The sequence below is a fragment of the Streptosporangium sp. NPDC001681 genome (genome assembly GCF_040298085.1).
Lineage (GTDB): Bacteria > Actinomycetota > Actinomycetes > Streptosporangiales > Streptosporangiaceae > Streptosporangium.
Genome location: NZ_JBEOZN010000064.1, coordinates 1 through 53,101 on the forward strand (window position 1 = coordinate 1; position 53,101 = coordinate 53,101).

Sequence of the window (53,101 nt, forward strand, 5' to 3'; positions counted from 1 at the left end):
CCTTCCCCCTGCGCCCCGTCGGGGCCGGGGCGCGGGCCCTGGCCCGGCCCGCGCGGCCCGCGCCCGTGGCGGTGGGGGTGGGCCGGGGGGGGGGCCCCCCCCCCCGCCGGCGGCCCCCCCCCACGCCCTGCTCAGGCGGGCGGCCCGGTGACCCGGTGCGCGGGCTCGGTTCCGGGCGCTGCTCAGTCCATGACGACGATCTGGCGCAGGACCTCGCCGCCCTTGAGCGCCGCCACGGCGTCGTTGAGGTCGGCCAGCTTGATGCGGGAGCTGATCATGCTCTCCAGGTCGAGCTTGCCGGCCTTGTAGAGTCCCGCGAAGAACGGGAAGTCGCGCCGGACGTCCGAGCCGCCGTACAGCGAGCTGAGGATGTTCTTGCCCTCGAACAGCAGGCTGAAGGCGCTCAGCGGGACGTTGTCGTCCATCGCGCCCGCGCCCACCACGATCATGTCGCCCCCCCGGCGGGTCGCCTGCCAGGCCGTCATGATGGCGGCGGACTTGCCGACGGCCTCGAAGCCGTAGTCGAACCCGGCACCGCCGGTGAGCGTGCCGAGCGCGTCCATCAGCTGGTCGGGAGTGATGGCGTGGGTCGCGCCGACCTTCTTGGCGAGGGCGTGCTTGGACTCCAGCGGGTCGATCGCCAGGATCGTGGTGGCGCCGGAGATGCGGGCACCCTGGATCACCGAGAGGCCGATGCCGCCGGCGCCGACCACGGCGACCGTCGAGCCGGCCTTCACCCCGGCCGTGTTGAGCGCCGCGCCGACGCCGGTGGTGATCCCGCAGCCGATCAGGGCCGCCGCCTCGAAGGGCACCTCGGGGTCGACCTTGATCGCGCCCTGCCAGGGCACGACGATCTCCTCGGACCAGGTGCCGCACCCGGCCATGCCGAACGCCGGGGTGTCGCCGCCGTAGCGGAAGCGGGCGTTGACGAAGCTGTCCATCACGTAGGTCATGCACAGGAACGGCTGGTTGACCAGGCAGTTCGCGCAGGTGCCGCAGGCCGGGGTCCAGTTGATGATGACGTGGTCGCCCGGCTGCACCGTGGTCACGTGGTCGCCGACCTCGACGACCTCTCCGGCTCCCTCGTGGCCGGGGATGACCGGCAGCGGCATGGGCAGCACGCCGCTGATCACCGACAGGTCGGAGTGGCAGACACCGGTGGCCCTGACCTTGACGCGGACGTCCGTCGGGCCCATCGGGGCGAGGGTGAAGTCATCGCGGATGTCGAGCTTGTCGTCGCCGACGGCATGCAGAAGCGCACCACGCATGGGGGGACCTCCTAGTTCTCCTCAACGGAGAGTGCGGCTTTGGGACAGGACCGCACGGCGTGCCGGACGCGGTCCATCATCTCCGGCGGCGGCTCAGGCAGCAGCAGGTGCAGCTGGTCGTCGTCGTCGAGTTCGAAGACCTCCGGGGCGAGTCCCATGCAGATCGCATTGGCCTCGCAGACCAGATAGTCGACTTTGATTTTCATACGGGCCTCCTAGCCGGGAATGGCGAGCTTACGGTGATCCCAAGAGATCACACGAGTGGGCTCGACCACAAAGGCGACCCTTTTGCGGCCGGTGTAGGTCACGTACTCGGTGAGCAAGTCCTCCGCGTCGGGCATCCCGGCCATCCGTCTGGCCACGTTCATGCCGATGCCGAGGATGCCCTCGGGGTCGTCGATCCTCCGCGCCACCCCGTACACCAGTACGCCGCGCAGGTCGGAGTATTCCTCCCCGGCCTCGATCAGGCAGCTCACTCGGGCGTCGCGCTGGATGTTGAGTGTCTTCTGGGCCTTGCCGTAGGTCCAGAATGAGATCTTGTCCTCGGTCAACCCGTAGAACATGGTCACCATATGTGGGGTGCCGTCCGGGTTGATCGTGCCGAGCTGCAGCTTCCGCGACTCACCGACGAAAGCCGTCACCTCGTCGTCGGACATCACGATGCGGGCGCGCTGGTTCACGGTGCAAAGTAGAACACGTTCCACAAGGTCGGGCAAGGGCTGATCGGAATGTTGTTCGGTATGGGTAGTCTGCTGTGATGAGCAACGCCACCATGCCCGCCGACCTGCTGTACGCCGCCCAGCACGCCAAGGGTTTCATGCCGCATGAGGAGGGAATCGCGCTGTTCGAGACCGCCGTCGAGTACGGCCCGCGCGGCCCGATCTGCGAGATCGGCAGCTACTGCGGGAAGTCGGCGGTCTACCTCGGCGCGGGTGCCCGGCAGGCCGGGTCCGTCGTCTTCACGGTGGACCACCACCGGGGCTCCGAGGAGATCCAGCCCGGGTGGGCCCACCATGACCCCACCCTGATGGACCCCCGATTCGGCAAGATGGACTCGCTGCCCACCTTCCGCACCACCATCGCCTCCGCGGGTCTCGAGGAGGAGGTCATCGCGATCGTCGGCAGGTCCGAGCGTGTCGCCGGGCTGTGGAACACCCCGCTGGCGATGCTCTTCATCGACGGCGGCCACTCCGAACTCCCGGTGACCAGGGACTACGAGGGGTGGGCACCGCACGTCATGCAGGGCGGCGCCCTGGTCTTCCATGACATCTACCCGGACCCGGCCACGGGCGGGCAGGCGCCGTACCGCGTCTACCAGCGGGTGCTCGCCTCCGGCGCGTTCAGGGAGGTCCGGCAGGAGGGCTCGCTGCGGGTGCTCGAACGGATCGGCCCCGGCATCGGCTGATCACCCCGTGCGGGGCGCCCGGTGCCGGGCGGGCGGCGGAGCCGTTTCAGCTCCCGGCCCGCGCAGACGATCACCAGGGCGAGGAACGGCCCGAAGACGACGTGGAACTGGACCAGCAGCCCGTAGACCGCCGCCGTGGCCAGGCCGAACACGACCTGGTCGCGCGCCCTGACCGGGGACGTGCCCGGATCGGTGATCACATAGCCGGTGTAGAGGGCGAAGGCGGTCCCGGTCATCGGCAGCAGGGCGCTGACCGTCGACACGTCGCCCAGACCGCCCCTGAGACACGCCTGCAGGGCGAACCCGCCCGCCCAGCCCAGGACCAGCGGCGTCCTGCCGGTGGGTCCGGCGTTCGCCAGCACGCCCCCTGCCAGCACGGCCAGCGGCACGATCAGGTCGAAAGGACCCGAGACCCACGCGGTGAACTGGTAGGCGGGGGCGAGGCCGACCCACGGGAACAGCAGCAGCACGACGACGATCCCGAAGGCCACCGGATTCAGGAACGCGGCGCCGGGCACGTCCCCGCCGGTCCGCCTCGCCGGTTTCGTCGTTCCCGCCCCATCCGCCGTTCGCGCCGGCTCCGGCGCCCGCACGCGGAAGAGGTACGCGCTGCCAACGCCGATCAGGACGGCGAGCACGATCGGCATCAGATGCCCGTTGCCGTACAGCAGCATCGCGCAGAGCAGACCGCGGATGTAGGAGGGCAGGAAGAAGTCGGCGACCCGGTCGCGGGGCACCCCGAGGTAGCGGGCCGGGCGCCGCCATGCCCACGCCTCCACGGTCTCCAGCACGAACTCGGTGGTCACGCCGGTGAGCGCGCCGGCCACCGGCGCCAGAGGGGACTGCTCGAAGCCGAGCACGGTGTGCCCGAGCACGGTGATCAGGGTGAGGGAGCACGCCGACCGCCGGAGCGCTCTGCCTCGGTTCGGGCCGGAGATCCTGGACTTCGCCGTCTCGGGGGGCGGGGCGGCGCTCACGGACGGCGGATCTCCGAGGCGTGGCCGTCGGCCAGCAGGATCCGGTGCCAGCCGGGCTCCAGGGACACCGACGCGGTACGGGTGCCGCCGCAGGCGTCCCTCCAGGAGATCTCGACGGGGACGGGGGAGTCCGGCAGGTGGTCGCCCAGGCCGAACAGCAGCTCGGGCGCGGAGAAGCCGTTGTGCCCGTTGGCGGGGTAGAGCTGCCTGCTACGCGTGACCCCGCCGGGTGGGCGCACCGTGGCGACGGCCCCGATGGCGGGCCGCGTCAGCCCGGGACGTGTCCACTCCCGGCGCGCCGGACGGAGCCGTGTCCGGCCCGGTTGGGCCAGGGCGGGCCGCTCCGGTCCGGAGCGCGGCGTGGGGGATGGGAGGCAGGGGCCCGCGGGGAGACGGAGCCGCAGGCCCACGAACGGTGCCGTCGGGCCGTGGTTGCTGTAGAGCACCGACTCCGACCACTGGTTGGCGACCGCGAAGTCCAGTCGCCCGTCGTCGTCGACGTCGCCCACCGCGAAGGCCCGGCTGACCGTGCCGTCGCTGTCGCCGCCGACCCCGGCCCGCCGGGCCACGTCCGCGTAGCGGCCGTCCTCACCCCTGGTGAAGAAGGTGTTGGTGTCGCGACCCGACAGGTCGTCCCCGGCCCGGATGCTCGGCCAGAGCGCGGGGCGGGAGAGGAACAGATCGCTCGCCGACGCCGCCTCCTGCAGTTGCGCCCACCGGTCGACCTCACCCCTGACGAACCCGGTCGCGTGCATGATCTCGTCGTCGCCGTCGTTGTCGAAGTCGGCGGCCTTGACGTCCCAGGACCAGCCGCTGCGGCTCAGCCCCAGCTCCTCACTGAGGTCGTCGTAGGGCGCGTGCCCCCCGTGCAGGTCGCCGGGCCGGGACACGAAGGCGAAGTTGCTCTGGTGCAGCGCGTAGTCCTCGGTGAGGTTGCTCACCAGGATGTCCGGCCTGCCGTCGGAGTTGAGGTCGGTGAAGCCGACGCCCATCCCCTTGAACGAGTCGCGGCCGACGACCCTGGAGGCGGGAGTCGTCAGGTTCCTGGTGCCCCTGGCCTCGGTGAACCGGATCCGGCCGGGCACCGACTCGTTGACCAGCAGCCGGTCGGGGCCGAAGTCGCATGCCAGGTACAGCTCGGGCCGCCCGTCGCCGTCCAGGTCCTGGGTGCCCAGCGCCAGGATCCAGCCTCCGTTCCCGATCTCGTCGAACACCCCCTCGGCCTCGGTGAACCGCGCCGGTCCGCTCGCCAGGTAGAGCCGGGCGCCGCCGCCGTTGGCGGCGGCGGACAGCGAGTCGGGCATCACCGCACTGCCGGGGCCACCGTCGTCGGGATCACCGTCGTCGGGATCGCCGTCGTTGGAGGTACCGTCGTTGGGGGCACCGTCGCCCAGCACCCGGACGCCGTCGGGGAAATAGTCGCCGAAGACCAGGTCGAGGCGGCCGTCCCCGTCGAAGTCACCGGTCGTGGCGGCGCTGGTGTTCCAGATCTCCGGTTCCGTGGTCAGCGCGCGGTGGCGGAAGGCGGTTCCGGAAGGGGGTACCCCGGGCACGCGCAGGAAGAGCGAGGGGGAGCGGCCCCAGTAGTAGACGACCAGGTCCTGCCAGCCGTCCTGGTCGAGGTCGGCGGGCAGGCACCCGGTCGGCGCCTCGTACCGCCTGCGATCCGGGGGGACCAGCGTGAACGGCCGGTAGCCCCGGGGTGTCCCCGGTGCCCGCCTGACGGTCACCGTGTCATGGCGGGGATCGACCAGGCACAGGTCGTCGGCGACGACCTCGTTGTCCACGTCGAACAGCGCCACCCCGGCGCCCAGCGACGACACCCAGCCCTGGAGACCGGCGTATCCCGCCGCGACCGGCCGCAGGGTGCGGTCCCCGGGTCCCGGGGGCGGCCCGAGCGGCCTCGCGTGGAAGGAGAAGTCGGCCGACGTCTCCGCGACCGAGGTGTCCGGCAGGCCGGTCAGCCTCCACCCGGCGGCGGCGGCGATCAGGGCGAGGACTCCCGCCGCGTACCTGCGAACCCCTGACATCGCTCTCACCGCCCCTTCGAGCCGCAGGTGACGATCTCGGCCGCGACCGGCTCACGGTGGCGTGGTCCGGCATCGTCCGCACCACTCCCTCGAGCCGCGGTCACAAGTCGCGGTCGCGCCGTGCCCAGGCCTTCCGGACTCCCGCCCGCCAGGCCTGGTAGTGGTCGCCGCTGTGCGCGTTGTGGCCCAGCGCGACGAGCGCGGTGTCGGTCCAGCCCGCCGCCTCGTCCACTTCGGCCCCGCACAGCACGGGTGCGGCGGCGACGGTGTGCTCGGGGACCACGGCCGATATCAGCCGGGAGGCGCAGGCGAAGGCGCACCCCTGGGCGAGGTGGGCGCGGAAACCGTCCTCGGCCGCGGCGGAGGCCAGCCGCCCCAGGTCCGCGGCGCCGGCACCCCCGGTGTACGTGGCGGCCAGACCCACGCCGCTCCACAGGTCGGCGCGGCGCCCCGCGGGAAACTCGGCGATGCGCAGCACGACGTCATCCGCCCCCGCGCACTCGTGGAACCAGAGCATCCGCCCCAGTCCCTGATCGAAGATCGCTCTCCGGGTCCGATCCATGAGCCCCGCCGTCCGCTGGCGTCCCACCGTACGGTCCGCGGAGAAGAAACCCTGGTGGAAGCCGAAGCCGTCGTGGGCCAGCCAGCGCAGCAGCGGGTGCACCGAGCGGACGCCCCACATCGGCCGTAGCCGCATCTGGGCGTACGCCCGGCCGGTGCCCATATGGATGAGGTGCGGGTAGCGCATCCCCGGCCCGCTCAGCAGCTCCCGCAGGCGGCGCCCGCCGGTGAGGGTGAGCACGTCGAGGGTGGCGCAGGCCATGCCCGCGCCCTCGTACGCGAAACCGCGCAGGTCCTCGCGGAGGTCGTCGATCCGCTCGGCCTCCCCGGAGAGCACCGCGTTGAACCCGGCCGTGAACGACCGCTCCGCGCCCTCCAGCCGCTCGCGCGCCGGCCCCAGCCGGAACCGCCGCACCCCGAACCCCACCCGGGCGGGGTTCTGCCACAGCAGCCGGGCCACGCCGTTCGGCCTGGGCGGCGCCGACGTCCCCGGAGCCGCCGCCCTCGGCTCGGAAAGGCCGGACTCGGAAAGGTCGGGTTCGGCTGAGCCGGGCTCGGAGGAGTCCGGCCGGGGGGAGGAGACCGAGGATTCCTGCGGACCCGGATGCTCGGCGGGGTCCGCAGGATCGGCCGAACCCGTGGGTTCGGGTCGCCGCGGGGGTGCCGGGTTCGAGGGGGTGGGGGGTGGCGGGTCAGGGGTGCTTTCCGGGACGGCCTCCGCGCCGGCCGTCTCGGTGTCATCGCTCTGAGCTACCGTCCGAGTGCCCTCCGCATTACTCACGGACCCGAACGTAGTGAGCCGCATTCAGCCCTTCAAGCACCACGTTTCTGATTCCGTGCAAAGAAAACGCCGACGCCTCGGCCGGAGGCCGGGAGCTCAGCTCATGGAACGGGCGTGGCTGCAGCCGCAGGCGGCGGTGGGGCGGTCGGTCAGGTACTTGCCCGCGTCACGGAAGATGCCCGCGGCGGGGGTGTGCCCGGCCAGCGCGTCGGCGGCGAGTACGACCGCGGCCGCGGTGTAGGCGGAGCGCTCGTGGGGGAACCACTTCTCGTTCACGAACTGCCAGCCGGTCCAGTACGAGCCGTCCTCGTGCCGCAGGTGCTGCATGTCCGAGAAGAGCTTCCGCGCCCGGTCCCGGTCGCCCAGCGCGTCGAGGGTGAGCACCAGCTCGCACGTCTCGGCACCGGTCACCCACGGCTGGTCGGAGACGCAGCGGATGCCGAGGTCCGGCTCCACGAACGTGTCCCACTCCTCGGCCAGCCGTGCCCGCGCGGCCGGGCCGCGCACCGCGCCGCCCAGGATCGGGTAGTACCAGTCCATCGAGAAGCGGCTCTTGTCGGCGAACGCCTCGGGGTGGGCGACCAGTACGTGGCCGAGCTGGTCGGCGGCCAGCTCCCAGTCGGGCTGCGGGTCGCCCAGGTGCTCGCCGAGCAGCACGCCGCAGCGCAGGCCCTGGTGGATGGAGGCGCAGCCGGTCAGCAGCGCGTACCCGGCGGGCCTGCCGTCGGCCGCGCGCTCCCAGACGATCTCACCCCGGGTGGTCTGCAGGCCGACCACGAAGTCCAGCGCCGCCCGGACCGGAGGCCACATCCGCCGGGCGAACTCCTCGTCGGAGGTCACCAGCAGCTCGTGCCAGACGCCGACCGCGAGGTAGGCGGCGTGGTTGGACTCCCCGCCCTGCTCGACGGCCTCGCCACCGACCAGCTTCATCGGCCAGGAGCCGTCGGAGCGCTGCGTGCGGACCAGCCAGTCGTATCCCCGGCGGGCGGGGCCGGTCAGCCCCGCCACGCTCATCGCCATCAGGCACTCGACATGGTTCCAGGCGTCCACGTGCCCCTCGGGCCATGGGACGCCGCCGTCGGGCTCCTGTACCGCCGCGATGCTCTGGGCGGTCTGCACAACCTGTTCCCAGGAGATCATGCGGGCTTCCGGACGTAGAGCACCACGCTCTTGCCGATGAGCGGGTTGAGCACGGCCTCGGCGATCCTGGTGGCGGCGGGGCGTTTCATGATGTCCCAGACCAGCAGCTCGTGGTAGGCCTTGGCCAGCGGGTGGTCGTTGTTGTCGACGCCGACCGCGCACTTGATCCACCAGTACGGCGCGTGCAGGCCGTGGGCGTGGTGGTGCGGGCCGATGGTGAAGCCCGTCGACTTGAGCTTCGCGCTCAGCTCGGCCAGCGTGTAGATGCGGACGTGCCCGCCGGGAGCGGTGTGGTACGCCTCGTCGAGCGCCCAGCAGATCCGTTCCGGCAGGAAGCTCGGCACCGTGATGGCCGCCTGGCCACCAGGCTTGAGGACCCGGAAGATCTCCCGCATCGCGGCCATGTCGTCGGGGATGTGCTCCAGCACCTCGGCCGCGATCACCCGGTCGAAGGCGCCGTCCTCGAACGGCATGTCGAGCGCGTCGCCCGTCACGGTGTCCGCCGTCGCCCCGGGCGGTATCTCACCGGCCTTGTCCATCGCGGCGAACATGCTCGCCACGCCTTCCAGCTCCCCCGCGTCCATGTCGAAGGCCACCACGTCGGCACCGCGCCGCAGTACCTCGAACGCGTGGCGTCCGCCGCCACACCCCAGGTCCAGCACCCGGGTCCCCGGACCCACGGGCAACCGGTCGAAGTCGACAGTCAGCACTGGCCGCTCCTTGTGAGAGGTGATCGTTTCAGGGTCTCGCTCACTTCGCGCGGTGGGCCTGGATGGCCTCGTGGTAGGCCTCCACGGTCCGCCTGGCGACGACGTTCCAGGTGAAGCGTTCCATGACCCGGTCGTAGCCCTTCTTGCCCACCGCGGCCCGCTCCTCGGGAGAGTCGTGCAGGCGGCGCAGCACCGCGGCCAGCTCCTCGGGGTCGCCGGGGGCCACCTGTACGGCGGCGTCGCCGACGACCTCGGGCAGCGCCCCGGTGCGGCTGGCGACCAGCGGGGTGCCGCAGGCCATGTGCTCGACGGCGGGCAGCGAGAAGCCCTCGTACAGGGAGGGGACGACCGAGATCTCCGAGGTGGCGATCAGCTCGCCCAGTTCGGTGTCGGAGATGCCGTGCACGAACCTGACCCGGTCCCGCAGCGCCAGCTCGCCGACGAGCTTCTCGGTCGGGCCGCCGGGGGTGGGCTTGCTGACCACCGTCAGGTGGACGTCGCGCTCGGTGGCGAGCTTCGCCACGGCCCGCAGCAGCGTCGCGACCCCCTTCATCGGGGAGTCGGCGCTGGCCACCGCGACGATGGAGCCGGGCCGCTTGGGAAGCTCCGGGCGCGGGTGGAAGTAGCGGGTGTCGACGCCCAGCGGGATGAGCCGCATGTTCTTCTGGGGCACGTTGAAGTCGCGGTGGATGTCGGCGAGGGAGGACTCGCTGACGGTCAGGATCGGGCTGAGCCGCGGCGCGACCTTGGCCTGCATGCGCACGAAGCCGTACCAGCGTCGCATGGAGAGCTTCTTGCGCAGCGGAGCCGCCTTCAGCTCGATGCGCCGGTCCACGCTGATCGGGTGGTGGATGGTTCCGACCACGGGGAACAGCTTCTGGATGCCGAGCAGTCCGTAGCCGAGGGTCTGGTTGTCCTGCACCACGTCGAAGTCGCCGACGCGCTTCTTCAGCTCGCGGTGTGCCCGCAGGGTGAAGGTCAGCGGCTCGGGAAACCCGGCGGTCCACATGGTGCCGACCTCGAGCAGGTCGATCCAGTCGCGGTACTCGCGGAGGCCGGGAGTACGGAAGGGGTCCTCGTCGCGGTACAGGTCCAGGCTGGGGACCTTGGTGAGGATGACGCCCTCGTCGAGCTCCGGGTAGGGCTGGCCGGAGAGGACCTCCACGCTGTGCCCGAGGGCGATCAGCTCGCGGCTGAGGTGACGCAGGTAGACGCCCTGCCCACCGCAGGTCGGCTTGCTGCGATACGACAGCAGTGCCACCCGCAGTGATTCAGCACCCGGCACGGCAACCCCTTTCTCACCCTGCCCGAAAGGGGACAGGTACCGTGAAAGATGACCTTAGTCCTCGGACACTACCATTCGGTAGCTCTGTTGTACCTGATGTGGAATTGTTCCTAGGGCCTGCTTCACCGGGCACGAGCTGGGAGGTTAACCTGACCGAACAGGATTCGGTGGAACGCGTTCTAGGTGCGCCGTGAGGGAGATAGTGCCCACACGGGGGTGGGACGGTACATTCGCCAATCAAACGGCATAAGACCAGGCATAGGTCCCGCCCCCGCAAGCGAGGAGGACGCGTTGGCCAGGCGCGCGCTGATCACAGGTATCACCGGGCAGGACGGTTCCTATCTGGCCGAGTGCCTGCTCAGTCAGGGCTACGAGGTCTTCGGTCTGGCCCGAGGGCAGGCCAACCCGCGCGTCTCACGGCTCCGTAAGCTCCTGCAGGACGTTCAGCTCGTCCGGGGTGACCTGCTCGACCAGGGTTCGCTGATCTCCGCGGTGGAGAAGGTCCAGCCCGACGAGGTCTACAACCTGGGCGCCATCTCGTTCGTCCCCATGTCGTGGGAGCAGGCCGAGCTCACCGGCGAGGTGACCGGCATGGGCGTGCTGCGCATGCTGGAGGCCATCCGGGTCTGCTCCGGGATCTCCTCCTCGCGTACGGCCGCCGGATCCGGGCAGATCCGGTTCTACCAGGCGTCGTCCTCGGAGATGTTCGGCCAGGTCCGCGAGACCCCGCAGACCGAGATCACCCCATTCCACCCCCGCTCGCCGTACGGCGTGGCCAAGGCGTACGGGCACTTCCTGACGCAGAACTACCGCGAGTCGTACGGCATGTACGCGGTGTCGGGGATCCTGTTCAACCACGAGTCCCCGCGCAGGGGCGCCGAGTTCGTCACCAGGAAGGTGAGCCTCGGGGTGGCCAGGATCAAGCTCGGCGTCGCCTCGGAGCTGCGCCTGGGCAACATGGAGGCGCGTCGCGACTGGGGGTTCGCCGGAGACTACGTCCGTGCGATGCACCTGATGCTCCAGGCGGACACGCCCGAGGACTACGTGATCGGCACCGGCCGCACCCAGACCGTCCGCGACCTGACCGAGGCCGCCTTCGCCGCCGCCGGGCTCGACTGGGAGCGGTACGTCGTCACCGACCAGACCCTGCACCGCCCCGCCGAGGTCGACCTGCTCTGCGCCGACCCGAAGAAGGCCCGCGTCCAGCTCGGCTGGGAACCCTCGGTCACCTTCGAGGAACTGGTGGCGATGATGGTCGAGTCGGACATCAAGCTGCTCTCCGACGGCGGCGACCCCGACCAGGACTCCTCCTGGCCCTGAGGCCGGGCCTCTCCGGATCGGCTGCCCGGAGCATTCCGGGCCGCGGGGCTTCTGCTGCGGCAGGGGGCCGCCTATCGTCATTCCTTGGATCAGAAGCGGTTCCGGCCGTCCGCTGACGGGGACGTGGAGGCGAGGTGAGCGATGTCCGAGCCGGGCCCGCTGACCGTGGGCGACCCCGAGCGGATCGGCGGCTACCGGCTGAGCGGGGTGCTGGGCGACGGAGGTCAGGGCGTGGTCTACCTCGGCCACGATCCTGCGGACCGCAAGGTCGCGATCAAGGTGCTCCACGTCCGGATGGCGACCGATCCCAAGGTGCGCGAGCGGTTCATGCGCGAGGCGGAGATCACCCGCCGGGTCGCGGCGTTCTGCACCGCCCAGGTGCTGGGCGGGGGGATTGTCGGCGATCGGCCCTACCTGGTCAGTGAGTACATCCCCGGGCCTTCGCTGAAGGAACTGGTCACCGGCGACGGGCCGCGGATCGGCAGCGCCCTGGACCGGCTCGCGGTCGCCACCCTGACGGCGCTGGCCGCGATCCACCGGGCAGGGATCATCCACCGTGATTTCAAACCCGACAACGTGATCATGGGCCCGGAGGGGCCGGTGGTCATCGACTTCGGAATCGCCCGGGTGCTGGCCGTCACCACCACGCGTTCGGGGCTGGTGGGCACTCCCGCCTACCTGTCGCCGGAACAGCTTGACGGTCACCAGGCCGGCACGGCGTCGGATGTGTTCAGCTGGGCCGCCACCATGGTGTTCGCCGCCACGGGGCATCCGGCATTCCCCGGCGCCATACCGGCGGCGGTGATGAACGCCGTCTCCAACCGCGAACCCGACCTCGCCGGAGTGCCCGAGCGTATCCGCCCGCTGCTGGCAGCCTGCCTGGCCAAGGACCCCGGCGCCCGGCCCACCGTGGCCGACCTGCTCGCCACCCTCACCCGTGAGGAATCCAGCACGGTGGACCACCGGCCGCGCGGCCCTGCCCCGCCGCCTCCGGCGTCCCGTGTCCCGCGCCATTCCGCCAGGGGACGCCTGGTGGCCGCGGCGGCGATCGTCGCCGTTCTCATCCCGGCTGCCGCGGTCTTCTGGCTGTGGCAACCGGAGTCCCCTGAATCCTCCACTCCGCCGTCCACAACCCCCTCCGGAACCTCGGCCCTGTCGTTACCGTCCTCATCCGCCACGGGTTCCTCCAGGACCTCCGCTCCATCGCCCGGTCAGACTTCGAAGGTCGTTCCCTTCGGCATGCCGGTCGGCAGGCCGTTCACCGGGCACACCGGGGGAATCCATTCGATGACGGTGGCGGAGTTGCAGGGGCGGCCGGTCGTCGTCTCCGGCGGTGGCGGCGACGAGGGTCGCACCGTGCGGGTGTGGGATCTGGCCACCCGCAAGCAGATCGGCAGGCCGTTCACCGGCTACGCGGTCGCGGTGGCGGAGTTGGCGGGGCGGCCGGTCGTCGTCTCCGGCGACCACGACGGGATGCGGGTGTGGGACCTGTCCACCCGCGAGCAGATCGGCGGGCTGCTCACCGGCCCCGGTACAGGGCTCACGTCCGTGTTGGTGGCGGAGCTGGCGGGGCGGCCGGTCGTCATCTCCACCGGTAACGGAAAGATATATATGTGGGATCTGGCCACCCACGAGCGGATCGGTAGCCCGTTCACCACGCACACCTATTCGGTCGAGTCGATGGTGGTGACGGAGTTGGCGGGGCGGCCGGTTCTCGTCTGCGGCGGCTACGGCGGAATTGTGCGGGTGTGGGATCTGGCCACCCGCGAGCAGATCGGCAGCCCGTTCACCGGCTACACCGACGACGACCTGTCGGTGACGTTGGCGGTGACGGAGTGGGAGGGACGGCGGGTCGTCGTCTCCGGCGTCTCGGGTGGCGAGGATCGCACTGTGCGGGTGTGGGACCTGGCCACCCGCGAGCAGATCGGCAGCCCGTTCACCGGGCACACCTCGGGAGTCGAGTCGGTGACGGTGACGGAGTTGGCGGGGCGGCCGGTCGTCGTCTCCGGTGGCTACGACGGGGTGCGGGTGTGGGATCTGGCCACCCGCGGGCAGATCGGCAGGCCGTCCACCGGCCGCACACAGGAGATCGCGACGATGCTGGTGACGCGACTGCGGGGACGGCCGGTCGTCGTCTCCGCCGGCTTCGATGGAGAGATACGGGTATGGAGTCTGACTCCGCCCTCCCCCGCGCCCGGCTCCTGAGCCCACCTCCGAGGATCACCGCCTGCCTGGAGAAGATCCGCGCTGAGGGCGGCACCATCCGCGCGGCCGGCCCGGTCGAGAAACCGCTGGAGACCGTCATCCGGCCAAGGATCACTGGGTGGCCGGCGCGTTCGTGGACCTCTCGGTGCGGCCGGCCAGTCGTTCGTAGCGCTGCTTGGCGGCCTGCGGGGTGCCGAGGCCGAGGCCGAAGGCGATCTCCTGCCAGGTGAGGTCGCGGCCGCGCGCCATGAGCAGGAGCGCCGCCTCCAGCTCGTCCATCTCCGCGCGGGCGCGGGGCAGCAGGGTCAGAGCGGCGGTGATGTCGGCGCGGTCCACCTCCGGCTCGCCCTCCGTGCGATCCGCGGCGCCGCTCAGCAGGAACGACACGAGCCTGACGGCCTCGTGTGCCCCGAGCACCGTGGGGTGGACCTGCCGGCGGCGCTGGGCGTCGTCGGTCGCGTGGCGCTCGGTGATGCGCGACAGGGAGGCGTACTCGCGGTGCGCTCGCGCCTGGCTCGGGTTCGGAGGCGTGAAGGCACCGGCTGATTCATCGTGGTTCGCGGACATGCGAACCACGATCGCCTATCGAATGGCTTGTTGTCAATGAATCGTGTTAAACAATTTGTTTAAACAGCGCCGCCTCCGCCCCTGACGGGGACGGAGGCGGATCTCGGGTCATCGGAGCCTTTCGAAAGGTCGTTGAGGAGGCCGGAGCGGAGTTCAGCGGCGATCCGAGGCCAGCAGCAGAGCCAGGCCGCGGACGGTGGCGTGCGCCGGATCGGGGGCCACGCTGACGCTGAGGCGCAGGGCGGAGCAGAGATACCGGGCCAGGCCCGGGCGGGTGGCGCCGCCGCCGGTGATGAGCAGGCCACCGTCGCGCGCCCCTCGCCGGATGGAGGAGGGAACGCGGTCGACGAGGTCGGCGACCATGGCCGCGACCCGGGTGAGCAGGTGGGCGGGCACTCCGGTGGCCGCGCCGGCGTGGAAGTCCATCAGGATCTGCACGGAGCCGGTGTCGAGCACCCGGCCGCGACTGATGAGGGCCGCCTCGATGATCCCGGCCCCCATGTCCAGCAGGAGCCGTGGGCGAGGGTCGGCCATGCTCACCCCGCTGCCGGCCGCGGCCGCCAGCGGTTCCTCCACCACCGCCACCGGGCAGGCCGCCACCTCGAACACCGCCCTGACGGCGGTACGCCGTTCCGCCTCGGAGGCGGCCACCGGAACGCCGAGCAGCAGCCGTTCCAGCGGAGCCGTGTCTGACGTGGCCGAGGTGCGCAGGACATGGCGGGCCAGCCGGGCGCATCCGGCCGGGTCGGTGACGATGCCGTGCCGTACCGGCCAGCGCCATCGTCCGTCAGGTACGGCGTCGGCCGCACCCGTGACCTGACTCGACGGATCCGCCGGGACGGCGGAGGGCTCGTCGATCAGCGTGTCGCCGCCGGAGAGCAGCAGCCGGGTCCTGGCGGTGCCCAGGTCAAGGGCGGCCCGTCTACCGGGATCGGTCATCTCCTCACCTCCTCGCGTCCCGGCAGACGACGCAGTGCCGGGTGTGCGGAATCCGGCGCAGCCGTCGCAGGGCGATGGACGCCCCACACCGCCGGCAGGTGCCGTACACCCCGGAGTTCAGCCGTTCGATGGCGGCCTCGATCTCCGCGACGGCCGTTCCGGCGCGCTTGGCGCGCCCCCAGGCCAGCGGAATGGGTTCGCCCGCTTCCGGAGGCTCGGGCAGGTGCTCGTCCCCGGGGAGGGAGTCCCGCTCCGCTCGCGCGGCGGTGAGCCGTTCGTGCAGCAGCGCGCGGAACTCCGCCAACTGCACGGCGTTGCGCCGGTACTCCTCCAGCAGCCTGTCTGACGATCGGATGTCACCCATGACGACATCGACTCCTTGAATGACTCGCGGCGGTCCGGGCAGAGCGCGGTCCGCCATCGTGAAAGCCGGAACCTGGGCACAGGGCGGTGCGCGGCACCGCGCGGCTGAGGGACCTCGGTCGAGTTCACCGCTCGACGGAGGTCTGGAAGGGCGAGGAGCCTAGGAAGGAGGTGGGCTGCGTGAGGTGACGATCCGCTGAACGTCGCGCCGGGAAACGGCGGCGGGCTCAACGGGGAGCCAGGCGCGAGACGGCGGGGCGCTGGACGCCGCCACGGCGCCGGCCGCGGGCAGGGAGCGGAGTTGCCTCGGCGTCGGCAGGTGCTCGGCCCCGCCGGCCAGGAGTCTGGGTGCGGTCGCCTGGTAGGCGTCGCCGGTCTGCGGAACCCAGAGGCCGGTGGCGGTGCCGGCGGGCCTTCGCCCGCCGGGACTCGGAGAGGGCGCGACGGCGGCCAGAACGACCATGAGAACAAGGCCCACCACGACGGCCGCGGTGGGCCTGGGTGTGCCCCACCGCGGTTCCCTCATCGCCTCGACCATAGTCGACGTTCCACGAAAGGGCACTTCACCGGGAGGCCGGCGCTTTCGCGGGCGGGACGGGTGCCGAGGACCGGCCTCCGGGACCACGAGGCGGCCGGTGACCGCCGGCGATCGGGCCTCAGGTTATGGAGACCGGCAGATCCTTGATGCCGTTGATGAAGTTGGAGCGGAGCCGGCGGGCGGGGCCGGCCTGCTCCAGGTTCGGCAGCCGCTCGGCCAGCACCTCGAAGAGCACCCGCAGCTCCAGCTTGGCGAGGTGGTTGCCGAGGCAGAAGTGGGCACCGCCACCGCCGAAGCCGATGTGCGGGTTGGGGTCGCGGCCGATGTCGAAGGTGCCGGGGTCGGCGAACACCTCCTCGTCCCGGTTGGCGGAGCTGTAGAAGACCACGATCTTGTCGTCGGCCTTGACCTCCTGGCCGCCGATCGTCGTGTCGACGGTGGCCGTACGGCGGAAGAGGTTCACCGGGGAGACCCAGCGGACGATCTCGTCGGCCGCGGTGCGGGCGAGGGTGCGGTCGGCGACCAGGCGCCGCCACTGCTCGGGGTGTTCGAAGAAGGCGAGCATGCCGCCCGAGGCCGCGTTGCGGGTGGTCTCGTTGCCCGCGACCACGAGCAGCAGCACGAACAGGTCGAACTCCTCCTCGGTGAGGGTCTCCCCGGCGGCGTCGGGCATGATCAGCTTGGTGACGATGTCCTCGCGGGGCCGTTCCCGGCGCTCGGCGGCCAGGGCGTTGGCGTAGGCGTAGACCTCCATGGCCGCGTCCGTGCCCTCGGCGGGGTCGGTCGCGTAGTCCGGGTCGTTGGCCCCGATCATCCGGTTGGACCAGTTGAAGATCTTGTCCCGGTCCTCGACGGGGGCGCCGAGCAGCTCGCAGATCACGTACAGCGGCAGCGGGGCGGAGATGTCCCTGACGAAGTCGACCGAGCCGCGTGCCTTGGCCTCGTCCACCAGTTCGTGGCAGATGTCGCGGATGTGCTGTTCAAGGGCGCCCATCATGCGGGGGGTGAACCCCCGGTTGACCAGGGAGCGCCGCCGGGTGTGCTCCGGCGGGTCCTGGTTGAGCATCATCATCCGCTGGAGGGCGCGCTGGTCCTCGGGCATCTCGTCGAAGAGCGCGAGCTTCCTGCTTGAGGAGAACAGGTCGGAGCGGCGGGAGACGTGCACCACGTCGGTGTGCCGGGTGACCGCCCAGAAACCCGGCCAGTCCCGTTCGGCGTCACCCGGGTGCGCGTAGACCGGCGCGTTCGCCCGTAGCCAGGCAAGCTGATCGTGCGGCGCGCCGTTCCGCCAGTAGAAGTCCTGGTCGACCAGATCGATGTCCAACGGTCCTCCTGCGTGAACCGGGTCGGCGTTCCCGTGACGCGGCTCGTTGTCGGTGCGGCCTGCGAGTGTGGTCGGCGACGTGCTCCCCCGTTCGCGCGGAACGTTCCTCGCGGGACGTCCGTCACGGACGGGACTGTCCTCCCTCTCTCCCAGGGGGCACGCCGTCCTGCCAAGTGGTTGATCTAACGCTTGGTAGGGCTGCTTTCTGAAACGTGTTCTATTACGTGGTGGGTGTCCCGTCAAGTCGGGAGCCGCGGGAGCACGGTCGCCCGGAACCCTACCTCGTGAGGCCCGGGAAGCGAGTGCTTCCCGGGCCTCCAAGGGGATCGGGGACGACTCCGCACGGATCCCGTGCGGATCAGAACGCGATGTCGCGCCAGGTGCCGACCTCGGCGGCGGTCAGTGCCCTCGGCAGGACGGCCATGCGGTCGACCGCCCCGCTCAGGCGCTGGCCGCCGCCCTGGTCGGCGCCGAAGCGCAGCGGCCGAGAGGTGCAGCCGGTGATGCCGTCGGTGGTGGCCGTGCCGCCGCCGACCCGGGTGCCGTCCACGTACGTGTTGATCGCGCCGGTCCGGTCCATGGTGACGACGAGGTCGATGTAGCGGCCGGTCGGGATCGTCCCGCTCAGCCCCACGTTCAGCCCGGCGCCGATGAAGCGCAGGGTGTTGGAGGGGGTCAGGTCGACGATGATCCCGTCGGTGCCCGGGTTGCCGCTCGGCTGGGAGTCGAAGAGCCGCCGGTAGCCGGTCCCCTCGATCTTGACCTCGGCCGCGAACGTCGCCTCGGGCAGGTAGCCGATCAGCGTGTTCTCCGTGGTGATGTAGGTCGAGCCGTTCAGGACCAGCCCGCTGCCGCTCGGGGCCGCGGTGTCGTAGGTCGCGGTGCCGACGACGGTGCCGTGCCTGCCGCTGCCGGAGGAGTCGGTGACGGTCGTGCCCGACGTCGGGTCCCAGGCGACGACGGCCCTGCCCGCCGGGGGGGAGACGCACGGGCTGAGGCTGACGGAGGTCGCACCACCGGCCGTCCAGCCGTCGCCCGCGAGTTCCGCCGTGATCCGCGCGGACCTGGTCCCGTTCGCCGGGCCGACGGCCACGGTGAACGAGGCGGTCCTGGACTGCCCGACCGGGACCTCCGGCACCTGGATCGAGACGGGCGTGGCCGTCCAGCCCTGCGGCAGGACGAGGGTCGCCGCGCCCGCGGGCACGGTGCGGCCCCCGGTCGCGGTGACGGTGACCTCGACCGGGATCGACTCACCGCTGCCCGCGGCCCCGGGAGCGGTGATCTTGACGACCACCTCGTTGACGATCGTGTAGGACCTGCCCGCCTTGGCGTCGATGGTGATGACGTCACCGTCGCGGCGCGGGTCGATCGTCCTGCCACGCTCGTCCTCGACGCGGTAGCGGCCACCGATCATGGCGGCCCGGACCTTGAGGGGACCGGACCTGCCGGCGTGCACGGTGACCCTGTCGGCGTTGCCGTCCTTCCAGGAGGCGTCCACGGTCACGTCACCGCGGGCCCGCAGACCGGTCACCGAGCCGGTGGGCCAGGTCGACGGCAGCGCGGGCAGCACGTGGACGGTGTCGTGCTGGCTCTGCAGCAGCATCTCGGCCATGCCGGAGGTGGCGCCGAAGTTGCCGTCGATCTGGAACGGCGGGTGGGTGTCCCACAGGTTGTCCAGCGTGGAGCCCTTGAGCTGCTCGCCGAGCATCTTGTGCGCGTGGTCGCCGTCCAGCAGGCGCGCCCAGAAGTTGATCTTCCATGCCTTGCTCCAGCCGGTGCCGCCGTCGCCCCGCGCGGTGAGTGAGACCTTGGCCGCCTCGGATTCGGGGGTCCCGGCCGTTATCTGCCGTCCGGGGTGCAGCGCGAACAGGTGGGAGACATGCCGGTGGGTGTTGCCCCGGTCGTCCAGGTCCTCCTTCCACTCCTGGAGCTGTCCCCAGGAACCGATCCGGATGCCCGGGTCGAGCTTGGCCAGCGCGGCCGTCACCTCGGCCTGGAAGGCCTTGTCGGTCTTCAGCTCCTTCGCCGCCTCCAGGGTGTTGGTCAGCAGGTCGAAGACGATCTGCTGGGACATCGAGGCGCCCGCCGTGAAGTCGCCCTGCTCGGGGGAGTAACTGGGGGAGACCACGAGAGAGCCGTCACGCGGGTCGGTGTAGAGGGTGTCCAGCCAGAACTCGGCCGCGCCCTTCATCACCGGGTACGCGGTCTTGCGCAGGTATTTGGTGTCGCCGCTGAAGCGGTAGTGGTCGTACATCTGCTGGGTCAACCACGCCGCCGCGTCCGGGAACCAGAACGAGGTGGCCCAGTTGTGCACGCCGGTGAAGCCGAACGGGTTGGTCTCGTTGTGCACCACCCAGCCGCGCGCCCCGAACATCTCCCGCGCGGTCTTCGCGCCGGGGGCGACCATCGACTGGGTGTAGCGGTCGTACGGTTCGGTCGTCTCGGCGAGGTTGGTCTGCTCGGCGAGCCAGTAGTTCATCTGCAGGTTGATGTTGACGTGGTAGTCGGCCGACCAGGGGGGGTTGGTCGAGTTGTTCCACACGCCCTGCAGGTTGGCCGGGAGCGACCCCGTCCTGGAGGAGGCGATCAGCAGGTAGCGGCCGTAGGCGAAGAACATCGCCTCCAGCGCCCGGTCGTCGGCCGAGGCACCGCCGGTGTACGCCGCGCGGAGCCTGTCGGTCGGGACGGCCGGGGCCCGCTGACCGAGGTCGAGCCTGACCCGGTCGAACAGCTTCCGGTAGTCGGCCAGGTGGTCGGACCTGAGCTTTTCGTACGACTTCCCGGCGGCCTTGTCGACCGCCGAGGTGACCTTGGCGTGCGGGTCGGCGCCCCGGTAGGTGGGGTAGGTGTCGGCGTAGTCGGTGCCCGCCGACAGCACGAACACCGCGCTGTCGGCGCCCGCGACGGTGATCCGGTCGGTGCCGTCGGTGCGGGTGCCGCCCTGGGTGATCACCTGGACCTGGGACTCGAACCTCATGCCGTTGTCGGCGAGCGCACCCCGGACCGTCAGGCGTCCCTTCGAGACCGAGACCTGCTTGTCGGAGCGGGGGGAGGAGGTGCGCAGCGTGAAGGAGACCTTGCCCTTCTCATCGGCGGAGATCCGGCCGACGATGACGTTGCCGGGGTGGCTGGCGAAGTACTCGCGGGAGTAGGTCACGCCGTCCGCGGTGTAGCCGACCCTGGCGACCGCGTCGCGCAGGCTCAGCTCCCGGCGGTAGCCGGTGGTGGCCCCGGGGGTCTCGGGCATGTCCAGCCAGAGGTCGCCGAAGGTCTGGTAGGCGCCGAACCCCCTCTTGGGCTGGCCGAGCTTGGCCGCCACCGCCGTGGGGGAGATCTTGCCGACGCGGTCGATCTCTGCCCTGACCTCGGCGATCGCGTTCGGCCTGGGGGAGGTCCAGTTGCCGAAGTCGTAGCCGTTGGAACCGGGACCGCCGGTCCACAGGGACTTCTCGTTGAACTGGATCTGCTCGCCGCCGACGCCGCCGAACACCATGGCGCCCAGCGCGCCGTTGCCGATCGGCAGTGCCTGGGTCTCCCAGTCGGTGGCGGGCTTGTCGTACCAGAGTGTCAAGTCATCGGGTGTATCTGCTTGTGTCATGTTCGCTGACAGCTCCGCATTCGCCAGACCGGGTCCGTACAGCCCGGTAGTGAGGGTGAGGGTGGCGAGGAGAACTATGGCGAGGCGTCGTCGTGGGGGGCGAGGCAACAAATTCCTCCGATCACAGGGGAGACTGTTTATAGGAGATAGCACCGAAACCCCGCTGCAACAAGCCTCATCCTCCGATGTTTGTGCGAGTCGATCGCTCGCGTTCCCGTCACTGGAAGCCGCGTCGCAGGCGATCTTTGCTCCTGCCTGCCGAGGGAAGTCCGATGACTGAAGGTCGAAATTGGGCGATGATCCGATATAACCCCTGTCGGGCGGGATTTCTCCTCGATAACGGATCGGATGTATCGGGGGCGAGGGGTTGACATCGAGGTTCGGCGTCGTTCAGCATCACGGAACAAGACATCCGATGTATCAACGAAGGGTGCGGTGTGAAGCTGCTGCGAGTAGGACCCGTCGGCCATGAGCGGCCGGCCGTCCTGGACGGGGCCGGTAACCTCCGCGAAATCTCCGAAGCCGAGATCGACGGGGCTTTCCTCGCCTCCGGGGGAGTGGCTCGCGTCCGGGAGGCGCTGGAGCGGGGCGAACTGCCCGTGCTGGACGCCGAGGGACTGCGGATCGGCGCCCCGATCGCCAGGCCGGGCAAGATCGTGTGCATCGGGCTCAACTACCGCGACCACGCGGAGGAGACGAACACCCCGCCCCCGGCGGAACCGGTCGTCTTCATGAAGGCAGCCAACACGATCGTCGGTCCCGACGACGAGGTGCTCATCCCCAGGGACAGCGTGAAGACCGACTGGGAGGTCGAGCTGGCGGTCGTCATCGGCGAGACGGCCCGCTACGTCGAGACGGACGAGGAGGCGCTGTCCAAGATCGCGGGCTACACCATCTCCAACGACGTCTCCGAGCGTGAGTTCCAGCTGGAGCGCGGCGGCCAGTGGGACAAGGGCAAGTCCTGCGAGACCTTCAACCCGCTCGGTCCCTGGCTGGTCACCTCCGACGAGATCCCCGACCCGCAGGCCCTGGGCCTGCGCCTGTCGGTGGACGGCGTGCGGCGCCAGAGAGGCGACACCAAGAACATGATCTTCACCGTGGCGGAGATCGTCCGCTACCTCAGCCGGTTCATGGTCCTCGAACCCGGTGACCTCATCAACACCGGCACCCCCGCCGGCGTCGCGCTCGGCCTGCCCGGCACCCCGTACCTGCGAGCGGGGCAGGTCATGGAACTGGAGATCGACGGCCTCGGCGCCCAGCGGCAGACGGTGGGACAGGCATGAGCGAGGGGGTGGGCGCTTACCACATCACCTCGATGGAGACCCATGACATCCGCTTCCCCACCTCGCTGGCGCTCGACGGCTCCGACGCGATGAACCCCGACCCCGACTACTCGGCCGCCTACCTGGTGCTGAGGACCGACGACGGGTTCGAGGGCCACGGCTTCGCCTTCACCATCGGACGCGGCAACGAGGTGCAGACCTCCGCGATCAGGGCGCTGGAGCCGTACGTGCTCGGCAGGGACGTCGAGGACATGGGCGCGCTCTGGAAGGAGATGGTCCACGACTCCCAGCTGCGCTGGCTCGGCCCGGAGAAGGGCGTCATGCACATGGCGATCTCCGCCGTGGTCAACGCGCTCTGGGACCTGAAGGCCAAGCGGGCGGGCAGGCCGCTCTGGCTGCTGCTGGCCGAGATGTCGCCCGAGGAGCTCGTCGAGCTGGTCGACTTCCGCTACCTCACCGACGCGCTCACCCCGCGGGAGGCGCTGGAGATCCTGCGCGCCGCCGAGCCCGGCAGGCGCGAGCGCATCGCCCACCTGCGCGAGCACGGCTACCCGGCCTACACGACCTCACCGGGATGGCTCGGCTACGGCGACGACAAGCTGCGCCGCCTGTGCAAGGAGGCGATGGACGAGGGCTTCACCCAGATCAAGCTGAAGGTCGGCGCCGACCTGGAGGACGACCGGCGGCGGATGCGCATCGCCCGCGACACCTGCGGCGACGACTTCCCCATCGCGATCGACGCCAACCAGCGCTGGGACGTCGACTCCGCCATCGCCTGGGTGAACGCCCTCGCGGAGTTCCGCCCGCACTGGGTGGAGGAGCCGACCAGCCCCGACGACGTGCTCGGCCACGCCGCCATCGCCAGGGGCATCGCGCCCATCCCGGTCGCCACCGGCGAGCACGTCCAGAACCGCATGGTCTTCAAGCAGCTCCTGCAGGCCGACGCGATCTCCTACCTGCAGATCGACGCGGCCCGCGTCGCGGGGGTGAACGAGAACATCGCGATCCTGCTGCTCGCCGCCAAGTTCGGCGTCCCGGTCTGCCCGCACGCGGGCGGGGTCGGCCTGTGCGAGCTGGTGCAGCACCTGTCGATGTTCGACTACGTCGCGGTCAGCGGCTCGATGGAGAACCGGGTGATCGAGTATGTCGACCACCTGCACGAGCACTTCGTCGATCCCGTGGTGATCGAGAACGGCGCCTACGTCGCGCCGAGTCTGCCCGGTTTCGGCGCGGCCATGCACGCCGCGTCGATCACCGACCACACCTACCCCGACGGTCCGGTATGGAGGTCCCTCAATGGGTGAGTTCGACGGCCTGCGCGCCCTGGTCACCGGTGGTGGCTCCGGCATCGGCCTGGCCGCCGCCACCCTGCTGGCCGAGCGGGGCGCGCGGGTGGCCTGTCTGGACATCAACGCCTCCGGGGGGCCGTTCGTCGAGGTCAAGGCGGATGTCACCGACGAGGAGGCGGTCCGCGCGGGCGTCTCCGGGGCCGTCGAGCAACTCGGCGGCCTGGACGTCCTCATCAACAACGCCGGGATCGGCGCCGCAGGGACGATCGAGGACAACTCCTACGAGGAGTGGTCGAAGGTTCTGGACGTCAACGTGCTGGGCATCGTCCGGGTCACCCGGGCGGCCCTGCCGCACCTGCGCCGCTCGGCACACGCCGCGATCGTCAACACCTGCTCGATCGCGGCGACGGCGGGACTGCCCCAGCGGGCGCTCTACAGCGCGTCCAAGGGGGCCGTCCAGTCACTGACCCTGGCGATGGCCGCCGACCACGTCCACGAGGGGATCCGCGTCAACTGCGTCAACCCGGGCACCGCCGACACTCCCTGGGTGCGGCGCCTGCTCGACGCGGCGCGGGATCCGGCGGCCGAGCTGGCGGCACTGGAAAGCCGCCAGCCGATGGGCCGTCTGGTGAGCGCCCCCGAGGTCGCCGCGGCGATCGCCTACCTCGCGAGCCCGCTCGCGGCGTCCACCACCGGTACGGTCCTGGCCGTGGACGGCGGAATGCACGGGCTCAGGCTCCGGCCCAAACCCTGATTCCGAGGTCGGCCTGACCCGGATGAGACAGCGCTTCACAGAAAACTCACCCCCCACATGGCTTTGAATCGAGGCAAAGGTATGAAAATCGGACCCGCGGCGACAGGCGCGGCACTGCTCGCGCTCGCCTTTACCCTCTCCGCGTGCGGATCGCCGGAGGCCACCGGTACCGGCGCGGCCCAGCCCGCCGGTGAGGCCGGTGCCAAGGGCGGCAAGGTCGGGATCGACTTCCCCCGCGCGGACTCCGACTTCTGGAACTCGTTCAACAAGTACGTCCCGCAGATGGCGACCGAGCTGGGCGTCGACCTGATGCCGCCGACCAACTCGCAGAACGACGTGGCCAAGCTGGTGGCCAACACCCAGGCCCTGTCGGGACAGGGCGCCAAGGTGATCGTCATGGCCCCGCAGGACACCGGCGCGATCGCCTCCACGCTGCAGACCCTGGAGGGCAAGAACATCCCCGTCGTCACCGTGGACACCCGCCCGGACAAGGGCAAGGTCTACATGGTGGTACGGGCCGACAACAAGGCGTACGGCACGAAGGCCTGCGAGTTCCTCGGCGAGAAGCTCGGCGGCAAGGGCAAGGTCGTCCAGCTCATGGGCGCGCTCTCGTCGATCAACGGCCGCGACCGGGCCGAGGCGTTCGGCGCCTGCATGAAGGAGAAGTTCCCCGAGATCACGGTCTTCGACGAGCCGACCGAGTGGGAGGGCACCAAGGCCGCCTCGATGCTGCAGACCCGCCTTGAGCAGCACCCGGATATCAAGGGCGTCTACATGCACGCCGGAGGTGTCCACCTGGCCCCCACCATCCAGGTGCTCAAGGCCAAGAACCTGATCGTGCCGCCGGAGGACCCCAAGCACGTCTTCGTGATCTCCAACGACGGCATCCCGCAGGAGTTCGAGGCCATCCGCAAGGGCGAGATCGACGCCACGGTCTCCCAGCCGGCCGACCTCTACGCCAAGTACGCGATGTTCTACGCCAAGGCCGCGGCCGAGGGCAAGACCTTCCAGCCCGGCCCCACCGACCACGACAGCACGATCATCCAGCTGCCGAACGGTCTTGAGGACCAGCTCCCCGCCCCGCTGGTCACCAAGGAGAACGTGGACGACAAGGCTCTCTGGGGTAACCAGGTCAAGTGATGACATCTTCCGTCACGGCGGTCGAAGCGGTTGGGATCACCAAGCGCTTCGGCCCCACCACAGCCCTCAACGGCGCCGGGATCGCCATCGCCGAGGGGGAGACGCACGCGCTCGTCGGCAGGAACGGCGCGGGCAAGTCCACGCTGGTGTCGATCCTGACCGGCCTGCAGCGTCCGGACGAGGGTGAGGTCCGCTTCGCCGGTCGGCCCGCGCCGCCACCGGCCGACCGGGACGCCTGGCGGCAGCGTGTCGCGTGCGTCTACCAGAAGTCGACGATCATCCCCACGCTCTCCGTCGCGGAGAACCTCTTCCTGAACCGCCAGACCGAGCGGGGCAGGATCAACTGGCGGAGCCTGCGAAGGCGGGCCCGGCAGCTCCTGGAGCAGTACGGCGTGGACGTCGACGCCGAGACCATGGCCGGGGATCTCGGCGTCGAGCAGCGCCAGCTGCTGGAGATCGCCAGGGCGCTGTCGTTCGGCGCCCGGTTCATCATCCTGGACGAGCCCACCGCCCAGCTCGACGGCCCCGCCATCCAGCGGCTCTTCGACCGGATGCGCGCCCTGCGGGAGCAGGGCGTCACGATGATGTTCATCTCCCACCATCTTGAGGAGGTGTACGAGATCTGCCAGAGCGTCTCGGTCTTCCGCGACGCCCGGCACATCGTCACCGCCGCGGTCGGCGACCTGCCCCACGACCGGCTCGTCGACGCGATGACCGGCGAGGCCACCGCCGCCTACGAGTACCGCACCCGCACGCCCGGCACCTCGGCCCCCGTGGTGCTCTCGGCGCGGGCGCTCAGTCTCGCCGGCCGCTACCAGAACGTGGACCTGGCCGTCCGCGCGGGCGAGATCGTCGGCCTGGCCGGTTCGGGCAGCAGTGGCAAGGTCGGCCTCGCCGAGACCCTGGTCGGCCTGCACCGGGCGGACACCGGGACGGTGACGGTCAACGGCACGGAGGTCAGGCAGGGCGACGTGCCGTCGGCGCTCCGCGCCGGGCTCGGGTTCGTCCCCCAGGACAGGCACCACCAGGGCTTCGTCCCGCTGCTGTCGATCGCCGAGAACGCGACCATCCCGATCGCCCACAAGCTCGGCCGCTTCGGCGCGGTGTTCCCGGCCCGCCGCCGCGAGCGTGGCGCCCGGATGATCGAACAGCTGGACATCAAGACGACGGGGCCCGACCAGCCGGTGGCCGACCTGTCCGGCGGCAACGCCCAGAAGGTGGTGCTGGCCAGGGCGCTCGCCGACGACCCCCGCGCGCTCGTGGTCATCAACCCGACCGCCGGGGTGGACGTCAAGGCCAAGCACTCCCTGCTCGGCGCGGTGGAGGACGCGGCCGACCGGGGCGCGGGGGCCGTACTGGTCTCCGACGAACTCGACGACCTGAGGATCTGCGACCGGGTCCTCGTCATGTTCCACGGCAGGATCGTCAAGGACGTGCCGCGCGGCTGGACGGACAACGAGCTGGTGGCGGCGATGGAAGGTATCGACCACTGATGACCACGACGAAGACCCTCCCTCCCGTGCCGACCGCCCCTCGGGGGCGCCGCATCCGGCTCGGGCGTTTCCGCGACCTCACCCTGGTCCCGGTGATCGTCGTTCTGCTGATCGCCGGTTCCCTGGTGGACCCGATCTTCCTCACTCCGGGCAACCTGACCAACGTGCTCCAGCAGCAGTCCGCCCTGGCGCTGGTGGTGCTCGCCGAGGCGCTGATCCTGATCTCCGGCAAGTTCGACCTCTCGCTGGAGTCCACGGTCGGCATGGCGCCCGCCGTCGGCGTGATGCTGGTCATCCCGGTGGCGGCCGGCGGCTTCGGCCTTGAGCTGCCCGGCATCCTGGCGATCCCGCTCTGCCTGCTGATCGGCGGCCTGGTCGGCGCCTTCAACGGCTTTCTGATCCTGCGGTTCCAGCTGTCGGCCTTCATCGTCACGCTGGCCATGATGATCGTCGTGCACGGTCTCCAGCTGGGTCTCACCCAGGGCAAGAGCCTGTTCGAGCTGCCCGAGTCGTTCCTCTACCTGGGCAGCGCCACCTGGCTCGGCCTGCCGGCGGCCATCTGGATCGTCGGCGCGCTCTTCACCGCGGCCATCGTCGCGCTCGGCTACTTCCGGGTCGGCCGCTCGCTCTACGCCATCGGCGGCAACGCCGACGCCGCCCGCGCGGCGGGCGTCAGGGTCGAGCGGGTCGTCTGGGTCGTCTTCGTCATCGGCGGGATCGTCGCCGCGCTGGCCGGCGTGCTGGAGACCGGTCGCCTGGGCGGCATCAGCGCCAACCAGGGCGTCGGCTGGATCTTCATGGCCTTCGCCGCCGCCGTCATCGGCGGCGTCAGCATGGACGGCGGCAAGGGGACGATCCTCGGCGCGCTCACCGGTGTCCTGGTGATCGGCCTCGTCGAGAACATCCTGACCCTGAAGGGCGTCCCCGGCGAGTGGAAACAGCTCGTCTACGGTTCGATCATTCTGGTCGCCTTGATGATCAGCCGCCTGGCCGGCGGCAAGGCCCAGGACTGACGCGCCGCGCGTCCCGCTCCTCCGGGCGGGACGCGCGGACGTTCAGCCCGTACGGGCGCGGAGCCGGTGCGGACCTGCGAAGTCTGTAGGTAGGGATGCGCGGACCCGGGCGGATACCTCAAACTGCACGAGAGCCGTAAAGCATTACTCCCGTACGGGAAACGTGAAGCCGTACAGAACGGAGCAAGAGGTGCAGGTCAGTAGGTATGGCTTCGGTGCGGCCCCGATCGGGAACCTGTTCTCGGCGGTCGGCGAGGACGTGGCGCGGGCGGCGGTGGACGCGGCCTACGAGGCGGGCATCCGGCTGTTCGACACCGCGCCGCACTACGGGCTCGGCCTGTCGGAGCGGCGGCTCGGCGCCGCCCTGGCGGACCGGCCCCGTGACTCCTACATCCTGTCCACCAAGGTCGGCCGCCTGCTCGTCCCGGCCGAAGAACCCTTCGGCCGGGACGAGCAGGGCTTCGACGTCCCCGCCGACCTGCGCCGGGTGTGGGACTTCTCCCGCGACGGGGTCAGGCGCTCGCTGGAGGAGAGCCTGGAACGGCTCGGCCTGGACGCGGTCGACATCGCCCTGATCCACGACCCGGACGACCACTGGGAGCAGGCCGTCTCCGAGGCCTACCCGGCTCTGGCGGAGCTGCGCGACCAGGGGGTCGTCAAGGCGATCGGGGTCGGCATGAACCAGGCGGAGATGCTCGCCCGGTTCGTCCGCGAGACCGGCGTCGACATGGTCATGCTCGCCGGGCGCTACACCCTCCTCGACCAGTCGGGCACCGACGAGCTGCTGCCGCTCTGTGCCGGGCGCGGCGTCTCGGTGTTCGCCGCCGGGGTGTTCAACAGCGGCCTGCTGGCCACCCACGACCCGTCGGGCACCTACGACTACGCACCGGCCCCCGGCCCGCTCCTGGAGCGCGCCCGCCGGATCGCCGCCGTCTGCGACCGCCACGACGTCACCCTGCCCCAGGCGGCGCTGGCCTTCCCGCTGCGCCACCCGGCGATCGCCTCGGTCGTCATCGGCGCCCGCTCCGCCACCGAGGTGACCCGCAACGCCGCCCTGACCGCCCGCCCCATCCCCGAGAACCTCTGGACCGACCTGGCGGCCGAAGGTCTGATCCCCTGAACATGCACCGGCGGGGAGTCTGAGATCTGACTGATTCCTGATTTTGAGCCAGAAACAAGGAGTAGCATGAGCCGGGAAGGGAGGTCCCTCATGGCTGATGCCAAACCCGGGAAATCTCTGGCGGGAGCGGTCAAGAAGCGAAAGCATCCGGCGATCTCGGCGCAGCGAGATCACGAAGTGGCCGCTGCGTCACGGATTCCTCGCAGGAAAGAGGTCGAGGAGCAGGCCGCGCTGGCCTTGTTCGATCAAGCGCAACGGCTGGACGGAGTAGCCGCCAGCACCCATGAGACCGACACCCGTGACACGATCCGAGAAGTCGTTCATGACTTGCTCGTTCATGCCGAGCCGGTGCGAGCGACGGTCGCATCGAAGATCCTCGGTGTTGACGAGAAGACGGTTCGAGCATGGGTCGGGGAGGGACTGCTCATCCAAGTCAGGGGAAAACCCCGCTTGATGCTTGAGGCCGAACGTCTGTACGCCGTGGCAGCGCTCGTTCAGGATCTGCGCCGGGTCGGCCGTACCCGCGGTCTTGCCGAGGCGATCCGGCACCGCCTGCAGGACCGGGAACTTCTGGAGAACGACCAACTGACCGAAGGTCTTCGACAGGTGAGGCAGGGCGAGGGCCGTCCATGGCGAGAGATCAGGGCGGAGTGGAGTTCCAGGAACTCGGAACCAACCGTCGATGAAGACTGAGGTCTATCTCTCCGTTATCGCGGAGAAGCAGGCTGAGACTTTGCGTGGAGCGGATCTAAGGGCCTTCGTCGCTTTTGTCGATGATCTGGAAGCACGAGGTTGCATGGCTCTCGGATACCGGCTCACCGGAGAGATTCCGGTGAGCCGGTTGTGCGTCAAACATTTGAGAGGCGCAATGCGCGTCGTGGTCGCGTTTGAGAATGTGGGGCGTTCGTGGGTTCTGATGTTGGGGCCTCATGACGAGCGTAACCGGACGCAGGATGTTTACACCTCACTATGGAAGGTGTGCGGGCTGGACGCGCCACCGGCGGGCGAGCGTACCAAGCCCGCCTGTTGTGATGATGACGGTGCTGACCCGAGCCTGCCGGAAATCGACGACCTGGTAGCTCGTTGCCGTGACCTTGCCAGGCTGTCTCGTCGGCGTAGGTATGCGAACTGACTGATTGTCGGTGGTGCGTTTCGGTCGAGTCGTTCCTTGACGCCTCCGTATCGGCACTCGCGTGACCCGGCCGGGGCCGCCGCCTCAGGCCAGGGCGTTGCGGAGCCAGTCCTCGACGCCGGCGATGTGGACGGTCGCCCAGGCGCGGGCGACCTCCGGCTGGTGGGCGGCGATGGCGTCGCAGATCGCGGTGTGCTGCTCGCGGGTCTTCTCCAGGGCGTTCTCCTGGGTGAGACCCCTCCAGATCCTGGCCCTGGTGGTGGGACCGGAGAGGCTCTCGATGAGGGAGCAGAGCACGGCGTTGCCCGAGCCCGCCGCGATGCGCTGGTGGAACTCCAGATCGTTGGCGACGAGCTGCTCGACGCTCGGGTCGGGAGGCAGCGCGTCGAGGATCTTACGGAGTTCGGCCACCTCCGACTCGGACATGTACGTCGCCGCCATGGCGGTCGCCGCGGGTTCCAGGATCCGGCGAACCTGGAAGAACTGCAGCACCGTGTCGTCCTGATGGAAGTCGACCACGAACGACATGGCGTCGAGCAGGAGCCTCGGCTCCAGGCTGGTCACGTACGTGCCGTCGCCTTGGCGCACGTCCAGCACGTTGATCAGGGCCAGCGCCCTGACCGCCTCGCGCAGGGAGTTGCGCGAGAGGCCGAGCCGGTCGGCCAGGTCGGCCTCCTTGGGCAGCCTGCTGCCCGGGGCGAGTTCGCCGGACAGGATCATCTGCTTGATCCTGTCGATAGCGGCGTCGGTGACCGCCACTCCGCACCGTCCTCAGGTTTCGCCAGACATCCGATGTCTATGAGTGTATGGCGAACCGGACCGGATCCACCCCCGTCACCCGGCGGATGATCCCGCGAGCCTCCAGGGTGCGCAGGTGCGCCGCCGCCTCCCCGGCCGCCATCCCACGCAGCATGGGAGGGAAGTCCTCCCAGGGCCGGTTCCAGGTCATCCGTCCGGCGATCTCCCAGATGGTCAGCGGCTCCGCCGCCTCGGCGAGCAGTGCGGCCAGCCGTCGGAGCTTCTCCTCGTGGTGGATGCCGATCTCCGCCGCCCGAGCCGCCGTATCCGGAAATATCCATTCATGGGCGGGCAGGGCTTCGAGTTCGCCCAGGCCCTTCACCTTCTCCAGCGACTCCAGGAAGTCGCTGAGCGGGTCGACGTCCGCCCGGTCGTACGGGTAGATGCCGATGTGCGGGGTGATCGCCGGCAGCACGTGGTCGCCGGTGAAGAGCCGGTCGGCGTCCTCCAGGTGCAGGCAGACATGGCCCGGCGTGTGGCCGGGGGTCCAGATCGTACGGAGCCTGCGCCCCGGCAGGTCGATCAGGTCGCCGTCGGAGAGAACGCGGTCCGGCAGCGCGGGCGGCTTCGGCCGGTTCACGGTCACCTCCTCCACCTCGACGGTGCCCGCCCCCGCGCGGCGCAGCATGTCGGCCTGGAGGTCGCGGTGCGCGTCGCCCTCGACCTCCCGCATGAAGCTGACCAGTTCGGCGTCGGCCTCGTGCATGGCGATCCATGCGCCGGACTCCTCCCTGATCTGCCCGGCCAGCCCGGCGTGGTCGGGGTGGAAGTGGGTGACGACCACCCCGCGCACGTCGCGTACGTCCATGCCGACCGCGCCCAGCCCGTCGCGCAGGGCCAGCCACGCCTCAGGGGCGTTCCAGCCCGCGTCGATGAGCACCGGCCCGGCGGGGGACTCGATCGCGTAGACCAGGGTGTAGCCGAGCGGATTGCCGGGGATCGGGACGGGCACGCTCCACACACCGCCACCGGTGTCGAACGGACGCTGCTCGCTGTACGGCCTGCGGCGGGATTTCAACGGTGCTGCTCCTTACCGGCGCCGGTCAAAGGCGCTCCAGGACGGTCGCGGTCGCGAGCGCCCCGCCCGCGCACATCGATACCAGCGCGGTCGAGGAGTCGGACCGCTCAAGCTCGTGCAGGGCGGTGGTGACCAGCCGGGAACCGGTCGCGCCGACCGGATGGCCGAGTGCGATGGCACCACCGTTGACGTTGACCCGTTCCATGTCTGGCTTGTGTACCGATGACCAGGATAAGACCACCGCTGCGAAAGCCTCATTCACCTCGAACCTATCGATGTCTGCCGTGCTCATCCCGGTGGCGGACAGGACTTTGGCCGTCGCGTCCACCGGCCCGTCCAGGTGGTAGTACGGCTCGGCGCCGACGAGCGCCTGGGCGAGGATGCGGGCCCTGGGACGCAGGCCGTGCCGGGCGGCGGCCTCCTCGCTCATCAGCAGCACCGCCGCCGCGCCGTCGGAGATCTGCGAGGAGGTGCCCGCGGTGTGCATGCCGCCCTCGCCCATCACGGGCTTGAGCCCGGACAGCCCTTCGAGCGTGGTCTCGCGCAACCCCTGGTCCCTGCTGACGACGCGGGTCTCCCCGGTGGGCTGCCCGTCCTCGCCGAGGATCGGCGCGGTCACCGGGATGATCTCCCGGTCGAAGCGGCCCTCGGCCCACGCCGCCGCGGCGAGCCGCTGGGACCTGGCGCCGAACCCGTCGAGCCGCTCGCGGGTCAGCCCGCGCCGTCGCGCGATCCGCTCGGCGGCGGTGAACTGGTCGGGCAGGTCGATGGACCAGTCGTCGGGCCGGGGCCGGGCGGGCAGCACGTTGGAGCCGAGCGGTGCCCGGCTCATCACCTCGACGCCGCAGGCCACGCCGACGTCGATGACACCGGCCGAGATGAGCGCCGCGACCAGGTGCACGGCCTGCTGGGAGGAGCCGCACTGCGCGTCGATCGTGGTCACGCCCGTCTGGTACGGCAGGCCGGCGTACAGCCAGGCATGTCGCCCGACATGACCGCCCTGCTCACCGGCCTGCGTGACGCACCCGGCGAAGACCTGTTCCACGGCGGCGGGGTCGATGCCCGCCCTGTCGATCAGACCACCCAGCGCCGCCGCGAGGACCGCCTGCGGCTTCAGCCCGGCGAGCCATCCATTGCGTCTGCCGATCGGGGTTCTCACGGCTTCGACGATCACTGCACCCATACGATCTCCTCGCCCGCCGTCCCAGAACGTTGCTCTAGTCGCCTTCCAGTGCGACTGTAACGGGTTCTAGTTTCAGGTGGAAGGAGAGGGTCGGAAATCGGCGAGCAGGCGTTCGGCGGCGATCTCGATGCGCCGCTGGATCTGCTCGTAGGTGCGGCGCCCCCTGAGCATCTCCAGAAGCTCGTGCACCCAGATGCTGGACAGCGAGCCCGCGAGGGCGAACTGCTCCTCGGTGGCGGTGTCGACGGTGAGGTCGTCTCCGGCGACGCGGAGCAGCAGCCCGGTCATCCGGTCGCCGAACGGCGTCTCGACCTCGGCCATGATCAGCGAGCGGATGAGCGCATCGGCGAGTTCGGGCTCGCGCATCAGGCCGCGGGTGGCACGCATCAGGATGTCGACGGCCCGCCCCGAGGCCGCGGTGGCGCTGGGCGGGCGGCGCTCGATGCTGCTTTCGAGGAGGTCGATCTCCTCGCCCACGACGGCGACGACAAGATCCATCTTGGAGGGGAAGTACCGATAGAGCGTTCCCAGTGCGACCCCGGCACGCTCGGCGACGGTCCGCATCTGCATCGCCTCGACGCCGCCTCGCGAGGCGAGGGCGGCGGCGGCCTGGACGATGCGCTTGCGCCGCTGATGCTGGCTCCTGGTGCGGACGCCCGTGGACGCCGGTTCGCTCTGCATGCCGGATGTCTTCTCGGTCGTGACCGGATCGAGGTCTCTCGGGACGGGCCTGTCGGCCGCGTGCGGGGTGACCGGCACGTCGGTGGACACATGCGGGGTACGCATGAGAACACGTTATCTGATTTCCGGATACTCCGGTGGGTTACTCGCCGGTCACAAAGACGCCCCACGCTTACACGGCATATGCGATGTCGCGGTTATCCGGTGAGGTGTTGTGATCAGCCGGCTCTGGACACGGAATAGAATCTGTTCTACTTTTCGGAGCAGCTGGCCTGGGCATCCTGGCGGGAGGCGCAATGTCCGAAGAGACGCTGGCGGGGCTGCTGGAGCGGCGCGCCGACGACGACCGGCCCGGCCTGCTCTTCGAGGAGCGGACCTGGAGCTGGCGCGAGTACGTCGCCGAGTGCCGGGCCCGCGCCGCCCTGCTGGACGCGCGTGGCCGGAACCTGCACGTCGGCGTGCTGTTCGACAACGTTCCCGAGGTGCTGTTCCTGCTGGGCGGGGCCGCGCTCTCCGGTCACGTGGTCGTCGCGCTGAACACCACCAGGAGTGCCGCCGAACTCGCCCGCGACGCGGACGCGACGCATGTCGACCTGATCCTGCACGAGCCCGCCCACGCCGGCCTCGCGGCCGACCTCGCCGCGTTCCGCGATCCGGAAGCGGCCCGCTCCCGGCCATCCGCCGATCCCGCCGCGCCGTCGCCCGCTCCTTTGGCGGGCCCGGTGCGCGAGGACACGCTGACGATGCTGATCTTCACGTCGGGGACCTCGGGACGGCCCAGGGCGGTGAAGATCACGCAGCGGAAGATCGCGGTTCCGGGGGCGAGCCTGGCGGCGATGCTGTCGCCGCAGGACGTCGTCTACTGCTCGATGCCGCTCTTCCACTCCGGGGCGATCATGGCCGCGTACGCCCCGGCGGTGGCGTCGGGGGCGGCGCTGGTGCTGCGGCGGAGGTTCTCGGCCTCGGGCCTGATGCCCGACGTCAGGCGCTACGGGGTCACCTACCTGCACTACGTGGGCAAGGCGCTCTCCTATGTGCTGGCCACCCCGGCGGAGCCCTCGGACGCGGAGAACACCCTCAAGATCGCGTTCGGCAACGAGGGCAGCGCCACCGCGGTCAGCCGGTTCGGGGAGCGTTTCGGCTGCTACGTCATCGACGCGTTCGGGTCCACCGAGACCGCGATCTCGATCACCCCCGCCCCGTCCGGGCCGCCGGGATGCCTGGGCAGGCTCCCCGAGGAGGTCGAGATCCGCGACCCCGCCACGGGGGAAAGGTGCCCGGTCGCGGTCTTCGAGGACGGGCGGCTGCTCAACGCGGGCGAGGCGATCGGGGAGCTGGTCAACACCCGCGGACTGGGCCTGTTCGACGGCTACTACAACGACCCCGACGCCGACCGCGAGCGCGTCAGGCAGGGCGCGTTCTGGTCGGGGGACCTGGCCTACGCCGACGCCGACGGTTACGTGTTCTTCGCCGGTCGGGGCACCGAGCGGCTCCGGGTGGACGGGGAGAACCTGGCGGTCGCGCCGATAGAGGCGGTCGTGCGCGAGTTCCCCGGCGTGGTCGAGGCGGCCGTCTACCCCGTACCGGACGCCGCGGCGGGCGATCAGGTGATGGCGGCCCTGGTGCTGCGGGACGGCTTCGATCCCGAGGCGTTCGCGAGCTTCCTGGCCGGCAGGAAGGACGTGGGCCCCAAGGCCATACCTCGATATATCCGGATCAGCGCGGAACTGCCGCAGACCGCGTCCAACAAGGTCATCAAGCGGACCCTCGCCGCCGAGGCATGGCACACCGGCGACCCCGTCTGGTGGCGCCCACCCGGGCAGGCGTCCTGGCGGCCACTCACCCCCGAGGACGCCATCCGCATCGACGACGAGTTCATCCAGCACGGCCGACGGCAACCCTGGAGCGCCAGTGGATTTCAATCTTGACGAGACCCAGACCGACCTGCGTGAGCTCGCGGTCGACCTCCTCGGCAGGGAGGTGACCTCGGCCAGGCTCGAAGCCCACGAGAAGAGCGGCGCCCCCTACGACGCGGCCCTGTGGCGCTCCCTGGCCCAGGCGGGACTGCTCGGTGTCTGCCTGCCGGAGGAGGCCGGCGGGGCCGGGCTGGGTCCGGTGGAGATGGCGGTCATCCTGCGGGAGATCGGCGCCCACGTGGCGCCGGTCCCCGCCGAGCAGAGCCTGGTCGCCGCGCAGGTGATCGCCAGGTACGGCTCCCGTGAGCAGCGCGAGGCGCTGGCCCCGCTGGCGGACGGTGAGATCTCGCTGGCCGCCGCGCCGTCCGAGCCGGGACGCGACCTCGGCGCCCCGCCCGCCACGACCGCGCGCGAGGACGGCTCCGGGTGGGTGCTGCACGGCGCCAAGACCACGACGCCCTACGCGGCCCAGGCCGCGAAGATCCTCGTTCCGGCCACCACGGGGACGGGCGTCGGCCTGTTCCTGGTGGACCCCGCCGAGACGACACAGCACCGGGTGACGCTCTCCACCGGTGAGCCGGCCGCCGCGCTGAGCCTGGCGGGCACTCCCGGCGAGCTCGTCGGCGCCGCGGACGGTACCGCGGCCGACGGCCTGCGCAGGCTGGTGCTGGCCGGGAACATCGCGGTCACCTCCGGAGTGCTGGCCGGAGCACTGGCGCTCACCACCGAGTACATCAGGACGCGCAGGCAGTTCGACCGGGCGCTGGCCGAGTTCCAGGCGGTCACCGTGCAGATCGCCGACGTCTACATCGCCGGCCGGGCACTGGACGTGGCCGTCTGGTCAGGGGCGTGGCGGCTGGCCGAGGGGGCCGACTCCGAGGCCGAGGCCGACCTGGCCGTCGGCGCGCTGACCGCCACCGACCAGGCGCTGCGGGCGCTCTACACCTGCCAGCACCTGCACGGCGGGATCGGCGTGGACGTGACCTACCCGCTGCACCGCTACTTCGCCTGGGGCAAGCACCACGCCCACCTGCTGGGCGGGGTGGAAGCCCGGCTCGACATGATCGGAGCGCTCGTCTGATGCTGATCGACCTGACTCCCGAGCAGCAGAGGCTCCGCGCCGAGCTGCGCGAGTACTTCCAGTCCTGCCTCACCGCCGCCGACCGCAAGAAGATCTCCACCGACCCGTTCGGCCACGCCTACATGGAGCACTGCCGCAACCTCGGCCGTGACGGCAAGCTCGGTCTCGGCTGGCCCAAGGAGTACGGCGGCGGCGGGTACGGCCCGCTGGAGCAGCAGATCTTCGCCAACGAGATCGCCCGCGCCGAGGTGCCGTACCCGATCATCACGGTGCAGACCGTCGGGCCGACCCTCATGCAGTACGGCACGGCGGCGCAGAAGGAGTTCTTCCTGCCGCGCATCCTGGCCGGAGAGTGCCACTTCGCGATCGGCTACAGCGAGCCGGGGGCCGGCACCGACCTGGCGTCGCTGCGCACCACCGCGGTCCGCGACGGCGACCACTACGTGGTCAACGGGCAGAAGATCTTCACCTCGGGCGCACACTACTCCCAGTACATCTGGCTCGCCGCCCGCACCAACCCGGACGCGAAGAAGCACCGGGGGATCACCATGATGATCGTCGACTGCGCCGACCCCGGCTTCTCCTGGACGCCCATCCTGACGATGGACGGGCGCCACCACACCAACTCCACCTACTACTCCGACGTCCGGGTGCCGGTGGACATGGTCGTGGGGGAGGAGAACAAGGGCTGGGACCTGATCGTCAACCAGCTCAACCACGAGCGGGTCACGCTCGGCCCGGCGGGCAACATCGCGCACACCTACGACCGGTTCCTGGCCTGGGCCCGCCGTACCGGCGCGATCGAGGAACCCGCGGTGCGCAGGGCGCTCGGCCAGGTCTACGCCTACTTCCGTACCAACGAGCTGCTGAACTGGCAGGTCGCGGCCAACATGGACCTCGGCTGGCTGGGCGCCCCCGACGCCTCGGCCACCAAGGTCTACGGCTCCGAGCGGCTGCAGGACGTCGGCCGGATCGTCGGTGAGGTGCTGGCCCGCTTCGGCGACCCGTCCGACCCCGGCACCGCCGACCTGATGGAGCGCGTCGACCGCGGCGCCAAGGGCGCCCTGGTGCTCACCTTCGGCGGCGGCGTCAACGAGGTACAGCGCGAGCTCATCGCCATGCTCGGCCTGAGCCTGCCGAGGCCGCCCCGATGACCGCGACGGCGGAGCCCACCGACCTGCACGAGCGGCTCACCGCCCTGGCCGAGCGGCAGATCGCCGCGGGCGAGGTACTCGGGGTCGCGGCGGCGGACCCGGTGAACGCCCCGATGATCCGGCACTGGACCGACGCCCTGGGCGACGCCAACCCGATCTACACCGACCCCGAGGCGGCCGCGGCCGGGGTGCACGGGCAGATCGTGGCGCCACCGGCGATGATCCAGGTCTGGACCATGCCCGGCGTGAACAGGGACCGCAAGCAGGCGGGCACCCCGGTCGACGCCGTGCTCGCGATGCTGGACGGCAACGGCTACACCGGCGTGGTCGCCACCAACTGCGAACAGACCTACCACCGTTACCTGAGGCTCGGCGAGTCCCCGGTCCCGGCCACCCGGTTCACCGGCCTGGCCGGCCCGAAGCGGACCGCGCTCGGCGAGGGCTACTTCGTCACCTGGAACGTCACCTGGTACGTGGCCGGCGAGGCGGTGGCCGAGATGCTGTTCCGGGTGCTGAAGTTCAGGCCCAGGGAGCGGGCGAAGGAACACCCGGGAAACGGGCAGGCGGCCGGCGAGGGTACGCCCCCGGCTCGTGCGGGCACGCCCGCGACGGGCGGTAACGGGTCGGCGGCCCGCCGGGACGCGCCCGCGGCCGATGAGGACGCACCCGCTCGCGCGCCGTACCCGCTGAGACCCGCCGTCAACGCCGACACCGCGTTCTTCTGGGAGGGCGCCGCCGAAGGTGAGCTCCGGATCCAGAAGTGCGCCGACTGCGGCGAGCTCCGCCACCCGCCGGGGCCGGTCTGCCCCTCGTGCCGCTCGGTCGCGCGCACGTACCTGACGGCGAGCGGTGAGGGCGAGGTCTACAGCTACGTCGTCCACCACAACCCCCCGGTGCCGGGCCTTGGGACGCCTTTCGTGGTCGCGGTGGTGGAACTGCCGGAAGGTGTGCGGATCGTGGGCAACGTGGTGGACTGCGTTCCTTCACAGGTGGGTATCGGTATGCCGGTGCGCCTGACGTATCGCCAGATGGACGACGAGCTGATCCTGCCCATGTGGGTCCCCCGGGAGGCGTGATGCGGACACTTACCGACGACGAGGTGCGGGTCGGAGCCGTCCTCCCCGAGCTCGCGATCGAGCTGACCCCCACCGTGGTCGTCTCGACCGCACTCGCGACCATGGACTTCACCCCCGTCCACCACGACGTCGAGGGCGCGAGGGCACAGGGGTCGAAGGACATCTTCCTCAACATCCTGACCACGATGGGCCTCGTCGAGCGCTACGTCACCGACTGGGCCGGACCCGAGGCGATCATCCGCGGCATCAACGTCAAGCTCGGCGTCCCCGCGTACGCGGGCGACAGACTGGCCTTCAGCGGCGCCGTCCTCGCCTGCGAGGACGGCGAGTTCACGGTCGAGGTCCGCGGCAGGGTCAGCCTCGGCGACCACGCCTCGGGCACCGTCAGGTTCGCCCTCCCGTAGAAAGGCCTTCACCAGCGTGGTCTCCTTTTCCGGGAGTACGGCCGTCGCCGGCATCGGCGCGACCGAGTTCTCCAAGCAGTCAGGCCGGTCCGAGCTCCAGCTCGCCGCCGAGGCCGTGTTCGCGGCGCTCAACGACGCGGGCCTGGCGCCCTCGGACGTGGACGGCCTCGTCACCTACACCCAGGACGCCAACCAGGAGATCTCCGTGGCCCGCGAGGTGGGCATCGGCGACCTGTCGTTCTTCTCCCGTGTCCACTACGGCGGCGGCGCGGCCTGCGGAACCGTGCTGCACGCGGCGATGGCCGTCGCCACCGGGGTCGCCGAGACCGTGGTCTGCTACCGGGCGTTCAACGAGCGCTCCGGACGCAGGTTCGGCCAGCCCAACCCCGGGATCGGCGGCGAGCCCACGTCCCACGGTCTGGAGATGAGCTGGCACCTGCCGTACGGGCTGATGACCCCGGCCGCCTGGGTCGCCATGTTCGCCCGGCGCTACATGCACGCCTACGGCGCCACCTCCGAGGATTTCGGCAGGGTGGCGGTGGCCATGCGCAGGCACGCCGCCACCAACCCGGCCGCCTGGTTCCACGGGCGCCCGATCACGCTGGAGGAGCACCAGGCGTCGAAGTGGATCGCGGAGCCGCTGCACCTGCTCGACTGCTGCCAGGAGAGTGACGGCGCGGTGGCGCTGGTGGTCACCTCCGCCGAGCGGGCCAGGGATCTGCGCAGGTCACCCGCACTGATCACCGCCGCCGCCCAGGGCGCGGGCGCCGGTCAGATGACGATGACCAGCTACTACCGCGACGACATGACGGGCCTGCCGGAGATGGGGGTGGTCGGCGGCCGGCTGTGGAAGCAGTCCGGGCTCGGGCCCTCGGACATGCAGGCGGCCATCCTGTACGACCACTTCACCCCGTTCGTGCTCACCCAGCTGGAGGAGCTGGGCTTCTGCGGACGCGGCGAGGCCCGCGACTACGTCGCCGACGGCGGCATCGAGATCGACGGCCGCCTGCCGGTCAACCCGCACGGCGGCCAGCTCGGCGAGGCGTACATCCACGGGATGAACGGCATCGCCGAGGCCGTCAGGCAGATCCGCGGCACCTCGGCCAACCAGCTCGCCTCGGTACGCAACGTGCTGGTCACCGCGGGCACGGGCGTGCCGACCAGTGGGCTGGTCCTGTCGGCTGAGTGAGCCGGCGCCACTCGCGGAGGAAGGGCGAACGCGAGAAGGGCGCGGCCGGTGGGCCGCGCCCTTCGTGTCACGCGTGTGGGTCGCACGCGTGTGGTCACCGCCTGGCGGGTTCGCGCTCGGCGGGACGTTTCGCGGAGGCCGCGTGCCCGGCGGAAGGCCGGGTACGCGGTCGTTCGGTGGCTCCGGTGGTCGCGGAGGGCGGATCACCCACACCGGCCGCCCGGTCGGTCAGCAGCTCAGGTTGTTGCCCGGGGTGGTGCCGAGGATCTGCGTGAAGCTCTGGTAGGCGTTGATCCGGCTCTGCACCTGCGCCGGGTTCCTGCCGTCGCACTCCAGGCTGCCGTTGATGCTGCGGATCGTCTGGCCGAAGCCGTGGCCGTTGACCATCGCGTTGTGCGCCGTCATCGTGCCGGGGCCGTTCTGGGTGTTCCAGTACCACAGGGCGGTCTTCCAGGCCACCGCCGCGTCGTTCTGCACCAGGTACGGGTTGCCGAGCAGGTTGATGCCGAGCGCGTCGCCGGCCGCCTTGTAGTTGAAGTTCCAGCTCAGCTGGATCGGGCCGCGCCCGTAGTAGGCCGCCTGGCCGGCGGGGCAGCCGTAGGGCTGGCTCGCGTCGCAGTAGTGCGGGTAGTTCGCGGTGTTCTGCTCAACGATGTGGACCAGCCCGCCGGTCTCGTGGTTGACGTTGGCGAGGAAGGCGGCCGCCTCCTGCTTCCTGACGGTGTCACTGCCGGTCTTCGCGAAGCCGGGGTAGGCGCTCAGCGCGGCGGTCAGCCCGCTGTAGGTGTAGAAGGGGTTCCGGTTCGGGAACATCTGGTTGAACTGTGCCTGGCTCACCACGAAGCCCGAGGTGGGCGGGTCGGTGGGCGGCGTCGTGCCGCCGCAGGTGTACGGGTCCCAGTACCAGGTGCTGATCACCGGGTCGTAGCCCGGGTTGTCGTGCTCGGCGATGTAGTACTTGCCGTCGGTGTACTTGACGATGCTGCCGGCGACGTACCAGGTGCCCGCCGCCCAGTTCGGGTGGTTGCAGTTGCCCGTGGGCGGCGTCGTGCCGCCGCAGGTGCCCTTGTCGGCCCAGACGTCGGCGGTGCCCGGCCTCTCGTTCTGGGTCCACCACTTCGCGGACCAGTTGTGGCCGTTGTACGAGGCGGTCATGCCGCCGGTGTAGACGGCCGAGGAGCTCCACGCGGCCGCGCAGCTCTCGGCGGAGGCGGAGGACGTCGGCAGGACGACCGCGAGCACGCCGGTGACCGCCAGGGCGGCGAGGGCGGCCATGATGCGCTGTCTCAACACTTGATCACTCCCATGGGGGGAAACCGGATGGTGTGGGGTGTCCGGACGGTCGGACTTTCGCGCGGTGACGGCCCGCGTCATCGCGTTCGCGCAGCTCATACCTGGATCGGGCGGGTCTGCCGCGAGGTGCGTGGCTGCCAACCTGATCTTTCTCTTAAGAAAGTTTCCTAAGAGTTGCCGTGATACTAGCCTTGACAGATCACTGTCACAACCCGTTCGGACATCGGGTCCCGCCAATGCGGGCCGGGTGCGTTCCAAACGCGGGGAATCTCGCGCGTCGCCGGTTCACCGGGGCATGATCCATCCGGTTAGCTATTAAATGTAACTTTTATCGGCGTTTAGGGTGCCACTATTGCGGCATGTTGGAATCCCTCGGGCTCGATCCTGTGGAGGAGCGCGTCTACCGGTTCCTGGTGACGACCGCGGAGGCGGATGTCACCGACCTCATCGGGAATCTGGGCATCGATGCCGAGACGGCGGAGACGGTGCTGGTCACCATGCGGGTCAGGGGACTGATCAGGACGGTCTCTCCCGGCAGGCGGCGGTTCGCCGCCGTGGCACCGGACATCGTGCTGGGCTCGCAACTCCTCCGCCACCAGCAGGCGCTCGACTGGGCGCGGCGTGAGGTGGAGCGGCTGTCCGAGGAGTACCGGGACAACGCCCGCCGCCGCGACGCGGGCCCGCAGGTCGAGGTCCTGTCCGACCACGCCGCGTTCCGGGAGCGGTTCGACCAGCCGTTCGAGGGTTACCGGGAGCGGGCGACGTCGCTGCGGATCATCGAGGGGACGAGGCCCTGCCCGCTCGGCTCCGACGACCTCTACCTGCTCTCACTACTGGTCGCCGGTGTGCCGGACACGTCGATCGCCACTCAGCTGGGGGTCAGCCGGCGGACCGTGCGGCGGCGCGTCGCGAACGTCATGGAACTCGCCGGCGCCCAGACCCGCATGCAACTGGCCTGGCGCGCCGCCACCGAAGGCTGGCTCTGAATGGCGCCAGGTGTGAAATGGCGGATCATTAAAATGGCGATGACGCGGCTTGATGACGGTGTGCGGGCGGTTGGGCGCACCGCCTTGACATATGTTTCCACCCCATCACAACCAAAAATCGATCATTTTCTCGGCGCGGTCGCGCTGACCCGGCTCGCGTAGCGTTGTTCGCGGCGCACGTTGCCGTTCCATTGTTCTCCGCCCCCTGAGGCTTACGGTAATCGGGTACTGCGGCTGTGGAATGAGCGCTCCGGCGCTCTGAATTTGCATAGGGCTTTGCCGCGGCAATGTCTACGTGTGCTTGCTGTCCGCTACGGTGGAGAGTGTGACGGTATGGAATGTTTGATTACCCGGCACCGAGGGCGCCCTGCTGTAGTGACCCGTGAGCAGAAAACTCTCGCCGTCGGCTGACCGATCGGGAAGTGTCTGCGTTCAAAGCTCGAACCGGCGAACACCGCTGACGAAGGGGGGCCGTTCCCCATGAAAAGAACAACGAGATTATGACTTCTGGTTACGTCTTTCTTTGCGGTGCTTTTTGCCATGACTGGAGCGGCTTCCGTAAGCCAAACCAGCGACGCAAGCTCCACGGGCCGGCACGGTAACGGCCGGCATGGTCAAATCCCGACTGGGTTAAGGACGCCGGCCCCCGACACGGTCGGCGCCGGTTGGCGAGGAAACGCTGAAGTGGCCTGTCATCTCTTCTCTCCCTGCTACCTGACAGGAGGAGGATCATGAGGATGTTCGCGCTTCCAGAACCGCGGAGAACCCAGCGGCGGCCTGTGCTCGCGCTCGTGGTGGCCGTCTTGACGATCGGCGCTCAGGGCGCCGCAGCACCCGCCGCCCAGGCCGCCCCGCTCGCGACCGCGAACGCCGTCGAGGGGGCGCCGCAGGGCAACGTGGTGATCGAGTGGAACCGGACCCTGCTCAACATCGTGCGGACTCCGCACGCGCCGCCGACCACCGTTCACCCCACCCGCAGCTTCGCCATCATGAGCGCGGCCGTCTATGACGCGGTCAACGCGATCAGCCGCGCTCACCCCCTCTACGGCACCAGCTTCACCGCCCCGCAGGATGCCTCCCGTCCCGCCGCGGCCGCGACGGCCGCGCACGACACCCTCACCGCCCTGTACCCGGCACGGAAGCCCAGCCTGGACCGGCAACTGGCCGCCGACCTCACCGGCATTCCCGACGGCCGCGCCAAGCAGGAGGGCATCCGGGTCGGTGCCCAAGCGGCCCAGGCCATCCTTACCCTGCGCGCGCATGACGGCGCCGACGCCACCCCGCCGCCCTACACCAGCACCGGAAAACCCGGCGACTACCGGCCGACCCCGCCCGACTTCGACCCACCGGTGTTCACCCACTGGGGCAAGGTCACCCCATTCGTGCTCCATACCGGCGATCAGTTCCGCCCAGCCGCGCCCCCGGCGCTGGCCGGCCCGGTCTACGCGGCCGCCATCAATGAGGTCAAGAGCATCGGCGCCGCCCACAGCACGACGCGTACGGCGGAGCAGACCGCGACCGCCAAGCTCTGGGGTGCCCCCATCCAGAACTACTGGTACAGCATCGGCCAACAGGTCGCCCTCGCGCGCCACAGCGACCTCGACCAGTCGGCGGACCTGTTCGCCCTGCTCAACCTCACCATCGCCGATGCCACCATCGGCGTCTACAACGCCAAGTACCACTACCGGTTCTGGCGGCCGATCACCGCCATCCGCTCCGCCGCAGGCAACCCGCGGATCAAAGCCGACCCCGCCTGGACCCCGCTTATCACCACCCCTCCCGACCCGTCCTACCCGGGCATGCACAGCGCGATCGGCACGGCCGCCGCCACAGTACTCGCCGGCTTCTACGGCGACCGCAATGTCTTCACCCTCACCTCACCCACCGCGTCCAGCGTGACCGAGACTTACACCAACTTCAGCGCCGCCGCGACCGAAGCCGGGCTCAGCCGCATCTGGGCGGGCGTGCACACCCGGATGGACCACCAGGCCGGCAACAAGTTCGGCACCACCATCGGTCGCTACGTGCTCAGCCAACTGAAGCTCGCCCCGGCCACACCGGCTTCCCCGACCGCGAAGCCCCCGGCCGGCAGCGGCCCGGCCGGCAGTGGCCTTGCCGCAGGCGTCACCGTCGAGGTCCGGGACTCCAAGCTCGGCAAGATCCTCACCGACGGCCAAGGGCGCACGCTGTACCTGTTCGAGACGGACAAGGGCACCAAGTCGACCTGCTACGGCGCGTGTGCGATCGCCTGGCCGCCGCTGGTCGCCACGGGCAGGCCGCAGGCCGGCAGCGGCGCATCCTCCGCCCTGCTCGGCACCACCGCCAGGACCGACCACACCACAGAGGTCACCTACAACGGCCACCCGCTGTACTACTACGTCGGCGACACCAAGCCCGGCGACACCAGCGGGCAGGGCCTCGACTCCTTCGGCGCCAAGTGGTACGTGCTCAACCCGCAGGGAAACAAGATTGACACGGGCTGAGCACCGTCGGTCGCCATGAGTCACCACACGGGCAACGCTGAGCGGGCTGTTGCGAGAGCGCCGACGGCCGGGATCACGGGAGGGAGCAGAGGAACATGGGAGCAGCACGGACAATGTCACCCCGCCCGGTCTGGCTGCGGCCGGCGATGGCCGCCGGGCTCGCCCTGGTCGTGGCGGTGGCCTTGTACGCGTTCGGCCGGATACACACTCCGGACTACGCCAGCAGCCTGTTCGGACGCCGTGGCGATGACGCGAACCTGCTGAAGGCGCAACTCGGCACCGCCCTGCTGGGCCTGGCCCTCTACCAGCTCATATTGGCGCTGTGGATGTACCGGCGGCTACCCGGGGCCGGTGCCGCCCCCCGCCCGGTACCCCTCGCCCACCGCATCGGCGGAGCCGTGCTGTTCGTGCTCTCCCTCCCCGTCGCCTACCACTGCATCACCGCCTACGGAGTGCAGTTGGACAACGCCCGGGTCGCCCTGCACTCCCTCGCCGGCTGCTTCTTCTACGGCGCATTCGCCGCGAAGGTACTCCTCGTCCGCAGCCGGTACTTACCGGCCTGGGCGTTGCCGGTCGCCGGCGGCACCCTGGTCACCCTCATCGCGATCCTGTGGTCCTCAGCGGCACTCTGGCAGCTGACCCAGCCGTAGCCTGGCGGAGCTCCCACGGCGGTTCCAGCGCCGACCTGCGGAGATCAGGTCCCCGAAGGGCCGGCGAAGGAATCAGGGCGGCTTCACGGGGTTGTGATCATTGGTACCGCGAAGAAGACGATCATGGCGATCGCCACCGCGATGATGAAACCGATCACTTCCCAGGCCCAGTCGTGGTGGGAGACCTTCGTCGGCGCCTTGTGTCTGCGTGCCGCCCGGCGGCCCGCGCGCCTGCGGGATCCGGCCCGTCCGGAAAGCCGGAGCCCTGTCTCCGCCGTCCCGGCCTCACCGGTCTCCGCCCCGGAATCGCCTTCTTGCGCGGTCGTCGGCTCGCTCCACTGCGCGTCGTACGACGCCGGGGTGTGCTCCTGGGGTGCGGTGTAGTTCGGAGGCACGGTGTGCGGCGGGGCGTCGTCCGGCTCGTCGACCCGCATGATCCAGCTGGGCAGGCGCAGCTGGGCACGGCCCGCCGGGGTGCTGAGATGGTCAGGCCGGGGAGACCAGGCGGGAAGGGCCGTCGAGGTCTCGTCGGCCTGAGCGTCTGTTCCGGTGCCGGTCTCGTCGCCGGTCTCGTCGCCGGTCTCGGTGTCGGAGGGAGCGGCGTCCGTGAACCAGTTGACCGCGGGCGTCTGAACGGGGTCGGCGGCCCAGGTGGGCATCGGCGGCTGCACGCGACCGGTTTCGGGGTCGGGGGCCGGTGCCGGTGTGGCCCAGGTGGGCATCGGCGGTTGTGCGCGACCGGTTTCGCCGTCAGGAGTCTCCACCTGTGCGGACCTGACGGGGAAAAGAGGCCGGTGGCGCTCGGCGTCGGAGAGGGCGTCGAGCTGATCGGTCTGCAGGGGCCAGCCGGGGAGCGGGTGCGCGGTGGGGTGCGCGGTGGGCACATCGTCCAGCACATCTCCCGGCACGGATCCGGGAGCCGGGGCGATCGTGAGGGGCGTGCGAGGGGCCTCGGCGGACGGAGCCTCGGGCGTCTCGACGGGCGTGGGATCGGCGGGCGGATCGGCGGGTGCGGCCTCGGGGCGGGGCGCGGCGGCGACGAGCCTGTCGGTGTAGACGCGGGCCGCCCGCGCCTCAGGGGTGAGCGGGCGGAACAGGTTCTCCCGTACCGGGGCATCCCCGGGGGCGCCCTCCAGCACGTCCCCCGGGATGGGCGCCGACAGCGGTGCCGCCCGGCGCGGTCTGGGACGCTGGAGCCGACGGCGCGGCCGCAGGGCCGCGGTGTCCAGAGCGGTGAGCACCGAGTCGCCGAGCCTGGGCAGCGGTTCGGTGCTGGCCTCGTGGGTGGAGACCGTGCCGGGGTCCCTCGGCGCGAAGGGGTCCGGGAAGCGGTCGCTCGCCATGTGGTCCGGCACGGGGAAGGCCGGGGCACTGGTCTGGGCGCCGTTCTCCGGAGACGGTGGCGGCCAGGCGGGTGACGTCGGCCACAGTTGCCTGACCAGCGGGGACGTTGATCGCCTGGCGACGGGAGCGAGCGGTGCCCGCGGTCCGAGCACGGCGGCGCGCAGCCCGGAGGGAGGGGTGGCCCAGGGAGCGAGGACGAGCACGTCGCGGACCGGGGCGACGGCGAGGGCGCCGAACACCTCCGTCAGGTGCGCGGGGATCCGGGCCGAGGCCAGGGCGGCGCCCAGCGACTGGGCGAACCTGCGGCAGGCGCTCACCGTCAGCTCGTCGGCGGTGTCGACGGCCACGTCGAGCACCCAGGACAGCTCGGCGGCGTTCATCTCGCAGACGCCCGACAGGTACAGCACCTCGCGCTGGTGGGTGCGCAGCTCGCTCAGCACGCGCTCGACGAGGGCGGGGACGGGGTCCAGGCCGGTGACCGGGGGCGAGTAGACGATGTCGCGCAGGAAGATCTCGCGGCGGGCGAGCGCGTACAGCGCGGCGCGCGGGGGGTGGGTGTCCGTGACACTGGACAGAACGGTCACCAAGACGTCGAAGGCCGAGTCCGCGCTGCCCAGCTGGTCGCGGGAGTAGGCGTAAAGCCCTGCTGCGTGACGGTCGTAGAGCTCGGCGATCAGTTCGCCGCGCGAGCGTTGACCGAGGAGCGGTTGGGTCACGGGACCGGCTTCCTCTGGTGGTTCGTCGAGCGTGGTGAAGAGGTGGGGCGGCTGTGAAGCCTGTGACGTACGGTGCCAGAGGGATCAACTCCAGCAATGTGGGTAATCATGTCAAGCCATGGGCACCTCCCGCACTACTGAATGCCCTTTTGGTGAGAAATACACATGTCGATCTACCCGGCAAAGCCGGGAAGACAGATCGGAGAAGTGGGGCATAGGCTGACCTGAGCCAGATTGTGGGGGCGGTTGGGGCAGGGGGGCCGTAACCCGGCGAAAACAAGAGGTTGTGCATGATCACATTCAACGGTGTCACCAAGCGCTACGCCGACGGCACCGTAGCGGTGGACAGCCTGAGCCTTGAGGTGCCCACTGGGGAGATCACCGTCTTCGTCGGCCCCTCGGGGTGCGGCAAGACGACCTCCCTGCGCATGATCAACAGAATGATCGATGCCACGGAGGGCCAGATCCTCCTGGACGGCGTCGATGTCAAGACCATAGACCCGCCGACACTGCGTCGGGGCATCGGCTACGTCATCCAGCAGGCCGGGCTCTTCCCGCACCGCAAGATCGTCGACAATGTGGCGACGGTTCCCCTGCTGCTCGGCTGGGAGAAGAAGAAGGCCCGTGACCGGGCGATGGAACTGCTGGAGCGGGTCGGGCTCGATCTGAAGATGGCCGACCGCTACCCCTTCCAGCTCTCCGGCGGCCAGCAGCAGCGCGTCGGCGTGGCCCGCGCGCTCGCCGCCGACCCGCCGGTGCTGCTGATGGACGAACCGTTCAGCGCGGTCGACCCGATCGTCCGGACCAGCCTGCAGGAGGAACTGCTACGGCTCCAGGCCGAGCTGAACAAGACCATCGTGTTCGTCACCCACGACATCGACGAGGCGGTCAAGCTCGGCGACCGGGTGGCCGTCTTCCGCGTCGGGGGCCACCTGGCCCAGCTCGACGACCCCGCGACGCTGCTGGCCAGGCCCGCCGACGACTTCGTCCGCGAGTTCCTCGGCCGCGACCGGGGCATCCGGCGGCTCTCGTTCGTCTCGGACGAGGGGGTACGGCTCCGCACCGACCTGCTCGTCCCGGTATCCACCGACACCGCGTCGGCCTCGGCGCGCGCCGCCGGCGAGCCGTGGCTGGCCGTGGTGGACGCGGGGAACCGGCCGCTGGGCTGGGTCGCGGTCAAGGACCTGCCCGAGTCGGGCAGCCTCGCCGAGGTGGAGCTCGCGCCGTACGGGACGTTCGTCAGCGGGCGTGACTCGCTGCGCGGCGCACTGGACGCGACGCTGCTCTCCCCGTCGGGCAACGCCGTCGCGGTGGACGGCGAGGGCAGGGCCGTGGGCGTCGCCACCCGCGAGGCACTGGACGAGGCGCTGGCCGTGGTGGCGGGAAGCGTCGGCGGATCGGTGCCGGGTTCCCGCTCCGCGGGGGGCGCGGGAGGTTCCAGCGGGCCCGCGGAGGGCACGGGAGGTGCCGCTGGATCCACCGGAGGCGCGGCCGGATCCGCGGCGGACGCGGAAAGCGCCGGTGAGGGCGCGGGAGGCACGGGGGACGCGGGTGAGTGAGGAACCCCTGGTCCGCTGGGACTGGATCGGGCGCAACTGGCCCACGATCCAGGGCCTGCTGGAGGACCACATCGTGATGGCGCTGGTCCCGATCGTCGTCGGGCTGCTCATCGCGCTCCCGCTCGGGCTGGCCGGAGTCCGCTGGCGCTGGCTCTACCAGCCGACCGTCGGCGTGATGAACGTGATCTACTCGCTCCCCTCGCTGGCCGTCTTCATCGTGCTCATCCCGGTCACCGGCCTCGCGACGAGGCTGACCGTGATGGTCCCGCTCACCTTCTACGCCATGGCGGTGCTGATCCCGGCGGTCGTCGACGGGCTGGGCTCGGTCCCCGACCACGTGCGCCAGTCCGCGGTGGCCATGGGCTTCACCCCGCTGCGCAGGCTGCTCCAGGTCGAGTTGCCGATCGCGGTGCCGGTCGTGCTGGCCGGGCTCAGGGTGGCCACGGTCGCCAGCGTCAGCCTGGTCAGCGTGGGCGCGCTGGTCGGCAGGGGCGGGCTCGGCTACCTGTTCATCGACGGCTGGCAGCGGCAGTTCTACACCCCGATCGTGGTCGGCATCGTGCTGGTCGTGGTGCTCGCGGGCGTCGCCGACCTGCTGCTGATCCTGGCGCAGCGCCTGCTCACCCCGTGGTCGCGGGCAAGGGGGTCCGCGTGAACCGGCTGCTTGATCTCTTCGGTGACCCGGCCGGTGCGGTGCCCCGGATCTCCGGTCGCCGCCTCGCCGGAGTCGCCAAGCGATCCGGCGGGACTCCCATCACCCCGTGGACGAGGGGGGTCGCGTGAACTGGCTGATCGACTTCTTCGGGGACCCGGTCAACTGGTCGGGACCGGACGGGATTCCCGTCCGGCTGCTCGAACACCTGGAGTTCGCCGGGCTCTCGCTGCTGCTGGCCATGCTGATCGCGCTCCCGCTGGGGCTGCTGATCGGCCACACCGGCCGGGGCGCCCTGCTGGTGGTCTCCATCGCCAACGCGGCCCGCGCCCTGCCGACGCTCGGCCTGCTCGTCCTCATCGTGCTGCTGATGGGCGTCGGCACCATCCTGCCGGTGCTGATCCCGCTGGTGGCGCTGGCCGTGCCACCCATCCTGGTCAACACCTACGAGGGCATCCGCGGGGTGGACCCGGACCTGCGTGACGCCGCGTACGGCATGGGACTGCGGGGCGGGCAGGTCCTCGGCCGGGTGCTGGTGCCGGTCGCGCTGCCACTCATCCTGCTCGGCCTGCGGCTGGCCGCCATCCAGGTGGTGGCGACCGCGACGGTGGCCGCGTACGTGGGCCTGGGCGGCCTCGGCCGCTTCATCATCGACGGTCTCGCGACCAAGAACTTCCCGAGCACGATCGGCGGAGCGGTTCTCGTAGCACTGCTGGCGCTTCTCGTGCAGCTCGGGTTCACCCTGGTACAGCGCGCAACGGTCTCCCCGGGGGTGAGCGAGCGCCAGACCATCCGATAGTCTTCATTACCCCCCGTTTTGGAAGGGAATAGCACCATGAAGCGCCTGTTCAGCACCGCGGCGATCCTTCTGTCCGCGGCGCTCACACTTACCGCGTGCGGCGGCGGAGATCCCCTCACCAGCGCGTCCCCGGCTCCCGCCGAATCCGGGTCCGCCTCCGAGCCGGCGGCCGCCGGGAAGGTCGTCATCGGGTCGGCCAACTTCCCGGAGAACGTCCTGCTGGGCGAGATCTACTCGCAGGCCCTGGCCGCCAAGGGCGTCCAGGTCGAGGAGAAGTTCAACATCGGCAGCCGCGAGGTCCTGTACGACCAGGTCAAGAGCGGCGGCCTGACCATCCTGCCGGAGTACATCGGCTCGCTCCTCGCCTTCGTCGACAACACCGCCACGGCGAAGTCGAAGGACGACGTCGTCGCCGCACTCAAGGAGAAGCTCCCGGCCGAGCTGGAGGTCCTGACGCCCGCCGCGGCCGAGGACAACAACTCGCTGACCGTCACCAAGGAGACCGCCACCAAGGAAGGTCTCACCACGATCGAGGACCTGGTCAAGGTCGCCAAGAACTACGCGGTGGGCGGCCCGCCGGAGTTCAAGACCCGCCAGGAGAAGAACTTCAAGGACACCTACGGCCTGGAGTTCAAGGAGTGGAAGAAGACCGGCGACGCCACCGCCGACGCCATCAAGGACGGCACCGTCCAGGTCGGCAACGTCTTCACCACCGACCCGAAGATCATCATCAATGACCTGGTCTCCCTCCAGGACAACAAGAACGCCTTCGCCGCGGAGAACATCGCCCCCCTGGTCAACAAGGCGGGCGTGAACGACACGGTGAAGACCACCCTCGACGCGGTCTCCGCCAAGCTCGACACCGCCGGCCTGGTCGCGCTGATGAAGCGCGTCGCGGTCGACAAGGACGACGCCGAAGCGGTGGCCAAGGACTGGCTCACCCAGAACGGCCTGCTGTAGCCGTTTCGCCCAACCGGCCCCGGACGTCTCGTCCGGGGCCGGTTCGCGTTCGCGGAGACGGCGACCGCAGCCGCGTGCACCACGCGGCCCGGTCGCCTGATCATGTTGCTGTGAACGGCCAGGCGCGCGTCTGTTCAAGTTGGCGGATTAGCGGGGCCGGGCCGGCGAGCGGGTGATTGGGGCTAGGACTGGCGGCGTGCGAAAAGGACCGCCCCTGGAACGCTCTCGTCGAGGTCGAGCAGCATTCGGGCCTCGACCGTGAATCCGGCATCGCGCAGCCAACTCGCCACGTGGCCAGGCCGGCGGCGGTGATGGGGTGCCGTTACCCCACACGCCACCAGCCGCCAAATCGCCAGGAGTGCCGGGCCGGGGTCGCCGCGGCGCGCCGCCAAGCGGGCGTCGAGCGCCCGGGACACCGCCTTTCGTTGGGGAACAAGAACTATGCGCCGGCCCGAAAGACAGCGCCGGCGTCGCGCCCGAGAGTGGATCGCAGATCGCAATCGCCGCCTGCACGAGAGGGCCCGCTCGGGGGGCGGCGGCGATCGTCCACGGGTCCATCGCAGTGCGGAGATGTTCCATGAGCAGTAGAGCAGTGCGGGACGTCGTGCTCGTCCACGGAGGGTTCGTCGATGGATCCGGCTGGCAGCCGGTCTACGACCTCCTGGTCGCCGACGGCTTCCGCGTCACCGTCGTGCTCCCCGACTGAAGTAGGCCGCGCCGCGGGCACCCTGTTCTGCGCCGGCGGCCTTGCCATCCGCGGCGGCTCGGCCAGACCCACCTACCACTCCTTGGAGGCCTCATGACCTTGACCCCGCAGGTGCCTACCGTTCGCGGCACGGTGGCCGTGGATGATCTGGGCACTGTACTGATGCACGAGCACGTCTTCGTCCTGAGCGAGGAACTACGGCAGAGCATGCCGGAAAG

Annotated in this window: 48 protein-coding genes and 1 pseudogene; 28 read left to right on the top strand and 21 right to left on the bottom strand. The window is 70.3% G+C overall.

Annotated elements, in window-relative coordinates; all coding sequences use genetic code 11:
- Positions 1–182 precede the first annotated feature (182 nt).
- The 3 genes from ABT130_RS26595 to ABT130_RS26605 are packed head-to-tail and all read right to left on the bottom strand — an operon-like array spanning position 183 to position 1,948.
- Positions 183–1,268, bottom strand: a complete 1,086-nt coding sequence (locus ABT130_RS26595; RefSeq protein ID WP_350959668.1) for an alcohol dehydrogenase catalytic domain-containing protein — start codon at positions 1,266–1,268, stop codon at positions 183–185.
- A gap of 11 nt (positions 1,269–1,279) precedes the next feature.
- Positions 1,280–1,474: a ferredoxin gene (locus ABT130_RS26600; RefSeq protein ID WP_030913934.1), complete on the bottom strand. Its 195-nt coding sequence runs from the start codon at positions 1,472–1,474 to the stop codon at positions 1,280–1,282.
- A gap of 9 nt (positions 1,475–1,483) precedes the next feature.
- Entirely contained in the window at positions 1,484–1,948 is a 465-nt protein-coding gene (locus tag ABT130_RS26605) for a pyridoxamine 5'-phosphate oxidase family protein (RefSeq protein ID WP_350959670.1), read from the bottom strand.
- Positions 1,949–2,025: 77 nt separating this feature from the next.
- On the opposite strand from ABT130_RS26605, the gene ABT130_RS26610 reads away from it, so the two are divergent.
- Positions 2,026–2,673 (top strand): class I SAM-dependent methyltransferase, encoded by a 648-nt coding sequence (locus tag ABT130_RS26610; RefSeq protein ID WP_350959672.1) that lies wholly within the window; start codon positions 2,026–2,028, stop codon positions 2,671–2,673.
- On the opposite strand, the gene ABT130_RS26615 is transcribed toward ABT130_RS26610, so the two are convergent.
- The 6 genes from ABT130_RS26615 to ABT130_RS26640 form a co-directional block, all read right to left on the bottom strand.
- Positions 2,580–3,650 carry an enediyne biosynthesis protein UnbU gene (locus tag ABT130_RS26615; RefSeq protein ID WP_350959674.1) on the bottom strand — a complete coding sequence of 357 codons (1,071 nt, stop codon included), beginning with the start codon at positions 3,648–3,650 and terminating at the stop codon, positions 2,580–2,582. The two genes, ABT130_RS26610 and ABT130_RS26615, sit on opposite strands and share 94 nt — an antisense overlap.
- Positions 3,647–5,680, bottom strand: coding sequence for a CRTAC1 family protein (locus ABT130_RS26620; protein ID WP_350959676.1), 2,034 nt, complete (start codon positions 5,678–5,680; stop codon positions 3,647–3,649). Before ABT130_RS26620 ends, ABT130_RS26615 begins: the two co-directional genes overlap by 4 nt.
- A gap of 100 nt (positions 5,681–5,780) precedes the next feature.
- Entirely contained in the window at positions 5,781–6,701 is a 921-nt protein-coding gene (locus ABT130_RS26625; RefSeq protein WP_350959678.1) for a DUF1702 family protein, read from the bottom strand.
- A 417-nt stretch (positions 6,702–7,118) separates the two neighbouring features.
- Complete coding sequence (locus ABT130_RS26630; protein ID WP_350959680.1) at positions 7,119–8,162, bottom strand: prenyltransferase; 1,044 nt, start codon at positions 8,160–8,162, stop codon at positions 7,119–7,121.
- Complete coding sequence (locus tag ABT130_RS26635) at positions 8,159–8,872, bottom strand: class I SAM-dependent methyltransferase (RefSeq protein WP_350914363.1); 714 nt, start codon at positions 8,870–8,872, stop codon at positions 8,159–8,161. Before ABT130_RS26635 ends, ABT130_RS26630 begins: the two co-directional genes overlap by 4 nt.
- A gap of 40 nt (positions 8,873–8,912) precedes the next feature.
- Positions 8,913–10,157 carry a glycosyltransferase family 4 protein gene (locus tag ABT130_RS26640; protein ID WP_350914365.1) on the bottom strand — a complete coding sequence of 415 codons (1,245 nt, stop codon included), beginning with the start codon at positions 10,155–10,157 and terminating at the stop codon, positions 8,913–8,915.
- Positions 10,158–10,448: 291 nt separating this feature from the next.
- Here ABT130_RS26640 and ABT130_RS26645 point away from each other — a divergent pair, with 291 nt between their 5' ends.
- On the top strand, positions 10,449–11,477 hold the full coding sequence (locus tag ABT130_RS26645; protein ID WP_350914367.1) for a GDP-mannose 4,6-dehydratase: 1,029 nt from the start codon (positions 10,449–10,451) through the stop codon (positions 11,475–11,477).
- A gap of 141 nt (positions 11,478–11,618) precedes the next feature.
- Positions 11,619–13,682 (top strand): WD40 repeat domain-containing serine/threonine protein kinase, encoded by a 2,064-nt coding sequence (locus tag ABT130_RS26650; protein WP_350959682.1) that lies wholly within the window; start codon positions 11,619–11,621, stop codon positions 13,680–13,682.
- 111 nt (positions 13,683–13,793) lie between these two features.
- On the opposite strand, the gene ABT130_RS26655 is transcribed toward ABT130_RS26650, so the two are convergent.
- From ABT130_RS26655 to ABT130_RS26680, 6 genes are all read right to left on the bottom strand, one after another.
- Entirely contained in the window at positions 13,794–14,249 is a 456-nt protein-coding gene (locus tag ABT130_RS26655; RefSeq protein ID WP_350959684.1) for a DNA-binding protein, read from the bottom strand.
- A 153-nt stretch (positions 14,250–14,402) separates the two neighbouring features.
- Positions 14,403–15,188, bottom strand: coding sequence for a rod shape-determining protein (locus ABT130_RS26660; RefSeq protein WP_350959686.1), 786 nt, complete (start codon positions 15,186–15,188; stop codon positions 14,403–14,405).
- Positions 15,189–15,192: 4 nt separating this feature from the next.
- A complete protein-coding gene (locus tag ABT130_RS26665) occupies positions 15,193–15,552 on the bottom strand; it encodes a TraR/DksA family transcriptional regulator (RefSeq protein ID WP_350914375.1) in 360 nt (119 codons plus the stop codon).
- 159 nt (positions 15,553–15,711) lie between these two features.
- Positions 15,712–16,077, bottom strand: a complete 366-nt coding sequence (locus tag ABT130_RS26670; protein WP_350959688.1) for a hypothetical protein — start codon at positions 16,075–16,077, stop codon at positions 15,712–15,714.
- Between the two features lie 130 nt (positions 16,078–16,207).
- Complete coding sequence (locus ABT130_RS26675; RefSeq protein WP_350959690.1) at positions 16,208–17,413, bottom strand: cytochrome P450; 1,206 nt, start codon at positions 17,411–17,413, stop codon at positions 16,208–16,210.
- A gap of 358 nt (positions 17,414–17,771) precedes the next feature.
- Positions 17,772–20,984, bottom strand: a complete 3,213-nt coding sequence (locus ABT130_RS26680) for a glycosyl hydrolase family 95 catalytic domain-containing protein (RefSeq protein WP_350959692.1) — start codon at positions 20,982–20,984, stop codon at positions 17,772–17,774.
- Positions 20,985–21,448: 464 nt separating this feature from the next.
- Between ABT130_RS26680 and ABT130_RS26685 the strand changes: the two genes are divergently transcribed.
- The 9 genes from ABT130_RS26685 to ABT130_RS26725 all read left to right on the top strand — a co-directional run bounded on the left by ABT130_RS26685 (position 21,449) and on the right by ABT130_RS26725 (position 30,235).
- Positions 21,449–22,294 (top strand): fumarylacetoacetate hydrolase family protein, encoded by an 846-nt coding sequence (locus tag ABT130_RS26685; RefSeq protein WP_350914395.1) that lies wholly within the window; start codon positions 21,449–21,451, stop codon positions 22,292–22,294.
- A complete protein-coding gene (locus ABT130_RS26690) occupies positions 22,291–23,598 on the top strand; it encodes an L-fuconate dehydratase (protein ID WP_350959694.1) in 1,308 nt (435 codons plus the stop codon). Before ABT130_RS26685 ends, ABT130_RS26690 begins: the two co-directional genes overlap by 4 nt.
- A complete protein-coding gene (locus ABT130_RS26695) occupies positions 23,591–24,337 on the top strand; it encodes an SDR family NAD(P)-dependent oxidoreductase (protein WP_350959696.1) in 747 nt (248 codons plus the stop codon). Before ABT130_RS26690 ends, ABT130_RS26695 begins: the two co-directional genes overlap by 8 nt.
- Before the next feature lie 81 nt (positions 24,338–24,418).
- A complete protein-coding gene (locus ABT130_RS26700) occupies positions 24,419–25,477 on the top strand; it encodes a sugar ABC transporter substrate-binding protein (RefSeq protein WP_350914401.1) in 1,059 nt (352 codons plus the stop codon).
- Entirely contained in the window at positions 25,477–26,970 is a 1,494-nt protein-coding gene (locus tag ABT130_RS26705) for a sugar ABC transporter ATP-binding protein (RefSeq protein WP_350959698.1), read from the top strand. The genes ABT130_RS26700 and ABT130_RS26705 overlap by 1 nt, the downstream gene beginning before the upstream one ends.
- Complete coding sequence (locus ABT130_RS26710; protein WP_350959699.1) at positions 26,970–27,983, top strand: ABC transporter permease; 1,014 nt, start codon at positions 26,970–26,972, stop codon at positions 27,981–27,983. Before ABT130_RS26705 ends, ABT130_RS26710 begins: the two co-directional genes overlap by 1 nt.
- Positions 27,984–28,173: 190 nt before the next feature.
- Positions 28,174–29,103 (top strand): aldo/keto reductase, encoded by a 930-nt coding sequence (locus ABT130_RS26715; RefSeq protein WP_350959701.1) that lies wholly within the window; start codon positions 28,174–28,176, stop codon positions 29,101–29,103.
- Between the two features lie 90 nt (positions 29,104–29,193).
- Positions 29,194–29,796 (top strand): hypothetical protein, encoded by a 603-nt coding sequence (locus tag ABT130_RS26720; protein WP_350959703.1) that lies wholly within the window; start codon positions 29,194–29,196, stop codon positions 29,794–29,796.
- Positions 29,786–30,235 carry a hypothetical protein gene (locus ABT130_RS26725; protein ID WP_350959705.1) on the top strand — a complete coding sequence of 150 codons (450 nt, stop codon included), beginning with the start codon at positions 29,786–29,788 and terminating at the stop codon, positions 30,233–30,235. The genes ABT130_RS26720 and ABT130_RS26725 overlap by 11 nt, the downstream gene beginning before the upstream one ends.
- A gap of 84 nt (positions 30,236–30,319) precedes the next feature.
- On the opposite strand, the gene ABT130_RS26730 is transcribed toward ABT130_RS26725, so the two are convergent.
- The 4 genes from ABT130_RS26730 to ABT130_RS26745 form a co-directional block, all read right to left on the bottom strand.
- Positions 30,320–30,994, bottom strand: a complete 675-nt coding sequence (locus ABT130_RS26730; protein ID WP_350914414.1) for a FadR/GntR family transcriptional regulator — start codon at positions 30,992–30,994, stop codon at positions 30,320–30,322.
- Positions 30,995–31,031: 37 nt separating this feature from the next.
- Positions 31,032–32,051 (bottom strand): MBL fold metallo-hydrolase, encoded by a 1,020-nt coding sequence (locus ABT130_RS26735; protein WP_350914416.1) that lies wholly within the window; start codon positions 32,049–32,051, stop codon positions 31,032–31,034.
- A gap of 25 nt (positions 32,052–32,076) precedes the next feature.
- Entirely contained in the window at positions 32,077–33,234 is a 1,158-nt protein-coding gene (locus ABT130_RS26740) for a steroid 3-ketoacyl-CoA thiolase (RefSeq protein WP_350914418.1), read from the bottom strand.
- Positions 33,235–33,306: 72 nt separating this feature from the next.
- Positions 33,307–33,915, bottom strand: a complete 609-nt coding sequence (locus tag ABT130_RS26745) for a TetR family transcriptional regulator (protein ID WP_030913896.1) — start codon at positions 33,913–33,915, stop codon at positions 33,307–33,309.
- A 296-nt stretch (positions 33,916–34,211) separates the two neighbouring features.
- Between ABT130_RS26745 and ABT130_RS26750 the strand changes: the two genes are divergently transcribed.
- Genes ABT130_RS26750 through ABT130_RS26775 form a run of 6 tightly spaced genes read left to right on the top strand, consistent with a single transcriptional unit; the run spans position 34,212 to position 40,735 of the window.
- Positions 34,212–35,843, top strand: coding sequence for an AMP-binding protein (locus ABT130_RS26750; protein WP_350959707.1), 1,632 nt, complete (start codon positions 34,212–34,214; stop codon positions 35,841–35,843).
- Positions 35,827–36,912 (top strand): acyl-CoA dehydrogenase family protein, encoded by a 1,086-nt coding sequence (locus tag ABT130_RS26755; RefSeq protein ID WP_350959709.1) that lies wholly within the window; start codon positions 35,827–35,829, stop codon positions 36,910–36,912. The genes ABT130_RS26750 and ABT130_RS26755 overlap by 17 nt, the downstream gene beginning before the upstream one ends.
- Complete coding sequence (locus tag ABT130_RS26760) at positions 36,912–38,066, top strand: acyl-CoA dehydrogenase family protein (RefSeq protein ID WP_350914425.1); 1,155 nt, start codon at positions 36,912–36,914, stop codon at positions 38,064–38,066. The genes ABT130_RS26755 and ABT130_RS26760 overlap by 1 nt, the downstream gene beginning before the upstream one ends.
- Positions 38,063–39,142, top strand: coding sequence for a bifunctional MaoC family dehydratase N-terminal/OB-fold nucleic acid binding domain-containing protein (locus ABT130_RS26765; RefSeq protein ID WP_350959712.1), 1,080 nt, complete (start codon positions 38,063–38,065; stop codon positions 39,140–39,142). Before ABT130_RS26760 ends, ABT130_RS26765 begins: the two co-directional genes overlap by 4 nt.
- Entirely contained in the window at positions 39,142–39,546 is a 405-nt protein-coding gene (locus ABT130_RS26770) for a MaoC/PaaZ C-terminal domain-containing protein (protein WP_350914428.1), read from the top strand. The genes ABT130_RS26765 and ABT130_RS26770 overlap by 1 nt, the downstream gene beginning before the upstream one ends.
- A gap of 16 nt (positions 39,547–39,562) precedes the next feature.
- On the top strand, positions 39,563–40,735 hold the full coding sequence (locus ABT130_RS26775) for a lipid-transfer protein (protein WP_350914430.1): 1,173 nt from the start codon (positions 39,563–39,565) through the stop codon (positions 40,733–40,735).
- A gap of 228 nt (positions 40,736–40,963) precedes the next feature.
- On the opposite strand, the gene ABT130_RS26780 is transcribed toward ABT130_RS26775, so the two are convergent.
- Positions 40,964–42,025 (bottom strand): glycoside hydrolase family 19 protein, encoded by a 1,062-nt coding sequence (locus ABT130_RS26780; protein WP_451935322.1) that lies wholly within the window; start codon positions 42,023–42,025, stop codon positions 40,964–40,966.
- A gap of 362 nt (positions 42,026–42,387) precedes the next feature.
- Between ABT130_RS26780 and ABT130_RS26785 the strand changes: the two genes are divergently transcribed.
- The 4 genes from ABT130_RS26785 (at position 42,388) to ABT130_RS26800 (ending at position 46,147) form a co-directional block, all read left to right on the top strand.
- Entirely contained in the window at positions 42,388–43,014 is a 627-nt protein-coding gene (locus ABT130_RS26785) for a helix-turn-helix domain-containing protein (RefSeq protein ID WP_350959718.1), read from the top strand.
- A gap of 12 nt (positions 43,015–43,026) precedes the next feature.
- On the top strand, positions 43,027–43,176 hold the full coding sequence (locus ABT130_RS26790) for a hypothetical protein (protein WP_350914436.1): 150 nt from the start codon (positions 43,027–43,029) through the stop codon (positions 43,174–43,176).
- Positions 43,177–43,745: 569 nt separating this feature from the next.
- Entirely contained in the window at positions 43,746–45,497 is a 1,752-nt protein-coding gene (locus tag ABT130_RS26795; protein WP_350959721.1) for a phosphatase PAP2 family protein, read from the top strand.
- Positions 45,498–45,610: 113 nt separating this feature from the next.
- Complete coding sequence (locus ABT130_RS26800) at positions 45,611–46,147, top strand: DUF6529 family protein (protein WP_350959724.1); 537 nt, start codon at positions 45,611–45,613, stop codon at positions 46,145–46,147.
- Positions 46,148–46,230: 83 nt separating this feature from the next.
- On the opposite strand, the gene ABT130_RS26805 is transcribed toward ABT130_RS26800, so the two are convergent.
- Positions 46,231–48,207, bottom strand: a complete 1,977-nt coding sequence (locus tag ABT130_RS26805; RefSeq protein WP_350959726.1) for a hypothetical protein — start codon at positions 48,205–48,207, stop codon at positions 46,231–46,233.
- A gap of 290 nt (positions 48,208–48,497) precedes the next feature.
- On the opposite strand from ABT130_RS26805, the pseudogene ABT130_RS26810 reads away from it, so the two are divergent.
- From ABT130_RS26810 to ABT130_RS26835, 6 genes and pseudogenes are all read left to right on the top strand, one after another.
- Positions 48,498–49,577, top strand: a pseudogene (locus ABT130_RS26810) (ABC transporter ATP-binding protein); the annotation flags it as partial.
- Between the two features lie 181 nt (positions 49,578–49,758).
- Positions 49,759–50,421 (top strand): ABC transporter permease, encoded by a 663-nt coding sequence (locus ABT130_RS26815; RefSeq protein ID WP_343973111.1) that lies wholly within the window; start codon positions 49,759–49,761, stop codon positions 50,419–50,421.
- A complete protein-coding gene (locus tag ABT130_RS26820; protein WP_350959728.1) occupies positions 50,418–50,549 on the top strand; it encodes a hypothetical protein in 132 nt (43 codons plus the stop codon). The genes ABT130_RS26815 and ABT130_RS26820 overlap by 4 nt, the downstream gene beginning before the upstream one ends.
- Positions 50,546–51,217 carry an ABC transporter permease gene (locus ABT130_RS26825; protein ID WP_326829379.1) on the top strand — a complete coding sequence of 224 codons (672 nt, stop codon included), beginning with the start codon at positions 50,546–50,548 and terminating at the stop codon, positions 51,215–51,217. Before ABT130_RS26820 ends, ABT130_RS26825 begins: the two co-directional genes overlap by 4 nt.
- Positions 51,218–51,253: 36 nt before the next feature.
- Positions 51,254–52,177 carry an ABC transporter substrate-binding protein gene (locus ABT130_RS26830; protein WP_350959730.1) on the top strand — a complete coding sequence of 308 codons (924 nt, stop codon included), beginning with the start codon at positions 51,254–51,256 and terminating at the stop codon, positions 52,175–52,177.
- Positions 52,178–52,754: 577 nt separating this feature from the next.
- Positions 52,755–52,883, top strand: a complete 129-nt coding sequence (locus tag ABT130_RS26835; RefSeq protein WP_350959733.1) for a hypothetical protein — start codon at positions 52,755–52,757, stop codon at positions 52,881–52,883.
- Positions 52,884–53,101 lie beyond the last annotated feature (218 nt).

What these genes read in the sequence shown, in the direction of transcription:
- ABT130_RS26595 (WP_350959668.1), bottom strand. Translation starts at nt 1,268, where the DNA reads ATGCGTGGTGCGCTTCTGCATGCCGTCGGCGACGACAAGCTCGACATC.
- ABT130_RS26600 (WP_030913934.1), bottom strand. Translation starts at nt 1,474, where the DNA reads ATGAAAATCAAAGTCGACTATCTGGTCTGCGAGGCCAATGCGATCTGC.
- ABT130_RS26610 (WP_350959672.1), top strand. Translation starts at nt 2,026, where the DNA reads ATGAGCAACGCCACCATGCCCGCCGACCTGCTGTACGCCGCCCAGCAC.
- ABT130_RS26620 (WP_350959676.1), bottom strand. Translation starts at nt 5,680, where the DNA reads ATGTCAGGGGTTCGCAGGTACGCGGCGGGAGTCCTCGCCCTGATCGCC.
- ABT130_RS26630 (WP_350959680.1), bottom strand. Translation starts at nt 8,162, where the DNA reads ATGATCTCCTGGGAACAGGTTGTGCAGACCGCCCAGAGCATCGCGGCG.
- ABT130_RS26650 (WP_350959682.1), top strand. Translation starts at nt 11,619, where the DNA reads ATGTCCGAGCCGGGCCCGCTGACCGTGGGCGACCCCGAGCGGATCGGC.
- ABT130_RS26655 (WP_350959684.1), bottom strand. Translation starts at nt 14,249, where the DNA reads ATGTCCGCGAACCACGATGAATCAGCCGGTGCCTTCACGCCTCCGAAC.
- ABT130_RS26660 (WP_350959686.1), bottom strand. Translation starts at nt 15,188, where the DNA reads ATGACCGATCCCGGTAGACGGGCCGCCCTTGACCTGGGCACCGCCAGG.
- ABT130_RS26665 (WP_350914375.1), bottom strand. Translation starts at nt 15,552, where the DNA reads ATGGGTGACATCCGATCGTCAGACAGGCTGCTGGAGGAGTACCGGCGC.
- ABT130_RS26670 (WP_350959688.1), bottom strand. Translation starts at nt 16,077, where the DNA reads ATGAGGGAACCGCGGTGGGGCACACCCAGGCCCACCGCGGCCGTCGTG.
- ABT130_RS26690 (WP_350959694.1), top strand. Translation starts at nt 22,291, where the DNA reads ATGAGCGAGGGGGTGGGCGCTTACCACATCACCTCGATGGAGACCCAT.
- ABT130_RS26695 (WP_350959696.1), top strand. Translation starts at nt 23,591, where the DNA reads ATGGGTGAGTTCGACGGCCTGCGCGCCCTGGTCACCGGTGGTGGCTCC.
- ABT130_RS26700 (WP_350914401.1), top strand. Translation starts at nt 24,419, where the DNA reads ATGAAAATCGGACCCGCGGCGACAGGCGCGGCACTGCTCGCGCTCGCC.
- ABT130_RS26705 (WP_350959698.1), top strand. Translation starts at nt 25,477, where the DNA reads ATGACATCTTCCGTCACGGCGGTCGAAGCGGTTGGGATCACCAAGCGC.
- ABT130_RS26710 (WP_350959699.1), top strand. Translation starts at nt 26,970, where the DNA reads ATGACCACGACGAAGACCCTCCCTCCCGTGCCGACCGCCCCTCGGGGG.
- ABT130_RS26720 (WP_350959703.1), top strand. Translation starts at nt 29,194, where the DNA reads ATGGCTGATGCCAAACCCGGGAAATCTCTGGCGGGAGCGGTCAAGAAG.
- ABT130_RS26725 (WP_350959705.1), top strand. Translation starts at nt 29,786, where the DNA reads ATGAAGACTGAGGTCTATCTCTCCGTTATCGCGGAGAAGCAGGCTGAG.
- ABT130_RS26740 (WP_350914418.1), bottom strand. Translation starts at nt 33,234, where the DNA reads ATGGGTGCAGTGATCGTCGAAGCCGTGAGAACCCCGATCGGCAGACGC.
- ABT130_RS26745 (WP_030913896.1), bottom strand. Translation starts at nt 33,915, where the DNA reads ATGCAGAGCGAACCGGCGTCCACGGGCGTCCGCACCAGGAGCCAGCAT.
- ABT130_RS26750 (WP_350959707.1), top strand. Translation starts at nt 34,212, where the DNA reads ATGTCCGAAGAGACGCTGGCGGGGCTGCTGGAGCGGCGCGCCGACGAC.
- ABT130_RS26760 (WP_350914425.1), top strand. Translation starts at nt 36,912, where the DNA reads ATGCTGATCGACCTGACTCCCGAGCAGCAGAGGCTCCGCGCCGAGCTG.
- ABT130_RS26765 (WP_350959712.1), top strand. Translation starts at nt 38,063, where the DNA reads ATGACCGCGACGGCGGAGCCCACCGACCTGCACGAGCGGCTCACCGCC.
- ABT130_RS26770 (WP_350914428.1), top strand. Translation starts at nt 39,142, where the DNA reads ATGCGGACACTTACCGACGACGAGGTGCGGGTCGGAGCCGTCCTCCCC.
- ABT130_RS26785 (WP_350959718.1), top strand. Translation starts at nt 42,388, where the DNA reads ATGTTGGAATCCCTCGGGCTCGATCCTGTGGAGGAGCGCGTCTACCGG.
- ABT130_RS26795 (WP_350959721.1), top strand. Translation starts at nt 43,746, where the DNA reads ATGAGGATGTTCGCGCTTCCAGAACCGCGGAGAACCCAGCGGCGGCCT.
- ABT130_RS26800 (WP_350959724.1), top strand. Translation starts at nt 45,611, where the DNA reads ATGTCACCCCGCCCGGTCTGGCTGCGGCCGGCGATGGCCGCCGGGCTC.
- ABT130_RS26830 (WP_350959730.1), top strand. Translation starts at nt 51,254, where the DNA reads ATGAAGCGCCTGTTCAGCACCGCGGCGATCCTTCTGTCCGCGGCGCTC.
- ABT130_RS26835 (WP_350959733.1), top strand. Translation starts at nt 52,755, where the DNA reads ATGAGCAGTAGAGCAGTGCGGGACGTCGTGCTCGTCCACGGAGGGTTC.